General features: G+C 66.5%; 49 protein-coding genes and 3 pseudogenes (1 of these 52 running past the window's edge). 7 read left to right on the plus strand and 45 right to left on the minus strand.

Annotated features, from left to right (window positions below; translation table 11 throughout):
• Positions 1-145: 145 nt before the first annotated feature.
• From E6K79_11665 to E6K79_11795, 27 genes are all read right to left on the minus strand, one after another.
• Positions 146-2,158, minus strand: a complete 2,013-nt coding sequence (locus E6K79_11665; protein ID TMQ62708.1) for a hypothetical protein — start codon at positions 2,156-2,158, stop codon at positions 146-148.
• Entirely contained in the window at positions 2,155-3,066 is a 912-nt protein-coding gene (rsmA, locus tag E6K79_11670; GenBank protein ID TMQ62709.1) for a ribosomal RNA small subunit methyltransferase A, read from the minus strand. Before rsmA ends, E6K79_11665 begins: the two co-directional genes overlap by 4 nt.
• Positions 3,035-3,796, minus strand: a complete 762-nt coding sequence (locus E6K79_11675; protein TMQ62710.1) for a TatD family deoxyribonuclease — start codon at positions 3,794-3,796, stop codon at positions 3,035-3,037. Before E6K79_11675 ends, rsmA begins: the two co-directional genes overlap by 32 nt.
• Positions 3,793-5,550 (minus strand): methionine--tRNA ligase, encoded by a 1,758-nt coding sequence (metG, locus tag E6K79_11680; GenBank protein ID TMQ62711.1) that lies wholly within the window; start codon positions 5,548-5,550, stop codon positions 3,793-3,795. Before metG ends, E6K79_11675 begins: the two co-directional genes overlap by 4 nt.
• Entirely contained in the window at positions 5,313-6,275 is a 963-nt protein-coding gene (locus E6K79_11685) for a stage 0 sporulation family protein (protein TMQ62712.1), read from the minus strand. The genes metG and E6K79_11685 overlap by 238 nt, the downstream gene beginning before the upstream one ends.
• Entirely contained in the window at positions 6,268-7,461 is a 1,194-nt protein-coding gene (locus tag E6K79_11690) for a hypothetical protein (GenBank protein TMQ62713.1), read from the minus strand. The genes E6K79_11685 and E6K79_11690 overlap by 8 nt, the downstream gene beginning before the upstream one ends.
• A gap of 12 nt (positions 7,462-7,473) precedes the next feature.
• The gene (locus E6K79_11695) at positions 7,474-8,697 is read right to left on the minus strand and encodes a hypothetical protein (protein TMQ62714.1); all 1,224 of its coding nucleotides are present in this window, start codon (positions 8,695-8,697) and stop codon (positions 7,474-7,476) included.
• 14 nt (positions 8,698-8,711) lie between these two features.
• On the minus strand, positions 8,712-9,590 hold the full coding sequence (locus tag E6K79_11700) for a hypothetical protein (protein ID TMQ62715.1): 879 nt from the start codon (positions 9,588-9,590) through the stop codon (positions 8,712-8,714).
• Positions 9,587-10,363, minus strand: a complete 777-nt coding sequence (locus E6K79_11705) for an ATP-binding cassette domain-containing protein (GenBank protein TMQ62716.1) — start codon at positions 10,361-10,363, stop codon at positions 9,587-9,589. The genes E6K79_11700 and E6K79_11705 overlap by 4 nt, the downstream gene beginning before the upstream one ends.
• Entirely contained in the window at positions 10,354-11,364 is a 1,011-nt protein-coding gene (pdxA, locus tag E6K79_11710; protein ID TMQ62753.1) for a 4-hydroxythreonine-4-phosphate dehydrogenase PdxA, read from the minus strand. Before pdxA ends, E6K79_11705 begins: the two co-directional genes overlap by 10 nt.
• 52 nt (positions 11,365-11,416) lie before the next feature.
• A complete protein-coding gene (locus E6K79_11715; protein TMQ62717.1) occupies positions 11,417-12,973 on the minus strand; it encodes a hypothetical protein in 1,557 nt (518 codons plus the stop codon).
• On the minus strand, positions 12,721-14,541 hold the full coding sequence (locus tag E6K79_11720; GenBank protein ID TMQ62718.1) for a hypothetical protein: 1,821 nt from the start codon (positions 14,539-14,541) through the stop codon (positions 12,721-12,723). The genes E6K79_11715 and E6K79_11720 overlap by 253 nt, the downstream gene beginning before the upstream one ends.
• Before the next feature lie 78 nt (positions 14,542-14,619).
• Entirely contained in the window at positions 14,620-18,111 is a 3,492-nt protein-coding gene (gene mfd / locus E6K79_11725) for a transcription-repair coupling factor (GenBank protein TMQ62719.1), read from the minus strand.
• Positions 18,108-20,273, minus strand: a complete 2,166-nt coding sequence (locus E6K79_11730) for a VWA domain-containing protein (GenBank protein ID TMQ62720.1) — start codon at positions 20,271-20,273, stop codon at positions 18,108-18,110. The genes mfd and E6K79_11730 overlap by 4 nt, the downstream gene beginning before the upstream one ends.
• A gap of 12 nt (positions 20,274-20,285) precedes the next feature.
• On the minus strand, positions 20,286-21,182 hold the full coding sequence (locus E6K79_11735) for a DUF58 domain-containing protein (GenBank protein ID TMQ62721.1): 897 nt from the start codon (positions 21,180-21,182) through the stop codon (positions 20,286-20,288).
• 12 nt (positions 21,183-21,194) lie between these two features.
• Complete coding sequence (locus E6K79_11740; GenBank protein TMQ62722.1) at positions 21,195-22,211, minus strand: MoxR family ATPase; 1,017 nt, start codon at positions 22,209-22,211, stop codon at positions 21,195-21,197.
• A 177-nt stretch (positions 22,212-22,388) separates the two neighbouring features.
• The gene (locus E6K79_11745; protein TMQ62723.1) at positions 22,389-23,330 is read right to left on the minus strand and encodes a ParB/RepB/Spo0J family partition protein; all 942 of its coding nucleotides are present in this window, start codon (positions 23,328-23,330) and stop codon (positions 22,389-22,391) included.
• Entirely contained in the window at positions 23,323-24,084 is a 762-nt protein-coding gene (locus tag E6K79_11750) for a ParA family protein (GenBank protein TMQ62724.1), read from the minus strand. The genes E6K79_11745 and E6K79_11750 overlap by 8 nt, the downstream gene beginning before the upstream one ends.
• A gap of 916 nt (positions 24,085-25,000) precedes the next feature.
• The gene (locus E6K79_11755) at positions 25,001-25,129 is read right to left on the minus strand and encodes a hypothetical protein (GenBank protein TMQ62725.1); all 129 of its coding nucleotides are present in this window, start codon (positions 25,127-25,129) and stop codon (positions 25,001-25,003) included.
• A gap of 297 nt (positions 25,130-25,426) precedes the next feature.
• On the minus strand, positions 25,427-26,182 hold the full coding sequence (locus E6K79_11760) for a hypothetical protein (protein ID TMQ62726.1): 756 nt from the start codon (positions 26,180-26,182) through the stop codon (positions 25,427-25,429).
• Positions 26,133-28,175: a tRNA uridine-5-carboxymethylaminomethyl(34) synthesis enzyme MnmG gene (gene mnmG / locus E6K79_11765; protein TMQ62727.1), complete on the minus strand. Its 2,043-nt coding sequence runs from the start codon at positions 28,173-28,175 to the stop codon at positions 26,133-26,135. Before mnmG ends, E6K79_11760 begins: the two co-directional genes overlap by 50 nt.
• Complete coding sequence (mnmE, locus tag E6K79_11770; protein TMQ62728.1) at positions 28,172-29,557, minus strand: tRNA uridine-5-carboxymethylaminomethyl(34) synthesis GTPase MnmE; 1,386 nt, start codon at positions 29,555-29,557, stop codon at positions 28,172-28,174. The genes mnmG and mnmE overlap by 4 nt, the downstream gene beginning before the upstream one ends.
• A gap of 12 nt (positions 29,558-29,569) precedes the next feature.
• On the minus strand, positions 29,570-30,412 hold the full coding sequence (locus E6K79_11775) for a hypothetical protein (GenBank protein TMQ62729.1): 843 nt from the start codon (positions 30,410-30,412) through the stop codon (positions 29,570-29,572).
• A gap of 27 nt (positions 30,413-30,439) precedes the next feature.
• Positions 30,440-32,110: a membrane protein insertase YidC gene (gene yidC, locus E6K79_11780; GenBank protein ID TMQ62730.1), complete on the minus strand. Its 1,671-nt coding sequence runs from the start codon at positions 32,108-32,110 to the stop codon at positions 30,440-30,442.
• A 19-nt stretch (positions 32,111-32,129) separates the two neighbouring features.
• Positions 32,130-32,339: a membrane protein insertion efficiency factor YidD gene (gene yidD, locus E6K79_11785; protein TMQ62731.1), complete on the minus strand. Its 210-nt coding sequence runs from the start codon at positions 32,337-32,339 to the stop codon at positions 32,130-32,132.
• Complete coding sequence (gene rnpA / locus E6K79_11790; protein ID TMQ62732.1) at positions 32,336-32,683, minus strand: ribonuclease P protein component; 348 nt, start codon at positions 32,681-32,683, stop codon at positions 32,336-32,338. Before rnpA ends, yidD begins: the two co-directional genes overlap by 4 nt.
• Before the next feature lie 25 nt (positions 32,684-32,708).
• Positions 32,709-32,843, minus strand: coding sequence for a 50S ribosomal protein L34 (locus E6K79_11795; GenBank protein TMQ62733.1), 135 nt, complete (start codon positions 32,841-32,843; stop codon positions 32,709-32,711).
• A gap of 490 nt (positions 32,844-33,333) precedes the next feature.
• Here E6K79_11795 and dnaA point away from each other — a divergent pair, with 490 nt between their 5' ends.
• Positions 33,334-34,665, plus strand: coding sequence for a chromosomal replication initiator protein DnaA (gene dnaA / locus E6K79_11800; protein TMQ62754.1), 1,332 nt, complete (start codon positions 33,334-33,336; stop codon positions 34,663-34,665).
• 19 nt (positions 34,666-34,684) lie between these two features.
• Here dnaA and E6K79_11805 read toward each other — a convergent pair whose 3' ends face one another.
• Positions 34,685-35,131: a hypothetical protein gene (locus E6K79_11805; GenBank protein ID TMQ62734.1), complete on the minus strand. Its 447-nt coding sequence runs from the start codon at positions 35,129-35,131 to the stop codon at positions 34,685-34,687.
• A 50-nt stretch (positions 35,132-35,181) separates the two neighbouring features.
• On the minus strand, positions 35,182-35,712 hold the full coding sequence (locus E6K79_11810; GenBank protein ID TMQ62735.1) for a DUF1697 domain-containing protein: 531 nt from the start codon (positions 35,710-35,712) through the stop codon (positions 35,182-35,184).
• A 52-nt stretch (positions 35,713-35,764) separates the two neighbouring features.
• Between E6K79_11810 and E6K79_11815 the strand changes: the two genes are divergently transcribed.
• Positions 35,765-37,087: an aminoacetone oxidase family FAD-binding enzyme gene (locus E6K79_11815; GenBank protein ID TMQ62736.1), complete on the plus strand. Its 1,323-nt coding sequence runs from the start codon at positions 35,765-35,767 to the stop codon at positions 37,085-37,087.
• Positions 37,088-37,154: 67 nt separating this feature from the next.
• Here the strand turns inward: E6K79_11815 and E6K79_11820 are convergent.
• From E6K79_11820 to E6K79_11895, 16 genes and pseudogenes are all read right to left on the minus strand, one after another.
• Positions 37,155-37,244, minus strand: a pseudogene (locus E6K79_11820) (damage-inducible protein DinB).
• A 203-nt stretch (positions 37,245-37,447) separates the two neighbouring features.
• Complete coding sequence (locus E6K79_11825; protein ID TMQ62737.1) at positions 37,448-38,212, minus strand: hypothetical protein; 765 nt, start codon at positions 38,210-38,212, stop codon at positions 37,448-37,450.
• Positions 38,213-38,270: 58 nt separating this feature from the next.
• Complete coding sequence (locus tag E6K79_11830; GenBank protein TMQ62738.1) at positions 38,271-38,756, minus strand: winged helix-turn-helix transcriptional regulator; 486 nt, start codon at positions 38,754-38,756, stop codon at positions 38,271-38,273.
• 77 nt (positions 38,757-38,833) lie between these two features.
• Positions 38,834-39,619, minus strand: a complete 786-nt coding sequence (locus E6K79_11835) for a methyltransferase domain-containing protein (protein ID TMQ62755.1) — start codon at positions 39,617-39,619, stop codon at positions 38,834-38,836.
• A 73-nt stretch (positions 39,620-39,692) separates the two neighbouring features.
• On the minus strand, positions 39,693-40,166 hold the full coding sequence (locus tag E6K79_11840) for a DinB family protein (GenBank protein ID TMQ62739.1): 474 nt from the start codon (positions 40,164-40,166) through the stop codon (positions 39,693-39,695).
• A 20-nt stretch (positions 40,167-40,186) separates the two neighbouring features.
• Positions 40,187-40,537 (minus strand): nuclear transport factor 2 family protein, encoded by a 351-nt coding sequence (locus tag E6K79_11845; protein TMQ62740.1) that lies wholly within the window; start codon positions 40,535-40,537, stop codon positions 40,187-40,189.
• Positions 40,534-40,935 carry a hypothetical protein gene (locus E6K79_11850; protein ID TMQ62741.1) on the minus strand — a complete coding sequence of 134 codons (402 nt, stop codon included), beginning with the start codon at positions 40,933-40,935 and terminating at the stop codon, positions 40,534-40,536. Before E6K79_11850 ends, E6K79_11845 begins: the two co-directional genes overlap by 4 nt.
• A gap of 13 nt (positions 40,936-40,948) precedes the next feature.
• Positions 40,949-42,349: an alpha/beta fold hydrolase gene (locus E6K79_11855; GenBank protein TMQ62742.1), complete on the minus strand. Its 1,401-nt coding sequence runs from the start codon at positions 42,347-42,349 to the stop codon at positions 40,949-40,951.
• A 59-nt stretch (positions 42,350-42,408) separates the two neighbouring features.
• On the minus strand, positions 42,409-45,492 hold the full coding sequence (locus E6K79_11860; GenBank protein TMQ62743.1) for a multidrug efflux protein: 3,084 nt from the start codon (positions 45,490-45,492) through the stop codon (positions 42,409-42,411).
• Positions 45,492-46,548, minus strand: a pseudogene (locus E6K79_11865) (efflux RND transporter periplasmic adaptor subunit). Before E6K79_11865 ends, E6K79_11860 begins: the two are co-directional and overlap by 1 nt.
• A 10-nt stretch (positions 46,549-46,558) precedes the next feature.
• The gene (locus E6K79_11870) at positions 46,559-48,127 is read right to left on the minus strand and encodes a TolC family protein (protein ID TMQ62744.1); all 1,569 of its coding nucleotides are present in this window, start codon (positions 48,125-48,127) and stop codon (positions 46,559-46,561) included.
• The gene (locus E6K79_11875; GenBank protein ID TMQ62745.1) at positions 48,124-48,363 is read right to left on the minus strand and encodes a hypothetical protein; all 240 of its coding nucleotides are present in this window, start codon (positions 48,361-48,363) and stop codon (positions 48,124-48,126) included. Before E6K79_11875 ends, E6K79_11870 begins: the two co-directional genes overlap by 4 nt.
• 306 nt (positions 48,364-48,669) lie before the next feature.
• Positions 48,670-49,392, minus strand: coding sequence for a porin family protein (locus E6K79_11880; GenBank protein TMQ62746.1), 723 nt, complete (start codon positions 49,390-49,392; stop codon positions 48,670-48,672).
• A 175-nt stretch (positions 49,393-49,567) separates the two neighbouring features.
• A complete protein-coding gene (locus E6K79_11885; GenBank protein TMQ62747.1) occupies positions 49,568-51,712 on the minus strand; it encodes an AAA family ATPase in 2,145 nt (714 codons plus the stop codon).
• 133 nt (positions 51,713-51,845) lie between these two features.
• Positions 51,846-52,635 (minus strand): annotated as a pseudogene (locus tag E6K79_11890) (isocitrate lyase/phosphoenolpyruvate mutase family protein).
• Positions 52,526-53,083 (minus strand): carboxymuconolactone decarboxylase family protein, encoded by a 558-nt coding sequence (locus E6K79_11895; GenBank protein TMQ62748.1) that lies wholly within the window; start codon positions 53,081-53,083, stop codon positions 52,526-52,528. Before E6K79_11895 ends, E6K79_11890 begins: the two are co-directional and overlap by 110 nt.
• Before the next feature lie 194 nt (positions 53,084-53,277).
• On the opposite strand from E6K79_11895, the gene E6K79_11900 reads away from it, so the two are divergent.
• The 5 genes from E6K79_11900 to E6K79_11920 form a co-directional block, all read left to right on the plus strand.
• On the plus strand, positions 53,278-54,477 hold the full coding sequence (locus E6K79_11900) for an NAD-dependent formate dehydrogenase (protein ID TMQ62749.1): 1,200 nt from the start codon (positions 53,278-53,280) through the stop codon (positions 54,475-54,477).
• A 47-nt stretch (positions 54,478-54,524) separates the two neighbouring features.
• Complete coding sequence (locus E6K79_11905; protein TMQ62750.1) at positions 54,525-54,758, plus strand: hypothetical protein; 234 nt, start codon at positions 54,525-54,527, stop codon at positions 54,756-54,758.
• Between the two features lie 2 nt (positions 54,759-54,760).
• Entirely contained in the window at positions 54,761-54,994 is a 234-nt protein-coding gene (locus E6K79_11910) for a hypothetical protein (protein TMQ62756.1), read from the plus strand.
• Between the two features lie 34 nt (positions 54,995-55,028).
• Entirely contained in the window at positions 55,029-56,960 is a 1,932-nt protein-coding gene (locus E6K79_11915) for an ATP-dependent DNA helicase RecQ (protein TMQ62751.1), read from the plus strand.
• Between the two features lie 10 nt (positions 56,961-56,970).
• Positions 56,971-57,671, plus strand: part of the annotated coding region (locus tag E6K79_11920; protein TMQ62752.1) for a hypothetical protein (this coding region is incomplete at its 3' end). 80 nt of the annotated region lie beyond the right edge of the window; 701 of its 781 annotated nt are in view.

A 57,671-nucleotide genomic window follows, 5' to 3' on the forward strand; every position in this document is an offset into this window, starting at 1 on the left:
GTCGGGCTCGACGTGAGCGGCCGGCATCCCGTCGTCGGAGGGGCCGGCTTTGTCGGTTTCCGCGTCTCGAAGAGCCCGCACGCCCCGATCGCGAAGGAAATCCCCGCGATCGCGGTGCCCCAGAGGATCGCGCGGGCGGATCGCATCAGAACGACTTCGTGAACGTGGCGCCTGCCAGCCAATAGTCCACGACCTCCGCCGAGGGAAGGTAGCTCGGTTTCTCGGTGTATTCCCCGATGTGCTGGACCGACCCGTGAAGTGACATGTCGCCCGGGAGTTCGCGATCGACCACCCCGCTCACGTTCAGGTTCCACCGATTCCGATTCGTACTCTCGCCCCCCGAAAGGAAGTAGTTTCTGGTGTTCGCGAGCGACTGGGTGGCGGAGAGGGTGATCCCCGGCACGGGCCGCACTCCCAATGTGACGCCCACATTCTGCTGGTAGAGCTGCTGAGCGACCGAGTACGTCCGGAGATCTTGACCCGCGTCGCGCGAGTACGCCCCCCGGTCCTGGAAGAAGAAGTTGTGGGTCAGCTTGAGGAAGCCGAACGAAAAAAGGCTGTCGCTCAACGTCGTGTCGATCCGCCTAATTCGCGTGAGTGTGTTCCGCGGCTCGTCGTAGTCGTAAATCAGGTAGTTCGCGTTGATCTGGTAGTTCTGCACGACCCAGAGGGACTTGCTCACCCTCAAATTGAGAAGAGCGTCCATCTGGTAGGTTGTCTGGACGTTGTTTCCGCCCGAGGAACCTGGGTCGATCGCGACGGTGTGGCTCCGGTTCGTGGAGAAGTGAACTGACGTGCTGCACCGTGGCGACACCGCGTATCCCCCGCCCGCGTTGACGTAGCCCCGGACATCATCCCGGTCCGAGATCTTGTCATCGTAAACCCGTGAATAGAGCGTGACGCTGCCGTTGGTGTCGAGCCAGAGGCGCCGGGTGATGCGCCTCGCAGCGCCGGCATTCATCGCGCGGTTGATGACGCTCCCATTCTGGGTGACTTGCCGGTCGTTCCGCGTTCGGCCGACCTGAAATCCAAGCGACGCGCGCGATTCCGGCTTGTTGATCATGAAGGTCCCCGTCAGCGTACGCGAATTGACGAGACTGTTGAGGTTCTTCTGCAAGATGTACTCGCGGAGCGATCGGCTCATCGCGCCGTCGATCGTGATCTGGGCTCCCGGAAGGGGGGCATGCTCGATGTGAAACGCTCCGCCGCGGGAGCCGTAGGAGAGGTGCTCTTGATCCCGCTTCGTCAGCAGGTAGTACTCCTGGTCTCCGTCGGCATTGTTGAGCGACACGTTCATCAGAGTGCGGGAAATCCCCCTGAACGCGATGCCCGTGTCAAACCGGCGGTCCCCGTTCGGCGCCTTGGAGACGCCCAGCGAGTCCAGCCGGAGCGTGGCCCCTTCGCCCGGATTGATCGCGTAAAAGTCGCGGGTCAGCGTCCTTGTCTTCGATCCAAGGTACGTCCCGGTCCCGGAGCCCTTGATCTCGAGCGACGTGGTCGGGGTCCATCGGAGGGATCCGCTGATGCCGTCGCGGCGGCCTGAGGTGTACGAGGAATCGCGGGTGGTGTGTGCCCGATAGAGCGTGGTATCGCTCGGGGCCACCGTGGAGTCGACGACCATGAACGGATTGCCCGGGATCGACCGCGCCCCAAGGCTCTGCTCTTCCTGGAACTCGGAAAAGAGAATGCCGATCGCGGAGACCTGGGGCAGTGGATTCAAATTGTACTGCGTGCGAGCCTGGAGCCGGTTCTGCCGCCGGTCGGTGCTGGAGAGATCATCCGAATTCGAGAACATCATGAACGTGCCGTCGACCGACCAGATCCAGCGGTTCGTGGCCCTGAGATTGATCCGCCCAGTGAAGCTGCCGTCCGAGCCGTTCGACTGAAGGCCGCGAACCGCCTGGAGCGTGTTCACGTTCGCGTCGATCCCGAAAGTGGCACGGTTGCTGTTGTGGTAGTAGCTCAAAGACTGCGTCCAAGCGCCGCTCGACACGCTCCGGTCGTAGGTGGTCGTATAGAGGATCGGCTCGGCCGGCTTCTCGACGAAGACGGAGTCCGCTACCGTGAGGTCCGTCTGGGCTCGGGCGGGCTCGACCTGCGCCGCCGCGGAGAGCGCGAGCACGACGAGCGCAATAAGGAGCCGGGCGCCTCGCGTCATCTGGCCAGCCACCGCCTCGCGAGCGTTAGCCACTCGTCGATCGAGAGCGTCTCCCCGCGCCGCTGGCCGCGAATTCCCGCCGACTCCAAGAGCGTCCGCACGTTCGGGCCGTCCACCCCCAGCCCGCGGGTCAGCGCATTCGCCAAGGTCTTTCGCCGCGTGCCCATCCCGGCGCGCGCGAGGCGCTCCGCGGCCCTCCGCTCCTCGGGGCCTGTTCCCGGATAAGGGCGCGGCCGGAGCTCGAGGACCACGGAGTCGACGGCCGGCCGCGGGTGGAAGGCTCCGGGGGAGACTCGAAACAGGGTGTTCACCTGGGCGTGGAGCCCAACGAACACGCTGATCGACCCATAATCCTTCCCTCCGGGCGGCGCCGCGAGGCGCCGGGCGTACTCGCGCTGCACCATCAGGAGCGCGCGGTTCACGCGGGTGCCCTGGGCCAAAATCCACTCGAGGGCGGGCGTCGTGATCGAGTAGGGGAGGTTTCCGACGATGGTCGCGGCCGCCGGCTGGCTAGGCATCCGGGTCAGGAGCGTATCGAGGCGCTGATCCAGGATGTCGCCGCGGACCACGCGTGCCGCGTGATACGAGGCGAGCGACCGCTCGGCAGCCTCCGCCAGGCGAAGGTCCAGCTCCACCGCGATCAGGAGGCGCCCGCTTCGCGCCAGGAGCGTGGTCAGGGCGCCCAGACCTGGCCCGATCTCGACGACCGGCTCCCGCGGATCGTCGACGAGCGTCGCGATCCTTTCCGCCACGCGGGGGTCGATCAGGAAGTTCTGCCCGAGGCGGCGGCTGGGCCGCACCCCGATCGCGCGCAGAGCCGACGCGACGCCCGATGTGGCGCTCGCGAGGGCCACCGTCGAGGTGGAACCCCCGACCTTAGAGGCGGAAGAGCGCGCGGGCCGAGGCATCGGTCGCCTTCTCCAGCGCGTCCGGCGCGATTCCGAGCGATCCTGCGACCTGGTCGCGCACCAGCGCGAGATAGGCGGGCTCGTTCCGCTTGCCCCGGTGCGGCATCGGGGCCAGGTAGGGCGAATCGGTCTCCAGCACCACCTGCCCGAGGTCGATCTCGCGGAGGAGGTCGGGGAGGGGGCTCTTCCTAAATGTGGCCGATCCCCCGATTCCAACCTTGAAGCCCATCGCGATCACGCGCCGCGCGAGCGCCAGGTCCCCGGCGAAGCAGTGGAACGTCCCGCCGGCCGGGGGAGGGCCCTCTTGCTCGAGGATCTCCGCGACCCGCTCGCCCGCCTTCCTGTGATGGAGCACCATCGGCTTGCCCGACTTCTTGGAGAGGGCGATGTGCCTTCTCAGGAATTCCTCCTGCACCGGGGCGGGTGCATTCTCGGGCCAGTGGGCATCGAGGCCGGTCTCCCCGATCGCGACCACCTCGGGCTCCGACGCCAGGGCCTCGATCTCGTCCATCTCGGCCATCCTCGCCGCGCTGACGTCACAGGGGTGAAAGCCCACCGCAGCCTTGACCCCCTGGAGCCGCCGGGCGAGGTCGATCGCCGCGCGGCTCGACGCGGCGTCGGTCCCTGCCTCGATAACGAGCAGAACACCGGCTGCGCGTCCGCGCGCCAAAACTTGGTCCCGGTCGGCGTCGAACTCCGGCCTGCCCAGGTGGGCGTGGCTGTCGATCATCGCTCGATGCGGGGGAAGAGCGGCTGCGACTCGCCCAGGACCGTCCCGGCCGGCGGGGGTGGCAGGAGCGCCCCGTCCGCGGGGAACCGGGCCTGCTCGAGGGCGGGCGTCAGTCGGAGCGTCTCCCAGACCACGTGGGCTTTAGCCGGCATGATTGGGTAGAGAAGCAGGGCCGTGTGCTGGAGGGCCACCGCGAGGGAGCCCAGGAGCCGGTCGAGGTCCGCCGCGCGCGCGGGATCCTTCGCCAGATTCCACGGCGCCCGTTCCTCGACCAGCCGGTTCGCCCGGCGGATGATCTCCCAGGCCGCCTCGATCCCGCCTTCCAGCTCGTAGCGGTCGACCGCGGCCCGGTAGTTCCGGATCGCGCCCGCGATCACCGAGGTCAAATCCTCCTCGGCCGCTCCGGGCGCGAGCTTTCCGGCCCGATACCGATGGACCATCGAGATCGTCCGCGTGAAGAGATTGCCCCAGTCGTTGGCCAGATCGGAGTTGTAGCGCTGGATGAAGAGGTCCCACGTGAAGTCGCCGTCCCGTGAGAGCGGAACCTCTTTTAGAAGGTAGTACCGCAGAGAGTCGGCTCCCCATCGATCGGCGACCTCGAGCGGATTGACGATGTTCCCGAGCGACTTGGAGAGCTTCTCCCCCTGGAAGTGGACCCACCCGTGGCCCAGGACGGAATGGGGGAGCGGGACGCCCGCGCTCATCAGCATCGCGGGCCAGATCACGCAGTGGAACCGGGTGATGTCCTTTCCAATCACGTGAAGATCGGCCGGCCAGTAGCGGGAGAAGAGCCCGTTCGACTCCGGGTAGCCGACGCCCGAGATGTAGTTGATCAGCGCGTCGAACCAGACGTAGACGGTCTGGCCCGAATCGATCGGGAACGGAATCCCCCAAGCGCCGGAGGAGCGTGAGACCGAGATGTCCTCCAGACCGCCCTCGATCACGTTCACGATCTCGTTGCGTCGGATTTCAGGGATGATGAACTCTGGATGCTCCCGGATGTGTCGCAGTAGCGGCGGGCCGTACTTCGAGAGCTTGAAGAAGTAGTTGTCCTCGCTCAGCCGCTCGAGGACGGTCTGGTGGATGGGGCATTTCTTGTCGACCAGGTCCTTCTCGGGATAGAAGCGCTCGCACCCGACGCAGTAGTAGCCCTCGTACTTTCCTTTATAGATGTCCCCCGCGGCCGCGATTTTCTCGAAGAGCGCCTGCACGCCGCGGATGTGGCGCGGCTCGGTCGTGCGGATGAAGTCGTCGTAGGAGATATCGAGCCGCTTCCAGACGTCCCGAAAGACGACCTCCATCCGGTCGCAATATTCCTTGGGATCGAGCCCCTGCTCGCGCGCCGCCTTCACGACGTTCGTCGAGTGCTCGTCATTCCCCATCAGGAAGCGGGTGTCGAAGCCCGCGAGGCGCTTGTATCGCGCGATCGCGTCCGCCGCGATCTTCTCGTACGCGGTCCCGACGTGCGGGATGTTGTTCACGTAGTCGATCGCGGTCGTCAGGTAGAACTTGGGCATCAATTCTCCGAGGGGGACCGCGGCGGCTTGGGTCCGCGCGCCGGATTCTCTCCGTCCCCGGGCTTTGTCCCCCGGGAGGCACACTCGGATTTGTCGCATCCCTTTCTGCGGTCCCGGCTCGGACCGACGATCTTCGTACCCGCCGGGAGAGCCGAGAGCTCGACCGACGACTCCTTGCCACCCTCGTCGGTGAGATGAAGCGTGCGGTAGAAGATGTCGACGCGTCGGACCTCCCATTCGCCGTCCGGAAGCGTGAGCTTGCTCCCGATCTTGGGGAATTCGCGCGCCGCCTCCTTGTAGAAGTCGAGCTCGTAGCGGAGGCAGCACTTGAGGCGCCCGCAAGCGCCCGAGATCTTGGAGGGGCTGGGAGAGAGTCCCTGGTCTTTCGCCATCTTGAGCGTGATCGGCTCGAATTCCCGGAGCCACGTGGCGCAGCAGAGCTCGCGGCCACACGTTCCGACCCCGCCGATCCGGCCCGCTTCGTCGCGCACGCCGATCTGGCGGAGCTCGATCCTCGTGCGGAACGCCGAGGCCAGGTCCTTCACCAGGTCGCGGAAGTCGACGCGCTTCTCCGCGGTGAAGAAGAAGGTGACGCGGTTTCCGTCCAGCTGGTACTCGCAGTCGACCAGCTTCATCTCGACGTCGCGGTGGACGATCCGGTCCTTGCAGATCCCGAAGGCGCGCTCTTCCTTGGCGCGATTTCGCTCGTGTAGCTCCAGATCCTCCGCGCGGGCGACGCGCAGGATCTGCTTGAGGGATCCCTGGAGATGAGTCCGCTTCACCCACTCGCTCGTATGGTGCACGCGGCCCAGATCCTCGCCGCGCTCGGCCTGAACCACGACGTAGTCCCCTTCGTGGACCGGGAGCTCCCGTGGGTTCGCATAGTGCGCGCGGCGGCGCCCCTTGAAAATGATCTCGATGACTTCAGCGGCTTCGGCGACTGCCGTCTTCGTATCAGCCATGACGGATCCCCGCTCGCGCGGGTCCTCCTGCAAAGGTTTCGACGGGGCCCAGCCCCATTCGGTACTGGGCGGACGCGACCGCGTAGGCGGCGGTCACGTTGGATTGAACTGCGGCGGCGATCTCCTCGAGGATGCGGACCCGCCGCGTCAGCGCGGTGAGCGAGAGCTCTTTGGCATCGGCCCCGATCTCGCGCCTCAGATCCTCGTGCGCGAGCGGGGTGCTATCGCCCATGACCTTCCACCGCATCGCGTCGCGGTAGTAGTAGAGCGCGAGCGACACTGTGGAGAGAAATCGCCCGCGGTCGCGCTCGATCCGGGCGCGCCGAAGCGGTCCCAGGACGGCGGCCGTCTTGGGTCGCACGAAAAGCTCGAGCGCGGCGGAGCGCAGTCGCGCGAATTCCGATTCGCCCGGCGCCTCCTTCCCCGCGGCGTCGATCGGCGCCTCGAGGAGCGCGAGCGCCCGCCCCAGGCTCCCCTGCGCCGTCGTGGCCAGGAGCCGGGCCGTGGGCTTGGGGACTCCGCGCGATTCGACGAGCGCCGAGGCGATGAAGTCGGTCGGCAGCGGGCGGAACCGCACGTGGAGGCAGCGGGAGGCGATCGTCGGGAGGAGCGACCGGACCCGCCGCGCGCAAAGGATCAGTACCCGGCGCGGCTGCGGCTCCTCGAGGATTTTCAAGAAGGCGTGGGCCGCGGGGCCTGTGATCGCCTCGGCGCCCTTCACAATGAGGACCTTGGCGCCTCCCTCCCGCTGAGCCGTCAGGGAGAGGAACTGCTTGGCCCGCGCCAGATCATCCACCGAGAGGACCGGGGGACGGGAGAAGATCGGAACGAAGTAGGGCTCGCTCGCCATCCGCGCGAGGACGGCGGCCCGGGCCTCCGAGCGTGTCTCCTCGGCCTGCCGCTCCGTCCGTCCCTCGGTCCGGAAGGTCGGCAGAGGCAGGAGAAGCTCAAGGTCGGGATGGCGAAGCTCGCGGACGCTCCGGCAGGAGGAGCACGTACCGCAGGCGCTGCCGTCGGGGAGCGGAGTCTCGCAAAGCAGGGATTGGGCGAAAAGGAGGGCTGCCTTCGTCTTCCCGACCCCGGACGGGCCGTGGAAGAGGTAGGCGTGTCCGATGTGCCGCGATTTAAGGGCGGCGCGGAGAAGCGCGAGCGCTTCGTCCTGGCCGCGCAGGGTACCTTCGGTCATGGAGAATACGGCTCAACGGAACCACTCGAGCGGATTCAATGCCTCCCGCCCTTTGCGGATCTCGAAGTGGAGCGCCGTACCTATGGTGGAGCCGGTGTCGCCTACCCGGCCGATGATCTCTCCGGCGGCCACCTCCTTACCGACGGTGACGCCGATCTCGGAGGCATGGGCGTAAAGCGTGTAGAAACCGCCGCCGTGGTTGATGATAACACACTTGCCGTAGCCCTCGAGCCAGTTGACGTAGTCGACCCTCCCTCTGGCCACAGCGGCGATCGGGGTCCCGAACGTCGACGCGATGTCGATGCCGCTATTGAAGGTAGTCGTGTTGAACCGGGGGTTGGTCTGGTTCCCGAACGACCGCGCGACCCTCCCGTTCACCGGCCACGGGAGGCGGCCCCGGTTCCTCCCGAAGTCGCCTAGCAGCACCGGCTCGGTGCCGGGCGCCCCCCGCTCGGCGGCCAGGCGGCGCTTCTCAAGCTGGTCGATCAGGCCGCGAATCCGCTTGCTCGCCGATTCCAGCTCCTGCGAGGCCTGCTCGTTCGACTTCGCGTCCGAGCGGATCTTCTTGAGGAGGTTTCTCCGCGCGCCCGTGAGCTGGCTCAACGCAATCCGCTCCCGGTCGGTCTCCGCCTTCAGGCGGTCGAGCTCGCGCTTCCTGGATTCGAGGTGCGTCTTCGTGTCCTGTACCTGCGTGCGGCGGGCCTCCGTGAGCAGCATCTGGCCCCGGTCCTCCTGGGCGATCTTGGCCAGGTAGTACGTCCGCGACATGAGGTCGCCGAAGGAACGGGCCGAAAGGACGTACTCCAGATCGGCGCTTCGACCCCGTTTATAGATTTCCCGGACGCGCCAGGCCAGGCGGCGCCGGTCGGAGTCGAGCTGAACCCCTGTGCGCGCGAGCTCCGATGTGGCGTCGCCGAGGTTGGCGGAGACCGTACGGCGCCTGCGCTCGAGCGCGTTCAGGTAGGCCGTCGTGAGCTGGAGGCTCTTCTCGGTCTCGCGGAGCTGGCCGAGGAGGCTCTTCTCCCTGCCCTGGAGCTCCTTCGAGATCACCCTGCGCTCGTCGAGCTGCTTGCGGAGCGATTCGAGCTCCCGGCGCTGCGATTCGATCTCGACGTCGGCCTGGTTGGCGGCGCGTGGAGCGCGGGGTGACACGGTGTCGGCGGGGGCGGCGGGCTCCTGGCCCCATGCCGTCCCCGCGGCCAGAAGGAGGGTGGCGGCGGCCAGTCGAAGGCCCACAGTCCCCCGCGTCGCTAGAGCAGCCATTTCCTTGGAAGGGTCGCGACCGCGATCCAGCTCCCGATCAGACCCAGTAGTCCGCTCACCCCCACGAAGCAGAGCAATGCGATCGGCGGCAGGAACTGAAGGCGGAACACGCCCTCGGCGAGCTGGTCGTTCAGCGCCCGGGCCATGGCGATCGTGAGCACCGAGGAGACTGCGGCGAGGGCGAATCCCTCGAGCAAGTAGGGGGCCTCGTTGAAAAGGAACCCCCCGCCGAGCGATCGGACGAGATGGATCGAGTCGAGCCGTGTTTGAACCGAGAGCCGCGTGGTCGCTCCCACGACGAAGAGGACCCCGAGGAGCACGATCATTCCGAGCGCGGCGCCGATCCGCCGCAGCGTGCCGACCACCTGCTCCGCGCGAAGCACCCACTCCCCGGCGTAGCGGACATCCTCGACGTGCGGGACCGTCTCCGCCGCGCGCGCGATCGAGCGCACGCCTTCCGCCGTCCGGTACCCCTCGCCCGGGCGAAGGACGTAGGAGGCAGGGAGCGGATTCGAGCCCACCGCCTGGACCAGCGCCTCGTCGGTGATGTCCTGGCGGAACGACTCCCACGCCTCGTCCTTGCTCACGTAGCGGACGCTGTCCACGCCCTCGATCGAGCGGAGCGCCGCGGCAACCGTGGCGAGGTCGGCGCGCGAGAGGCCCTCGTTCAGGAATACCGAGACCTCCTCCCGCGACTCCAGATGAGACGTGTATTGGTCGACGCTCTGCAGAACCATGAGGAAGAGCAGGAAAATGAGGAGGATGGACGCCATCGAGATCACGCTCGTGATGCAGAGCGCGCGGTGGCGGGCCAACCCGCGCCAGAGCTCGCGCAGGACATATCGAGTGGCGCCGCCGGTGCTCATGGCTCGCCTTCCGGCTGATCGGAGCGGAGCATCCCGCGCTCGAGGCGGATCGCCCGCCCGGGGTGTCGCCGCACCCAGTCCTCCGCGTGCGTCGCGACCGCGACCAGCGTGCCGCGCCGGCCGATTTCCCGGAGGAGGGCGAAGATCTGTCCCGCGGCGGCCGGATCGAGATTCCCGGTCGGCTCGTCGGCGATCAGGATCCTCGGATGGCGCGCCATCGCGCGCGCGAGGGCGACGCGCTGCTTCTCGCCGGCCGAGAGGTCCTCGGGAAAGAGCGTCTCCTTCCCTCGGATCCCCATCTCGTCCAGGAGCGGCGTGATCCGTTCGCGAATCCGGGACCGATCCCAGATGCCCGAGATCTGGCAGGCCAGCGCGATGTTCTCGTAAACGCTTCGATCGCCGAGGAGGCGAAACTCCTGGCCGAGAACCCCGACGAGGCGCCGGACGCGGCGGAGCGGCACGCGCTTCGGGGATCGCCGCCGAGCGGGCGCTTCAGGCGACTCGCCGTCCCCATCGCCGACGGGGGCCTCCGGAGCCTCCGGTACCGGGCTCGGCGCGGTCTTAGGGGAGGAGATCGCATCGGGGTCCACCTCGACGCGGCCCTGGCTCGGCTTCTCCGCGAGCGCCAGCAGGCGGAGCAGGGTCGATTTTCCCGCCCCGCTCGGTCCGAGGACGAACACCCACTCGCCCGGATCGAAGGAGAGCGTGACGTCGCTCAAGGCGATCCGATCGCCGAAGCTCTTGCTCACGTTCTCGAGACGGATCAGGGCCATGTCCACTCCAATGGTCGAACCGCGCGTTTCGCCAGCTCCACGCCGACTTTGATCGCGGTTACAAGGCCGGCCGGATCGGGCGCGCGGGCGCCGCCCTTCCACGCGCGATCGAACGCCGTGCCGTGGTCGACGGAGCTTCGCACGAACGGGAGGCCAAGGGTCACGTTGGCCGCGCCGCCGATGCCGCCGCTCTTCGCGGGAATCAATCCTTGGTCATGGTACATCGCGACGACGATTCCGAGATCACGTCGATTCTTGTGCTTGGCGAAAAATGTATCGGCGGGGTAAGGACCTTCCACCCGGATGCCGCGCGCGCGCGCGGCCTCGATGCTAGGGTCGATCACGCGCTTTTCCTCGTCGCCGAAGAGCCCGCCCTCGCCCGCGTGAGGATTCATCGCGAGCACGGCGACCACGGACCGGGCGCCCCAGCGGAAATTTCGCAGAGCGGCAGCGGCGAAATCCAGCGTCCGCCCCAGCGATTCGACGGTCACTCGATCGGCCACCTGCCGGAGCGGAAGGTGGACGCTGGCCAGGAGAATTCGAAAATCTCCCCCGACGAACAGCATGCGCGTGTCCGGCACCCCGGCGAGCGCCCCGAAGAACTCGGTGTGGCCAGGATAGGGATATCCCGCCGATTGGAGCGCCGCCTTCGAGATCGGAGCCGTCACGACGCCGTCGGCGCGGCCCTCGAGCGCCAAGGCGGCCGCCGCCTCGATCGCCTTCGCGGCCATGCGCCCCGACGCCGCGGTCGCGGACCCGGGCCGGACCGCGCCCCATCCATCGCCGCTCGAAGCCACGAGCGGAATCCCCGGCGCATCGGCGTGAAGATCGGCGTCCCGCGTCGACATTTCGCGGAAGCGGAGCGGCGGGCGGGTGCGGCGGGCGGCGCGGATCATGACCTCGGGGTCTCCGACCACCGCGAGGCGGGCGATCCTCCGGAGCGCGGGCATGGCCAGCGCGCGCGCGACGATCTCGGGTCCGATCCCGGCCGGATCGCCCATCGTCACGATGAGGGTGGGGCGGCGCGCTGCCACGTCGGGTCGCCCTCCCGGGTCAGTTCTTCAGTTCGACGTTGACGTTCTTGCGAACGCGGTCGTACCAGCGCCGGTAGGCATCTTCCATCTTCTTGTTCATCACGACCTGGCGAAGGTCGTCCTTGATCTCTTCGAACTTGTACTCGGACTCCGGCTCCCGCGCCAGGAGCTTGAAGATATGGTATCCGGCGTCGCGCTTGAAGGGGACGCTCACCTCACCGACGCGAAGGCCGGCCAACGGCTCGCGAAGGTTGGCGGGAAGGGCGGGCACGGAGATTTGCCCCAGGACGCCGCCCGAGTCGCGGGTAGCCGAATCGCCGGAGTAGGCCCGCGCCATCGCCGCGAAGTCGGCGCCGCGAAGCAGCGAGTCCCGGACGGCGAGCGCCTTCTTTCGGGAGCGCTCCTCGTCGGCGGGGGTTGACTTCGCCTGCACCATGACGTGCCGCGCGTGGACCCGCTCGTCCGAGCTATCGGTCGCCGCCAGGTGCTCGAGCACCTGGATGACGTGGTAGCCGTAGCGGGTCCGGATCGGCGGGCTGATCTCCATCGGCTTCAGGCTGAACGCTACCTGCTCGAATTCCGGAACCATGGCCCCGCGCACGAACGTGCCGAGGTCGCCGCCGCTTCGAGCGCTGGGGTCGTCGGAAAATTGGCGCGCGACCTCGTCGAAGGCCCGCCCCTTGACGATCAGGTTGCGAAGGCTGTCCGCGCGCAGCCGCGCACGGCGGAGCTGGAACGAGTCGGGCTCGAAGGGGAGCAGGATGTGCGCCAAGGTCAGCGCCTCGGGCTTTTTCCCGATGGAGTCGCGGTTCGCGGCGAAATAAGCGCGGACCTCGACGTCGGTGACGCTGGTCTTCGACTGGACTTCTTTGCCCACGAGGCGAGAGATAAGGAGCTGGTCCCGCACGTCCGGCTCGTATCGCTTCCGAAGATCGGCTTCGGTCGTCTTCTCGTGGGCCAGCGCAGCCCGGTAATCCTCCTCGGAGCCGAGCCGCTGCTTCAGGTTGTCGATCTCCCGGTCCACGGCTTGGGCCACGTCGGCGTTGGAGACTGTGATCGCCTGCCGCGTCGCCTCCGCCAGGAGGACCTCCTTTTCGACCATCTGATTGAGCACTTCCGTGCGGAGCTTGGCGAGCGCGACGGAATCGCCGGGATCGACGTGCATTCGCGACGCGGCTTCCAACGTCCGATCATCGACGTCCGATGAGAGGATCACCTGCTTGTTCACGATCGCGGCGATCCGCTCGGATGCCTGCGCGGCGGGGACCCGCGCATCGAGAGAATAGAGGGCGCAAAGAATCGCGCCGAATAGAATCCAACGCTTCATCGGGAAGATTCCCTCATGGTCGTGCTGGTGGAGGTGGAGGTCGAGGCGGCCGTCGCGCGGGCCAACTTCACCGCCGCGAGGCGCCCTGGAACCACCCGAACCGGCGTCTTCGCGCGAAGCCGTTCGAGCGTTTGGAGCACCCACTTGTTCTCGGCGTCTTCGCGCCACTCTCGGAGCGCCCGCGGCGCAGCCTCGTCGAACGTGAGCGGCCGCGGCTCCTCCCTCGACACGATCCGGGCGACCGCCCATCCGCGTTCCGTCGCAACGACCGGGGTCAGCTGAGCTACAGGAAGGTCGGCGAGCGCGCGGGCCAGGGCGTCCGAGTCTCCGTCGAGCAGCGTCATGGTGGCGTACCAGCCGCCGTAGATCGAGCCCGGCGCGGCGTGCGGGTCCGTGCGGAGCCCCCAGGCCTGGAAGAGCGAATCCGTCATCTCGGCTCCCGCCCAGGCGCTGTCGGCCAGCGCCGCGCTATCCCGCCTCGCGAACATGGCGACGCGCGCCACCGTGGCCCGCGGCCTCTTGTACCGGTCGGGGCGAGCCTCGACCATGGCGCGCAGGACGGCATCGTCCGGCGCCGGCGAGCTCCGCTCGACCATCGCTTGCGTCAGGATCTGGGCTCTCGAGAGCCGGAGCTCGCGCGTCGTCTCGAAATCCCCGTCAATTCCCCGATCCCTGGCGTCTCGAACCGTGAGCCGGCGGAGCACCGCGCGGGCACAGAGATCGTGGACGTCCTCCGCGTTTCGAACTCTCAGCCGGGTCCCTTTCCGGGGCGTCGCCGGCATCGCGCGGACCATGTCGGGGAACGTAACCGAATCGCCGTCGCAGCGGGCGAGTATGCCGAGCGCCGGCCGAGCGCCCTGACCGGAACGGGTGCCGTCGGGACCGAGGGAGGCGAGAATGGAGTCGGCGGTCTCGGTCCCCGCCGCGAACACCAGCGAGCGAATTTGCGTCGAGTCGATCGCAAAGTGGTACTTCGCGAGCACGGACCGTTCGTAGTCCCTCGCGATGTTCAGTTTCCTCTCGAGCAGCACCAAACTGTAGAGCGAGTCGTCGCTCAGCTCCCGGAAGCCGCCGATCTTGTAGATCTCGTGGCCGACCGCCCCGGTGAAGACCCCGATCACCTCTCCGACCTGGGCCTTGCGGAGGGCGTCATACGCCAATGGATTGAGATCCTTCGCGAGGACCCATCCGAAGTGGCCCCCCGTGGCGCGCGTGGGCGGATGATCGTCGTAGATCTTCGCGAGCGAATCGAACCGCGCGCCCGCCTTCGCCTGCTCGTAGATGTGCTGCGCGAGCGGGCGTCTTGCGCCTTTGTCGTGGTCGCGGAGAACGATGAAGGAAATGTCGACCATCCGGTGGAGGCCTTCAGCGCGGACCTCGCGGAGCTGCTCCGGCGTCGGAGTCACGCCGGGGAGGATCACCCGCAAATACATCTCCCGGTTCAACGTCAGGAATTCACGATCGGCGATCTGGGCGGCGATCGCGGGATCCTTGTCCAGACCATGGCGGCCCGCCTCCTCGGCGAGGAGCTCGCGATCGACGCAGCGATCGAGGAGCATCCGCCGCCATGCCGCGGGATCCGATTTGTGGAGCGGGTCGTCGTCGAGCGCGTCCGCGGCGCGCCGAATGTCGAGATCGGTGATCTTCCGGCCGCCAACGGTGGCTACAGTCGCCGCCCCGGAGGAGGCGGAGGCGGCCGGTTTTGGAGATGCCGCTGCGGCGTGGCCAGCCGACCGCGCCTGCCCGGCGCAAGCCAGGGCCAGGAGCGCCAAGGCCGCCAGCATGGGGCGATCGTGGTGCTTGGTGGGTCTAGTCATAGAATTTGGGGTAGTTACCGGGGGCCTCCAGCCGCCAAAAAGCGCTCCTCTCTAGTACCCCGAAGGTCGCCCGGGAGTTCAACTTCCGGCGGCGGAAAGAGGCAGACGCGGGACGCTACCAGAGGGGTTCAGGTGCTGCAAGAGATTTGTCGCCAACGCTAAGGGATCGGCCGGGGACTTGACGCGAATTGTCCTCGAGCCGGGTCCGGCGAACTCCACCCGGACGGACATCACCGAGACCAGGCGGAGGATCTGCTCCCGCGCCACGTCCTCGGCGAGCTCGACCTCGAGGCGGTCCCGGCCCACCCGCAGCCGGTCCACGCCGGCGTCGCGACCCAGGAGGCGAAGCCGCTTCAGCTCGAGCAGGTTCGCGACCTCCGGCGGGAGCGGCCCGAAGCGATCGCGCAGCTCGGAGCGGAGCGCCTCGAGCGCATCGAGGTCGGTCAGGCCCGCCATCCGGCGGTAGACGTCCAGCTTCTCGTCGCGATCCGCGACGTATTCGTCGGGCACGAACGCCGCGAGGTCGCTTGCCATTTCCGGCTCGGGGCGGCGCGTGACGGCCGTCCCCTGAAGCTCCTGCACGACCTCGTCGACCATCCGGCAGTAGAGGTCGAAGCCGACGCTGGCCATGAAGCCGTGCTGCTCCGGTCCGAGCAGATTTCCCGCCCCGCGAATCTCGAGATCCCGCATCGCGATCTGGAGCCCCGCGCCCAGCTCCTCGTGCTCCGAGATCGCGCGGAGCCGCTGGTCGGCCTCCTCGGTCAGAACCTTCCCCGCGGGGACGAGGAGGTAGCAGAAGGCCTGGTGGTGCGAGCGGCCGATCCGCCCTCGAAGCTGATAGGTCTGGGCGAGGCCGAGCGTGTCGGCGCGGTTCACGAGCATCGTGTTCACGCTCGGGATGTCGAGCCCGGATTCGATGATGAGGGTCGAGATCAGCACGTCGGTCCGTCGCTCGAGGAAGTCGAGCATCACCCGCTCCAGCTCCACGTCCTTCATCTGCCCGTGCGCCACGCCGTAGCGCAGCTGCGGCACGATCGAATGAAGGTAGTGCGCCATCCGATCGATCGACTCGACGCGATTGTGGACGAAGAACGACTGGCCGCCACGGTCCGCCTCGCGGAGAAGGGCATCCCGGATCACGTCCTGGCTCAGCTCGACGATCTCGGTCTTTATCGGATATCGCCCGCGCGGGGGCGTCGTCATGATCGACATGTCCCGCGCCCCCAGGAGGCTCATGTGCAGCGTGCGCGGGATCGGCGTCGCGGTCAGCGTGAGGACGTCGACCGTCTCGACGATGGAGCGGACGCGTTCCTTCTGCGCCACGCCGAAGCGCTGCTCCTCGTCGATGACGACCAGGCCCAGCTTGGGGAACTGGACGTCCTTGGAGAGCATGCGGTGCGTTCCAATGAGCAGATCCACCTCGCCCCGGCCAACCCGCTCCACGATCTCCTTCTGCTCTTTCGGCGACCGGAACCGGCTCAGCATCTCGATCCGCACCGGGAAGTCGGCGAGCCGCTCGGTGAAGGTGACGAGATGCTGCTGCGCGAGCACCGTCGTGGGGACGAGGATCGCGACCTGCTTCCCGTCCTGGATCGCCTTGAACGCGGCGCGAATCGCCACCTCGGTCTTCCCGTAGCCGACGTCGCCGCAGATGAGCCGGTCCATGGGCCGCGCCGATTCCATGTCGCGCTTCACGTCCTCGACCGCCTTCAGCTGATCGGGCGTCTCCTCGTAGACGAACGACGATTCCAGCTCGCGCTGCCACGGCGTGTCGGACGAGAAGGCGTGGCCCGGGCGCGCCTTTCGCGTCGCGTAGATGCGAAGGAGGTCCTCCGCCATCTCCTGGATGGCGCGGCGCGTCCTCGCCTTCATCCGCTGCCACGCGGTCCCGCCGAGGCGCGAGATCGAGGGCGCGCGGCCCTCCTCGGCCGAGTAGCGCTGCACCATGCCCAGCTGGTGGATCGGAACGAAGAGGCGGTCGTTCGACGCGTAGTCGATCTGGACGCATTCGGTGTCCTGGCCGTCGAGCGCGAGGCGTTTGAGCCCGCGGTAAACCCCGATCCCGTGATCCAGGTGAACCACGAAGTCGCCCGGCTTCAGCGTCAGGAGGTCGCGCATCGCCGCGGCGGTCGCGCGCTGGCGCCGGGCGCCGCGGCGCCGGTAGCGCGCGAAGATCTCGTGGTCCGTGAAGACGGCGAGCTTGGCCGCCGGCAGGACGAACCCCGCCACGACCGAGCCGACCTCGATCGACGCCAGGTCCGGCCCGAGAAGCTCCTCCAGCCGCTCCGCCTGGCCGCGGTTGTCGCAGACGATGATCCGCTGGAAGCCGAGGGCAGAGAGCCGGCGAAGCTCTCCGCGCAGGACGTCGAGCTTCCGGCCGAATGCGGGCTGCGGGCGCGCCTCGATCGCGATCGCGCCGCTCGTGGATGTCGCGGGCGCGCTCACGGTGGCCTCGACCCGCGGTTTGGAACGGAGCCGGCTCAGGGCGCGGGCGGGGGAATCGAAGAGCGCGTCGCGCGGAGGGAGATGCGGCGCCCGCGCGCGCGCGTCGGGCTCGAGACGCTCGGTCTCGCGGTTCACGGAATCGAGCTCGCGCTCGATGGCGCCTGCCTCGTCGAGCCAGAGGGCCGTGCCGGGCGGGAGGTGCTCGAGGAGTGAGGAGAGCGGGACGCCCAGGGTCAGGGCCAGCCAATCGATCCCGTCGAAGTAGATCCCCTCCCCGACCAGATCGCGGAGGCGGCGTCCGTCCAGGTCCGAGGGGGAGGAAGCCGAGTCGAAGGGGCGGAGGCGCCGATCCAGATCCTCGGCGTAGAGCACCTCGCGCGCCGGCGCGATCCGGATCGCGCCGACCGTTACGGTCGAGCGCTGGGACGTGATGTCGAACGCGCGGATCGACGCCACGACGTCGCCGTCGAATTCGATCCGGATGGGGTGGTCCATGCCCGGACCGTAGACGTCGACGATCCCGCCACGTCGGCTCACCTCGCCCGACTCGCCGATCTCCGCGACGGCCCGGTAGCCCGCGATCGTAAGGCTGCGAAGAAGGGTCTCGGGCTCGCCCTCCCATCCGGGCGCGATCTCGACCGCGCGCGAGCGAATGTGCTCCGGCGACGGGAGGAGACGGTGGAGCGAGGCCGCGGGGATCACCGCGACCGGCGGATCGGGATCGCCGAGGCGGAGGAGCGCGTGGAGCCGGTCGTCCCGCACCGGCGCCGTCGCGAACTGCGCGCTCCACGGCACGACGTCGAGCGGCGGAACGTAGACGACGCGATCCTCACCCAGGAGAAACGTGAGATCGTCGCGCCACGCCTCGGCCCGCTCGATGTCCGGTGCGATGACGGCGGCGGGGCGGCCCGGGTCGCTCGCGAGGATCGCGAAGAGAAGCGCCGCGGAGCTGCCGGACGCGCCGCGAACGCGGATCGCCGCCTGCTTGTCCTGGTCCGCGGCCGCCTTGGCGTGGTCCGCGGCCGCCTTGCCCTTCTCGGCCGCGCCGAGGCGTTCGCGAATCTCGGCGACCGCGGGCAGGGCGGCGCCGGCATCCAGGAGCCTCGCGGCGAGCGGCGCGATCACGTTCTAAGGGTCCGCGCGCTGCCGACCGCCAGCTCTAGAGCGAGCGCGATCGCCGCGGCGAGCAGGAACGTCACCCAGAGCTCGCGCCCGCGCCGGGTGTCTTGAAGGTGCGTGGCCAGCGCGTTCGCGCTCGAGAGGACGGCGATGCGTCCCGCGGGCGCCGGGCCGGGTGCGGCGGTCGCCGCGGTCGCGGCCGCGGCGGGTCCCATGCCGCGCGGGGCCATGAGGAGCGAGTCGGTCTGGATCGGCGCGAGGTCGCTCTCGATCGGATCCACGTTCACCGCGACGGTGGCGAGCGTCTTGCCCCCCGATTCGAATACGTAGAAGCCTGGACGGAGCGCGGGCGTGTCGGCGACACCGCGATAGGCCGTCCCCTCCGACTCGATCGCGGCCTGCGATGCATAGCCCTCCGGGCCGCGCACCAGGACCGCGGCGCCGGGGGCCGCCAGGAGTCGCGCGACCGGAGGCTCACCCACCTTGAGCGAGCCGGTCGACGACGTCTTGGAAGCGCGCGCCGCGTGGGAGACGAGGCCCCGCACGAGCGGAACGAACGCGCCCGAGTACGGTAGATCGCCCCAGTCGTCGGAGAAGGAGCTGAGGAACACGCCCACCCCGGGCGCGGTCGCGACGACCGGAAGACCACCTGTCGTCTGCACCACGATCTCCGTGCGGGGGGACGTGACGCGCCCGCGGATGAGCGCGGTCAGCCGCGACTGGGTGAGCGTCGATCCGACCCCGACCGTGATCCCCTCGAGCACGTCGTGCCCGGGGATGCGGGCCTTGAGCTCGAAGGGCGCGCCCTCGGCGGCCTGCTCGGTCCCCTCGAGGGCCAAGTCGATGAGCCCCTGAAAGAGGTGCGCGCTGTAGTAGTCGGGGTCGGAGTGGGGCCCGAGCGCCACGACAAGGCCTCCCCCGTCGCGGAGAAAGGTGCGGAGCTTGGCCTCCGCGTCGGCGGAGAGGGAGGCGACGTCTTCCAGGAGCACGACATCGGTCGTCGACCGGCTGAGCGAGAGCAGCGACGCCGGTGTCCCCGTCTCGGCCGTGAACCCTCCGGTGCCGTCGCCGCCGGGATCGAGCGCCAACGCCGCGAATCGAGGTGGCGGCGTCCCATCCCGCGCCTCCGCGATCCGGAGCACGCGGAGGGAACGCGGCGCCCCGAGCGCCGCGTACCAGCGATCGTCCGCCGGAAGCGCGTCCTGGTCGGACTCCAAGATAACCGGTCCCGCCGAGCCGGCCGCATCGGGCGCGCCCCGCCAATCGAGCGGCATCGAGACCCAGCGGACCTCGTCGCTCCGTAGCGTGATGTCCCCGCCGCCGATCAGCGCGTCGCCGCGGCGAACCCGGATCGCCACGCGATCGCTCGGCGCGTCCGCGTGATTGGCGAGGCGCGCGCGCAGCTCGAGCCCGCGGCCCTCCGGGCCGGGCCGAAGCTGGGGGTCGACGTCCTGGAATGCGTGGTTCGGCAAGCGGCCTTGGACCAGCGGGACGAGGTAGATCCGCACGCCGGCCCCCGCCGCCGCCGCGATCTCCGCCCGGACCTCGGGGGCGAAGTTGGCGCGCTGCAGGTCGCTGATCACGTAGAGCTCTCTGGCTTGGAGTCGGCTTCGCTGGAGAGCGCGGCGGGCTTCGAGAATCGCCGCCGCCATCTTCGCGGGCAGCGAGGTCGCCTCGACCCGTTCGAGGGCCCGCTTGAGACGGACGCGATCGGTGGTGTGTCCCGCGCCGTTGGCGTCGGGACGGGTCGAGGTCGCGATCGAGATCTCATCGCCGGGGCGGGCCGCCTCGAGAATCGCCGCGGCTCGCTCCTTCGCGATCTCAATCCTGGGACGTGCCTGTTCTTCGAGCGCGGCCATGCTCTCCGAGTCGTCGATCAGGATCGCCACGGCCGCGGCGGAGTGGGCGACCGTGTTGTGCGGCGTGAGCGACGGCCGCGCGAAGGCCAGCACGAGGAGAAGGATCGCGAGCGTGCGCAGGATCAGGAGGAGGATCTCGCGAAGCCTGAGCCGGCGGATTTCCTGCGGCTCGAGGTCGCGAAGGAACTGGGTCGTCGGAAAGCTCACCTCGGGGAGCCGCCGGCGGCTCAAGAGGTGGATCACGATCGGAATCGCGGCCGCGGGAAGCGCCCAGAGAAACGCCGGATTCAGGAACGAGAAGACGGGCATGCGTCCGGCGCGCTAGAGAAGCCGCGCGCGCTTGGAGAGGTACTCGAGCAGCGCGCGGTCGTACGGCTGGTCTGTCGTCAGGGGAACGTAGCCCGCGTTTTTCTCGATGCAGTACTGGCGGATCCGGTCCCTCCACTCGCCGACGCGCGCGCGGTAGTCCGGGCGCAGCTCCTGGGGCCGCGTGGTCACGCGCTCACCGGACTCCATGTCCACGTAGACCGCCTCGCGCTCGAAGTTGAAGGACACTTCTTGGGGGTCGAGCACGTGGAAGACGAGCACCTCGTGCTTGCGGTGGCGGAAATGGTGGATCGCCTGCTCGATCCGATCGGGCTCGTCGAGGAGGTCGGAAAGGATGACGACAAGCCCGCGCCGCGTCATCCGCTCCGCGAGGGAGTGGAGCGAGGCGGCGAAGTTGGTGGTGCCGCCGGGCGTCAGGCGCTCGAGCAATAAGAGGAGCGGGCGTACGTGTCCCATCGTGGAGCGAGGCGGGATCTGCTCGCCCTGTCCCGCGGCGAAGGCGAACATCCCCACGGCGTCGTTCTGGCGAAGCATGAGGTACGCGAGCGCGGCGGCGAGCTGGCGCGAGTAGTCGAGCTTCGTGATCCCGTGGGAGCCATAGCCCATGCTCGCGCTCGTGTCGACGAGGATCATCGCGCGGAGGTTCGTCTCTTCCTCGTACTGCTTGATGTACTTGCGATCGGACTTCGCGAGGACCTTCCAATCGAGATGGCGGAGCGGGTCGCCCGGCATGTACTGGCGGTGCTCCGCGAACTCGACGCTGAACCCGTGATAGGGGCTCCGGTGAAGGCCGGTCAGGAAGCCCTCAACCACAAGCCGGGCCGTGAGATCGAGTCGCGCGAGCTTCGAGACGAAGTGGGGATCGAGGAGGCGCGGACGGTTTTCGCTCATGGCGGCCCCGCGCTACGAATGCTTGCCGTCGACGCTCGGGGTCGCCTCGAGGAGCTTCGCGATGATGTCGAGGCTCGAGATCCCGTCGGCCTCGGCGTTGAAGTTGGGAATGATCCGGTGGCGAAGCACGGACGGCGCGACCGCCTTGACATCGTCCGCCGCAGGCGTCGGCCGGCCGGCGAGCGCGGCCCGCGCTTTCGCGCCGAGCACGAGGTATTGGGCGGCGCGGGGCCCCGCGCCCCAGCTCACCCAGTCGCGGATGAAGGAATCGCTCTGCGGGCTCGGACGGGAGGCGCGCGCCAGGCGCACCGCGTAGCGGACGACGTGCTCCGCGACCGGAACGCGCCGCACCAGGTGCTGGAGCTCGAGGATCCGCTCGACGCCCATCACCTTCTTCGGCTCGGCCTCGTAGTCGCTCGTCGTGGTCGCGACGATGCGCTCCTCCTCCTGCTCGCCGGGATATCCAACCGAGATGTGGAACATGAAGCGGTCGAGCTGGGCCTCGGGGAGCGGGTAGGTGCCCTCGAACTCGATCGGGTTCTGCGTCGCGAGCACGAAGAACGGGAGAGCGAGCGGGTAGGTCGTGCCGCCCGCGGTCACGCGGTACTCCTGCATCGACTGGAGCAGCGCGGCCTGCGTCTTCGGCGGCGTCCGGTTGATCTCGTCGGCCAGGACCATGTTCGCAAAGATCGGCCCGCGCAGAAATTTGAACGCGCGCTTCCCGGTGACCGGATCGTCCTCGAGGATCTCCGTCCCGGTGATGTCGGACGGCATGAGGTCGGGCGTGAACTGGATCCGGCTGAACTTGAGATCCAGGATCTTGGCGAGCGTCGAGACCAGAAGGGTCTTCGCCAGTCCTGGAACGCCGACGACGAGGCAATGCCCGTTCGCGAAGAGCACCGTGAGCAGCTGCTCCACGACCGTGTCCTGCCCGACGATGACCTTGCGCAGCTCGGTAAGAATCTCGGAGCGAGCCGCCTTCAGCCCCTCGAGTAGGCCCACATCGTTTTGCGCGACCGGTTGAGTCATGATTTTTTCCCCAGAATTCGTAGGACGGACGCCTACATCGTTTTGCGCGCCAGTATGCTGCGGGCCATGCGGCTGTGCATAACCGTTGGCTTCAGCATAGGCAGTGCGGCTTCAAGTCTTTGGCAAAATTACCTTTGGAGAGTTTTCCACATTTTCGACCGACTTATCCACAGGCAATCAACGCTCTGCTGGCAGGCGAGCGCGCTCGAGGAGCTGTGCCGCGGCGGTGATCTCCCGGAACAGGCCTACCAATCGCTCCAACTCTTCCTCTGAGTGGTAGTCGATCGAGATCGATCCCGACCCACCGCGCCTGCGCGTGATCCTCACGCGCGACGCCACGATTCTCACCAACTCGTCCTCCAGGGCCATTAGTTCCCCGGAAACCGCGCGCTTCGGTGTGCGGCGGGAGCGCTGCGGCTGCGCGCCGCCGGATCGCTTCGCCCGTTCCTCGAGCTCTCGGACCGACCAACCGTGGCTTGCGGCCGAGTTCGCGAGCTCGGTCTGGTGCTTCGAGTCGGTGACAGAGAGGAGCGCCCGCGCATGCCCGGCCGAGAGCTGATTCGATTCGATCAGCCGCTGGGCGTCCTCAGGCAAATTATTGAATCTTATGATGTTGGAAACCGTAGAGCGATCCTTGCCGACACGCTCTCCGATTTCGTCGTGTTTCAGGCCGTATTCCGTTGCGAGCCTGTAGTATGCACGCGCCTCGTCGATTGGGTTCAGGTTTTCGCGCTGGATGTTTTCGATGAGCGCGATCAGGAGCGACTCGCGGTCGGTGAGCGGGCGGATGATCGCCGGGATCGTGTCGAACCCGGCCTCCCGGGTCGCGAGGAAGCGACGCTCGCCGGCGACAAGTTGGTACCCATCTGCGGCGGGTCGAAGAAGGATCGGCTGGAGCACACCTCGCTCGCGGATCGAATCGGCGAGCTCTTTGATCGTCGCGGGGTCGAACTGCGTCCGGGGCTGGGCTGGGTTGCGCGAGATCTTCGTGAGCGCAATGTGCTGAATGTCGCCTTCGCGAACTTCGTAATGGCGAGGCTCCGGAACGATCGACACCTCGCTTTCGACGGCCTTTGGGATGAGGGCCTCGAGCCCCCTGCCTAGCGCTTTCCTAACCACGTTCGATCACCTCCCTGGCGAGACTCATGTAGCTGGTGGCCCCGGTGCAGCTGGGATCGTAGGTAACGACCGGCTTGCCGAAGCTCGGCGCTTCGCTGAGCCGGACGTTTCTTGGAATCACTGTTTGATAAACCCGCTCCGCAAAGAAGCGTCGCGTCTCGGCCAGAACCTGCTGCGACAGGTTGAGTCGATTGTCGAACATCGTCAGCAGCACACCCTCGATCTGAAGGCCGGGGTTGAGTGCCTGCTGCACGAGGCGAATCGCGCCGAGCAGGTGACTCAATCCTTCGAGTGCGTAGTACTCACACTGGACCGGGACCAGGACAGACCGCGCGGCGGTGAGAGCGTTGATGGTCAGAAATCCGAGTGAGGGGGGCGCGTCAATCAGGATGAAATCGTATCGCTCTTGAAGGGGCTCGAGCGCTTCCTTGAGTTTGAACTCGCGCCGCTCCGCGTCGGCCAGCTCGATCTCCGCGCCGGCGAGACGTTGTCCTGAGGGCACGAGGTGGAGGCCGGGCACCTCGGTCTCAACGATCACCTCAGTGATCGGCGTCCCCGAGATGAGGACCTCATAGATCCCCTTCGGCACCTTGAGGCCCGGGAATCCGAGACCGCTGCCGGCATTGCCTTGGGGATCCGAGTCGACAAGAAGCACGCGCTTCCCGCTCAGCGCGAGAGCCGCGGCGAGATTGATGGCGGTCGTCGTCTTTCCGACACCGCCCTTCTGATTCGCTATCGCAACCATCCTGGTCATTTTGATTATCCCCGTTCCGGTCGACGCTGTGCGCCGGACCCCGTTCCTGTCGGGGAGCCGCAGTCTACGCGATCGCGAGGTCCAAAATCCAATCCCAAAAATGTTTCACGTGAAACATCTCGGTAAGCATTTGGAATTATGCGCGTTGTCCCGGCGGCTTCGCGAAGATGTGCCTCCCGAGCAGGATTGGAAGCGATGTTAGGGGCCAGCGGGGACTCAAATCGGGCGGCATCGGAGGCGATGTTGCGGTCCGCGGCTACTCAAGGCGGCCGGCATCGGAGGCGATGTTGCGGTCTGCGGCCACTCAAGGCAGAAGGGCGCGGCACGCGTGAGCATCTAGGCATGGTCGACAAGGTAGACGGCTCCACCCTACCGGGTCCGCAACGGCTGGGCTGTCGAAGCTGAGAGGGCGGCGGTTCTCGGTGGAGCACTCACTGCCGATCAGGAAGGCGTGCCGGTCCGATGATCGCCCGGGCGACCTTCCCCTCGTGCGGGCGATCGCGGCTCTCTGTAAATCGCGTCCCTCAGGGCCGCTGGAGCGCCATTTCGCTGAACACGCCTGGTTAACCAGCATATTTGCAGTATTTTATGAGAATGTTTCACGTGAAACATTGCCCAGAACGATCGCCGGGGAGGCGGTGCGAGATATGGGGCTGAGGCGGCGGAGGTGCGGCGGCAGGATCTCCTCCGCGGAGAAGCCTACTCCTAGAAAGTAGACCCAGCGCGCGTCCGATGCGTGGATCGGTCCGAGCGATCCGAGGGGATCCGGAAGCGAGGCCAACGCCCAAATGGAGACCTCGTCGAAACCAGGCGAAAGAGAGTCGGCCCGAGCTGAGGGTCCGAGTCGCCCGCGAGATCCTCGAGGCGCGAAAGGAATGGCCTTCGCGTTCCTGAGCCCCAGTTCCGGCGCCGCGCGCTAGAGGAAGCCCGTCTCCCTCTCTCGGCGTTCGAGGAGCGCCACGGTCCGCGTTCGAGGAGCGTCCACGGTCGCTGAAGGCCAGGCTGTCGCGAGCGGGATCCCCAGAAACCCGGCGCCGCTTCCCACGTCGGATCGGGAGGCGGGTGGGCGATCGAACGGGGAGAACGGGAGTCGAGGGTGGCTCGCGAAGAGAGAGGATAGGGCACAGAGCCACCTCTCAAACTCATCCCCGCGAGGAGCGGGTGGGTATTCGCTGCCGCGTGCCGACCCAGACTGTGAGAATCCTGTTTCTCATCTCCCCGGGAGGCCATTTCGCTGAAGGGCTCAGGTTATCGTATTTATTGGCAATTTATTGTGGAGATGTTTCACGTGAAACATTGCGCGGAGCGAGTGTGTGGAGATGCGGAGGTGGTTGCGAGGGGCTTAGCCGCGCTCGTTCAAGCGCCCGTGAAGGAGCTGTCCTCCAAACTTCCCGCGGGCGACCTCCGCGCCTTGGCCGAGCGGACCAAGACCGGACAGAATCTCCTCCGCGGGGGACCCTGCCCCCAGGAAGTAGACCCAGCGCGCACCTGGCGCGCAGACCGGATCGAGCGAGCCAAGGATACGCGGGAGTGAGCCCAGAGCCCGGATGAAGACAGACTGGAAGCCCGGCTGTCGGGAATCTGGGCGAGCCGAATCTGAGCGGGCCTGTGATTGTGAGCCGGCCTGTGAGAGTGAGCCGCTAGCGAGATTCTCGAGGCGCGAGGGAATGACCTTCGCGTTCCTGAGCCCCAGCTCCCGCACCGCGCGCTCGAGGAAGCCCGCCTTCCTCTCTCGGCGCTCGAGGAGCGTCACGGTCGCAGAGGGCCAGACAGCCGCGAGCGGGATCCCTGGAAACCCGGCGCCGCTTCCCACGTCGAGCACCGAGGCGGGTGGACGATCGAACAGTGAGATCGGGTTCAGCGAGTCAAGGATGTGGCGCGTGAACAGCGTGGATCGGTCGCCCTTCGAGATGAGGCTCAGACGCCACGCGTGCTCGTAGACAAGCAGGCCGAATTTCGTCAGGAGATGAAGGACCTGAATGTCCACCAGCTCCGGCCCCGCCGGGCCAGAGAGCGCCTGCACGAAATCGCGGTGGTCGGCCTGGAGACTAGGCGGGAGCTGGGGCGTGCCCGCGGCGGCGGCGTTCTCGCTCTGCATAGACTACGAGAACCGATACGTCGGCCGGCGAGACGCCCGGGATGCGGGATGCTTGGGCAAGCGTCCGAGGCTTGAGGCGGCAGATCTTCTCACGTCCCTCACTCGATAGCTCGCGGAGCGGCTCTGTGTAGAGAGACTCGGGAATCTCGAGCCGCTCGCTCCGGCTCGCGCGCTCGACTTCTCGCATCTGTCTCTCGATGTAGCCCTCGTAACGAATCTCGATCGCGGCGGACTCTATCGCTTCCTGCCCGAACTCCGCAAGGTCGTCGCGACCGAGGAGGTCTGCGAGCGTGACGTCGCCATCCCGAACGGCGTGCGCGAGCGGGATCGTCACAGCCATCCGATTCCCACCGGAGGGAGCGCGGCGAGAAGTCGGTCCGCCCCCGGGAATCGGCGCGCCCCCGGGAGTCGGCGCGTCCCCGAGAGTCGATTCGACCGCGGGGGTCGACTCGACCGGACGAGCCCGAGGCCCGACTCGGGTCGATCGCATCCGTTCGACCGCGGCCCAACGGCGGGTGCTCACTCCTTCGAGCCGGCGGAGCTCCTCCGTGTTCAGCGTGCCCACCTCGCGAGCCCGGCCGGCCAGCCGCTCCGCGGCGTTATCCTGCCGCAGCAGAAGGCGATACTCGGCACTCGAGGTGAACATCCGGTATGGCTCCTCGGTGCCTTTAGTTACTAGATCGTCAATCAACACACCGACATACGCCTCTTCGCGTCCCAAGATCAGCGGCTCGCGGCTCGTGAGCGCGAGGGCAGCGTTGATGCCGGCGACGAGCCCCTGCGCCGCCGCCTCCTCGTAGCCCGACGTCCCATTGATCTGACCCGCGAGGTAGAGACCCGCCACGGATCTCGTCTCCAAGGACGCCCGGATCTGCGTCGGCGGGATGAAGTCGTACTCGACCGCGTAGCCAGGGCGGAGCATCTCCGCCTGCTCCAGCCCAGGAATCGTCTTCAGCACCTCGCGCTGCACCTCCTCGGGGAGGCTCGTCGACAGACCGTTGATGTAGTACTCGTGCGTCTCGCGCCCCTCGGGCTCCAAAAAAATCTGGTGCGCGGGCTTTTCGGAGAACCGGACGACCTTGTCCTCGATGGAAGGGCAGTAACGCGGGCCGATCCCTCGAATCTTCCCGGTATAGAGCGGAGAGCGATGGAGATTCTCGCGGATCAGGTCGTGCGTCGCCGCGGTCGTGAGGGTCAGATGGCAGAGAACCTGATCCACTTCGAGCCCGTCGGTGAAATGAGAGAACGGGCGAGGCGGCTCGTCGCCGCGCTGCGGCAGCATTCGAGTGAAGTCGATCGAGTCGCGGTGGACGCGCGGAGGTGTCCCGGTCTTCAGTCGAACGAGCCGGAACCCGAGCTCCGCTAAGCAATCCGAAATCCCGCGCGCGACGCCCTCGCCCACGCGTCCACCGGCGTAGGTGACGTCACCGACATGCATCAATCCGTTCATGAAGGTGCCAGGGGTCACGATGACCGCGTCGGCGCCGATGAATCGCCCGTCGGCGAGCGAGACGCCCCGCACCCGGCCACGCTCCACTTGAAAATCCACCACCTGGCCCTCGACGAGCGTGAGGCCCTCCGTCCGCGCAAGGTGCTCCCGCACGATCGCGCGGTAGCGGGCCTTGTCCTCCTGCGCCCGTGGGGACCAGACCGCGGGCCCGCGGCCGCGATTCAACATCTTGAACTGAATTCCCGCGCGATCCGCCATCCGCCCCATGATCCCGCCGAGCGCATCGATCTCGCGCACGAGCTGCCCCTTCGCGAGGCCTCCGATCGCGGGGTTGCACGGCATGTGGGCCACCGAATCGAGGCTCATCGTGACCAGCCCGACCTCGACGCCCATCTTCGCGGCGATGCACGCGGCCTCGCACCCGGCGTGCCCCGCGCCGACCACGAGCAGGGGATAACGCGCGCGGGGAGCCGCGGCGGGCCGGGTGACGCCCTCTTGCGCGCGGGGGGCCGCGGCGGGCGGAGTGACGCGGTGCCCGATCATTTGCCGATGCAGAATCGGGCGAAGACGGCGGCCGTGACCTCGTCGTCGACCCCGCGACCGACGATCTCGCCCAATGCCCGCCGTGCATCGGCCAGATCGACCGCGATCAGATCGTACGATCGGTCCGCCGCGAACCCGGACTCCGCGCGCCCCAACGCCGCCGATGCTTCCGCAAGCAATCCCTCCTGACGCACGCTGGTTGTCGCGATCTCTTCGCCGACGTGCTCGCCCAGCACCAAAGGCATCGCGGAGCGAAGTGCTCCCAGGAGCGGATCGGCGCCGCCGGGACGCACGGCGACTGTCTCGACTTCCTCCACGACGCTCGCGCCCGAAACCGGGGCCAGTGGTCGCGGCGCCAGACTCGCGCCCAAATCCGCCTTGTTCCACGCCACGACCACCGGACGATCCCGGACCCAGGACGCGGCCTCGCGGTCGGCGTCTCCCACGCCGTCCGATCGATCGAGCACGAGCACCGCGAGGTCGCAATCGCGCGCGGCCCGCATCGATCGCTCGACGCCGAATCCCTCTACCCGATCCGCGCCTCCGCGCAGCCCCGCCGTATCGGCGATCCGCAATTCGACTCCCTCGATCCAAATCGATTCTTCCACCGTGTCGCGGGTCGTCCCAGGATCCACATCGACAATCGCGCGGTCGTAGCCGACGAGCGCGTTCAGCAGGCTCGACTTTCCGACGTTCGCCCGACCGACCAGCGCCGCGCGCACGCCCTCCTGGCCCCGCCGCGCTCCGGGAATTCGCTCGACCCATTCCCGCACCGTCGTCGCGATCCTCGAGCACCGCCGCCCCAGCTCCACCCCGTCCAGCGCTTCACCCACGTCTGAGGGAAAATCGATCCGTGCCTCGACCTCGGCGAGCAACGCCACGAGCTCCGAATCGACGTCCGCCACGCGCCGGGACAAAGAGCCGCCCAAGGCCCCCATCGCGGCCCGAAGCGAGCGCTCGCTTCGGGAGCGGATCAACGCCGCCACCGACTCGGCCTGAGCCAAATCCAGCTTTCCATTTCGAAACGCACGCTCCGTGAACTCGCCCGGGCGCGCCGCCCGCGCCCCCGCGCGCACCAATACGTCGATGATCGCGCGCGGAATCGCCGGCCCGCCGTGGGAGGAGATCTCGACCACGTCTTCACCGGTATAGGAGTGCGGCGATCGAAATACGGAAAGGAGAACCGAATCGAGCGGGGCGCGGTCGACCCCTAAAAACGAACCGAAGAGGATCCGGTGGGAGGCGCTATCGGCCGGCGAGAGCCGGCCGTGAAACTGCTTCGACGCGAGCGCGAGCGCGTCCGGTCCGCTGAGCCGCGTGACCGCTATCGCCGATTCGCCGGGCGCCGTCGCGAGCGCGACGATCGTATCGTTTACCACCATCGCCGATCCCGCTCATTCAGGCTTCGCCCCGGCCTTGCGGATCACGACGCGCTTGAAGTAGCCGTCACCGACGGTGACGGTCTCCATGCCCGCATGCTCCGCCACCTCCAGATGCACGATGCGGCGCTCCGAGGCGGGCAACGGGTCGGTCGAGAGCTCCTCGCCGGTCCGCCGCACCTCCTCCATCAGCCCGCGCGCCATCTCGCGCAGCCCCTCGATCTGGCGATCGCGGAACCCGGCGACGTCCACCTCCACGCGCGGCGGCGACTCCTCGGGCATCTTGGCGCGGATCATTCGGCCAAGGAGGTGCTGAAACGCGGACAGGGTCTCCCCGTCTTTCCCGATCAGGAACTGATCCTGCTCCCCCGCGTCGAGCGCGATCCGGATCCCGTGCTGGGTCTTCTCCGCCTCGACCGAGCCCGGGAATCCCATGCTCTCCAACAGCCCCACCGACATCTCGCGCACCATCGCGACGATCTCCGGCGTGATCTTGGCGGGATCCATCGGCGGCGGCGGCGGGCCATAGTTCGCGGCCTCGCGGCGCGGCTCGCGACGTCCCATGCCCCGTCCACCCTCCGACCGGTCGTAGCCCCGTGCTTCGCCCGGCGCCGCGGGTGCCCTGCGGGCAGCGCCGCCGGCCGGCTCGGGAGGACGCCGCCGCGCGCGGATCTTCACCGCGCGGTAGCCGCCGCCGGATTCGGCGGACCGACCCGGGTCCAGGATCTCGATCGAGAGGTCATCGGGCTCGAGCCCAAGCTGGTCGGCCGCGTCGCGGACCGCTTCCCCGAAGCTCGGGGCCTCGGCGTCGACGTGGGGCTCGTTCGCGGGATCGAATTGAGAGGCGTTCGCTTGCATCGTCAGGCGCTCGTCGGTTCCGTGTCGTCAGCCGCCCGCGGCCATTTTCCGGTCTTCCGCGGCGTTCACGAGGTACTGCTGGATCGCTGAGAGGACGTTGTTCATGGTCCAGTAAAGGATGACGCCCGAGGGGAAACTATACATGAAGACGAGCATCATGACCGGCATCAGCATCATCATTGTTTTTTGCTGCGGGGCGACCGGGGTCTGGGACTGCATGAGGTAGGTGCTCCCGGTCATGATGACCGGGAACAGGTGGACCGGGAACCCGGCGACCCTCATGAGGACGTCCGGCGTCGAGAGGTCCTGCACGTACGCCATGAAGCCCGCCCCGCGCAGCTCGATCGAGTTCAGAAGCACGTTGTAGAGCGCGAAAAAGACCGGAATCTGGAGGAGCATCGGCAGGCACCCGCTGACCGGGTTCACCTTGTATTCCTTATATAGGGCCATCATGGCCTGGTTCATCTTGGCCGGATCGTTCTTGTACTTGTCCTGGATCGACTTCACCTGCGGCTGGAGATGGTGCATCACCTTCATCGACCGAAGGCTCGACTGCGTGAGCGGGTAGAAGACGAGCTTCGTGGCAAGCGAGATCAGTATGATCGCGATCCCGTAGTTCGGGATGTGCTTGTGGATGAAGTTGAGGCACCAGAGGAGGAGCGCGCTCAGCCCGGTGATCCATCGCCAGCCCAGGTTCGCGAGCCGATCGAGCTCGGCCCCGAGGGCGACCAGCGTGTTGTAGTGGATGGGCCCCGCGTAGAGCCTGGCGTGGCGCACGACCTCGGTCCCGGGAGGCGCCGCTCCCAGGAGCCACACGGTCGGCTGGCCGTCCTCGAGCTTCGTGAACTGCGCGTCCTCGACCGTCGCCGAGTCCGGGACGATCGCGGCCACGAAGTACTTGCTCCGGTCCCCCGCCCACCGGATGTTCCCCTTCAGCGCCCTCGCCCCATCCTTCTGAATGTGGACCGCGTCGACGACCTCCAGCTTATCCCCGACGAGCGCGACCGCCTGATTCAGCCGGGGATTCAGCATCGTGTCGGTGACCGGGAGCGCCTGCGCCCAGCCCCATCGGTACTGAATCGGGCCGTACTGGACAGGCACCGTGATCCGAAGCTCGAGATCGAGGGCCACCGAGTTGGGCCCCATGCGGTAGGTCTTGCTCACGCGCACGCCGCTCGAGTCTTCCGCGACGAATGTGATCGAGGTGTCCATCGCCGCTGGGGGCACGACGCGGAACGGAACGTCGGTGAAGTCGTAGGTGAAGTAAGGAGTCGTGACGATGAGCTGGAGCGCGCGCTGGCCGGGCGGGACCAGGTTGACCGGCACCTTCCCGTGCGCCAGGTCAGGGTATTTGGGAAGGATCCACTCCGAGATGGTCGCGCCCTTGCTCGTGAAGGTCGCGTTCGCGAGCCCGCTCGTGAGCTGGCGCTCGACGATCGGCGCCGCGTGCACCCGCGGCCCCGAGGTCGCGACGAGCGCTGCGGTCCCGCCGCCGGGCTTCGCGGGGGTCGTGGAGGTCGGAGTTTGCGTCGACGACTGGGACGGCGCGACCCCCGGCGAGCCCGCCATCCCCGTCGAATCCTGACCGGTCGTCGGCTGGGCCGGATGGCGGTTGCGGCCCCACCGGGACATCAGGAACTGATCCCCGATCAGAACCGCCATGATCAGAACAACTGCAAGTATCGTCCGTCGATCCATCGACTTGCGTGCCGCCCCCTCAGGGGACGGGGTCGTAGCCTCCCGGATGGAATGGGTGGCAGCGGAGGATACGACGGAGGGCAAGTCCGAAGCCTGAGAGCGCGCCGTGTCGTGTCAGCGCTTCCTCGGCGTAGACCGAGCAGCTCGGCTCGAAGCGGCAGGCCCGAGGGAGCACCACGGAGATCATGGCGCGATAGGCGCGAACGAAGAAGATAAGGAGGGCCGTCACGCCGGCTCCTTCGAGAGGAGCCGGTTCATCTCGCCCGAGACGTCGTGAAGGGTCGCGGCCGCGCACGGGGTGCGCGCGATCCAGATCCGCCAGCTCGACTCCTCGCGCCGCGCGGCCGGAACGCCGCGAAATGCTTCCCGCAGAAGCCGCTTCGCCCGGTTTCGTTTCACGGCCGTGCCCACCTTCCGGCTCGCGACGAACGCCACGCGGCCATGCTCCTCCGGCCGGCCCAAGCTGACGAGGGTCATCAGAACGCCGGGAAAGGATCGGCCCGATCGATACACTTCGCGGAATTGCCACCCCGAGTGGAGGCGGCGATCGCGCGGCGGGATCGCGCCGGCCATGGGGATTGCGTCCGTGGAGACCGTGCTAGACCGTGAGACGCTTGCGGCCCCGCTCACGGCGGCGCTTCAACACCGCGCGGCCACCTCGGGAACTCATCCGCTCGCGGAAGCCGTGGACCTTTTTCCTGCGGCGATTGTGCGGCTGAAAGGTGCGCTTCACTGTAGGAGTGCCTCGAAGATCGGGTTAATTGCCTTTAGACACGAGCGATGGAGTCTACCGGGACGGGGCTCTCGGGTCAATTCGGAAACGTGGATCGATTTCAAGGCGAATTTGAGGGCCCGCGATCGCGCGCGGCGCGCCTCTAACTGATGTTAAATTCCCGTTAGTTCCTGTCCTTAAAATTTTCGTTGCACGGTTCCACGCGCGGGTCGTACGGTGCGGGCGTTGACCTGGGCCGCGACCCGACATCGCGCTCGAGCCGACTCGAATCCACTCTCCCGTAAGATGCGCGCCTCGAGCGCGCGGCCTTCACCAGGGTTCTGAATGCAGTGATCTACGCCGCGACGGGTCCATTCGTTTGGGGGCGTAACGGATCGAACAGACATCCGTTACGCCTCCATCTTTTTGGGGATAAACTTGTGGATAAGAGGGTGGAAAGGACGTGGAGATGGTGTTCGCAGTTGGGGAAAGTGTTGGGGACGATCTGATGATGGAGACGATGGTGGTCGGAGATCTTTGGGAACAGTCGCTTCAAAAGATTCGAGGGAGCATTTCGAGCCAGACCTACGAGGCATGGTTCAAGAATCTCGGTCCGCTGGAGTTCGACGGCGCGACGCTCGTGCTCGAGGTTCCGAACCAGTTCTACGTTGATTGGCTCGACCAGCACTACCGCCACTTGATCGAGAGCTCGGTCGGGGCGGTCGCCGAGCGCTCGATCGGCATCTCGTTCCACGTGCGACCCGAGCAGCCCACCGCGCCGTCGCGGGAATTTCGCCCGCGCGCCCCGCTCCCCACTCGCGACGAGAGCAATCTTGGCCCGAACAACACGTTCGATACCTTCATCGTCGGGAGCGGCAATCAGTTCGCGCACGCCGTCTGCCAGGCGGTGGCGCAAAGTCCCGGCGAACGCTACAACCCGCTCTTCATCTACGGCGGCGTCGGCCTCGGGAAGACCCACCTGATGCACGCGATCGGACACCACGTACGCGCGATGCGCCCCTCGGCCCGGGTCTTCTTCGTGACGGCCGAGAAATTCATGAACGAGATGATCTACGCGATCCAACACGCGACCACCCTGGAGTTCAAGAGCCGCTACCGGACCGCCGACGTGCTCCTGATCGACGACATCCAGTTCCTCGCCGGCAAGGAGAGCACGCAGGAGGAGTTCTTCCACACCTTCAACACGCTCCACGGCGCCCACAAGCAGATCGTTCTGACGAGCGACAGCCCGCCCAACTCGATCACGGCCCTCGAGGAGCGCCTGATCTCGCGCTTCACGTGGGGAGTGATCGCGGATCTCCAGGCGCCCGACCTCGAGACCCGGGTGGCGATCGTGAAGAAGAAGGCCGAGCTTCAGGCCCGGAGCATCCCCAACGAGATCGCGCTCCTGCTCGCGAGCAACATCAAGACCAACATCCGCGAGCTGGAGGGTTCCCTCTCGCGACTCATCGCGTTCTCCGATCTGACCGGCCAGCCGCTCACGGTCGAGTTCGCGCAGGAAGTCTTGCGCGATCAGATCAAGCCCGACTTAGCGCGCGTGGACGTTCTCGACATCCAGCGGGCCGTGGCGAAGCACTTCGGCGTGAGCGAGGAGTCGATGCGCGGGAAGCGCCGCACGGAGACGATCGCCTTCCCCCGTCAGATCGGGATGTACGTCACGCGGTCGATCACGGATCTGTCGTTGGCGGAGATCGGCGCCAAGTTCGGCGGCCGCGACCACACGACGGTGATGCACGCCTGCCAGAAGATCGAGAACCTGATGGTCACCGACCGGGAGCTGCGCCTCGTGGTCGAGGACTTGATGGCGGTGTTGAGTCGGTAAATGTGGCGGTAGAGGGGCGTCAGTCGTCGACGGTGTCCAAGTCGTTGGGGAGAGCTCCTAGAACCATGTGCACGTAGGCGGGGATTTGTAAGCCCTTCAGCTCCAGGCCCGGCGGGAACGGAAACTCCGAGGGCTTTCGCAGAAGAAATACGTCGATCAGGAAGCCTACTAACTTCCGGTGGTACTGAAGCGCCTCCTCGTCACAATCGAAACACTCATTGTTGATCCAAGAGTCCGTGACTCTCGCCTGCCCCCCACCGGACTCGAACCGAACTCCATAATTCGCAATTCCGGTCCAGCTGCGGTGAAATGCGAGCCACGGCGGATCGAAAATTATGTCCCACTTTTGGTCCATGTCGCTGGATTTGAAACCTGCGGCAATCCGTCCGAATTCATCCGCGTCGTACGTAGCGGTGAAGCCGAGGGCGGCGCGGCAGTCGGGAAGTGGGAGGTAGGGATCGTTCATCAGCCTATTTGCCTACTGAGCATCGAAGACATCGCGAGGCCTCTCCTCATCTAGCTCACCCCCTCGAGGATGTCGCGAATCGCTTCGATCGTGTTCCAATTGCGGGTGGTTGCGGGGACGCCGAAGATCTTCTCGACGACCTCGTTGGGGTACAGGAGCGATCGGCCGAGCCGTCGCCAAAGGCTGACCGCGAACTTGCCTGAGACGGCCACGACCTTGACCTGCCATTCTGCGCCGTCAGGGCGGAGGATCGGAAGGCGAGGCAACGTCTGGGGCCGCTTCCCCAAGACGGTGACGAACCGCTTCGCGCCCTTCGGGATCGGCTGACCCGCGAAAGGATCCGTCCACACCAAGTTCTGGAGATCGGCCGCTGGGCAGATCATCAGCTCGGCCTTGAACGGCAGCCTCTTGTTTAACTCGGCCCGCAGCTTCGCCTGGCTGACCGTCTTCCGCACCACGAATGTCCCCGCCGCGCCCACGTTGACGACGTCGAGGGCCACCAACTCCTTCGCGAGCGCCGCGGGACGGAAGGTCTTGTGCCCCCCGACATTCACGCCCCTCATGAACACGACCAAAGCCATGTCCCTTCCCCCGTGGTTTCAGGAATCCTGGGAATCCTACTAGAATCAGCCAATGAATGACCCAGTCATCGTAATCGGCGCCGGAGCTGCGGGGTTCATGGCGGCGATTTTCTCAGCTGGCGGCCCCGGCGGCGGCGGCGACGCTCTGAACGGCAAGCGCCGCGTCCTCCTCCTCGAGCGGACCCACGACGGCGGTCGGAAGATCCTCATGAGTGGCGGAGGGCGTTGCAACGTTCTCCCCTCCGAGCTCGACCCCGCGCGCTTCGTCACTGCTTCCTCCCCGAACACCTTGAAGAAGCTCCTCCTTGCCTGGCCCCTCCGAGAGCAGCGGCGCTTCTTCGAGGAGGATCTCGGTATCCAGCTCGCCCTCGAGGAGGGAACCGGAAAGCTCTTCCCGGTTTCGAACAAGGCAAAGGACGTACGCGATAGTTTGCGCGCGATGGCCGAGCGAAACGGCGTCGAGATGCGCTTTGACGCGTACGTGAATGGGTTGGAGCCGGAGGGAGCGGCGAGCGCCGGTCGTGAGGCGGGCGGCGGCAAGGCGGGCGGCGACGACGCATCGCCCTCGTGGAAGGTTCGCCTCGCGAGCGGCGTCTTCCTCCGCGCCTCGCGCGTCATCATCGCGACCGGCGGACTCTCGATCCCCGCGACCGGAAGCGACGGTACCGGCATCGACATCGTGCGCCGCCTCGGTCACACGATCCACGACACTTATCCCGCGCTGACCCCGCTCACCTTGGTGCCGCCTCGATACGGCGCTCTCTCGGGCATTTCGCTGCCAGTCTCGCTGGAGGCACCGGGCCCGAAGCGAAAGTTCACGACTCGGGGAGGGTTCCTATTCACCCACAAGGGTTATAGCGGTCCATCGGTGCTCAATCTCTCGCACCTCGCCATACTCTCGAAGCGTGACGGCGGCCCCGCCCAGGAGATATTTGTCCAATGGACAGAGCGGGACGAGAAGGCGTGGGACCGTGCGCTCCGAGAGGGGGAGGGCTCGGTGCTCACCGCGCTCCGACGCAGCCTGCCCGCGCGCCTCGCCGAAGCGCTCCTCGAGGATGTTCGGGTCGACGGCACGACGCCGCTCTCCCAGCTATCCCGCGATGAACGCCTCCGCGTTGTGGAAGCGCTAACTCACCACCGCCTCCCTTGGACCGGCGACGAGGGATACAAGCGCGCCGAGGTCACCGGCGGCGGGGTCGCGCTCAACGAGATCGATCCGCGCACGCTCGAAAGCCGGCTCCACCCTGGTCTTTACCTCTGTGGCGAGATCCTGGACGCGTTCGGCCCCATCGGCGGCTATAACTTCGCTTGGGCGTTCTCGACCGGCCGCGCCGCGGGCCTCGGGGCGGCACGGCCGCCGGGAGGCGACTCATGACCGCTCACGTCTTGAGCATCCAGACGCCCCACGTAACTCGCCCAGCTTTCTGGTCCGTCAATGGACGGCCCGTCATCTTGAGGGTCAGCTTGACCTGGCCGTGGTGGTAGCCCTCGTGCCAGATCATGTGCTGAAGGAAAAGGATCGGGTGGTCGTAGTGCAGGATCATTGCCTGACCTGCTCGCCCACCCACTCCTTCTCGGGTAGCTCTCTGGCGAACTCAGGGGCATCCCCCGAGATGAACACCAGTCGCACAGAGATCTCGGCCACGAACGCCGCGACGTGCTCCGCGTGATCGGGCGGAATCTTTGCAAAGACGCCCGAGAGCGTCGCGTCATGCGGGACCTTGGAATAGAATCCTCACCTCGCCGGCGTAGGCACCAGCCTTGCACCTTCGTGCGCCTCGCGCGCTAACCTTGCGAGGCAAATAAAGTGGAGCAGCATTGATACCGGCACCGCGAAGGTCGGTACCAGGATCATCGGATACACGCCCATCGCGGCGGCTGCCGGAACCCGCGAGGCACTCAAGAGGCTAGCGAGAAACCCGGTCCCCATCCCCACCGCTACGAACAGATCGAGCACCCCAACCACGTTCCAAGAAATGGCGATCGGACGCGCGCCCGGGACACTCCGCGCGAGCGCCAGCGCTACGAGTGGCGCCGCGAGGCCGATCGCAACGTCCCCCCATCCGGCCGGCAGCGCGAAGTGCGCCGGGAGCTGTCCCTGGATAAGGAGGATCACGAAAACCACCCCGATGGCCCTGTATACCTGCACTCCGTGCAGGGTCGGTAGGGGCACGGCCGAGATCACGCGACGCAGCGACGAGGAGCGCCAGATGGCCAGAAGGGCGAACGCCATTGGCACCGCGTCGAGGATCGGGATGATGGGCGTGAGCAAGAAAGGGTCCCGATGAAGTATTGACGCAGGTCGTGGGGCGAGCAGCAGAGCCGCCCCAAACCACGCGCCGAGGAAGAGTCCGGAGCCCGTCCGGACCGCGCGCTGGGAGGCAGACGAAAGGTCGCTCCGCCCCGTCGCGGAGGAGACGATTCTCCACACGATAACGGCGACCGCGAGGTTCGTCGCGATCACGACGAAGGTGATGTACCAAGGAATGGTGGGAATCATGGCTGCGCTCCTTTCATGTGTAGATACAACTGTTGCGGGCAAAAAAACACTCTGCCCTCTAGATTCCGGCCCCGCGCCGGGCGCGCGTGACTGTCGGCCTTGTCCGCGGCGCCCCAGCGATCACCGCCATCTCCCCGAGCATGGCCTTCAGGCGCTTTTCACCCACCCGTGCGCTCAGCTCCGCCTGGGCGCGCTCCCAAGCCGGCGTCGACCTTTCGAACACCTTTCTGCCGGCCGAGGTGATTCGCCAGTACCGCTCACGCCGATCGCTGCCCGTCGAGCACTCAAGCCACCCCTCGTTCTCGAGAGGCCGCAATGTCCGGCTCAGCGTCGTGATATCCAGGGCGAGAAATTCGCCCAGCTGCCCCTGCGTCATCTCTCCTGCCAAACGCATGACCTGGAGCAGCGTGAACTGGGCAGTGTTTAGCCCAAGCGGCCGAAGCTCCCGGTCATACGCCTGCGTAATGGCGCGGCTGGCACGACGCAAGCTCGCGCACGCACAAGGGAGAACCGGGAGCCCCTTCATCCGTTCCATCTCTTCCATACCTCCAGTATATGCAGATGCAACTATCAGGTGAAGGGATTCCTATAATGGGGTACCAGAGGGTCGGGAACGACAAACTACGGGGCTCGGGCGCTGACCACCGGCACGAACCACACGGCGTAGCCGCGCGGGTCGCGGATGTTGGCGATCATCTGGTCGAAGTACGCCTTCGCCTCCTCCCGCTTGAACCGGGTGAACTCGGCGACCACCTCCACGTAGCCGTCCCGCCACGCCTCTATGATCGCGGCGAACGTCTCGCGCGGCACGCGGATCGTGTCGACCACGACGTAATCGATCGAAATATCTTTAAGTCCCAGATCCATGAGAATCCCGAACACGTGGCGCCCGATAAATAGATCCGTCTCGGTCGCCTCGCCGAATCGCGCCGGCGCCTCGTGCCAGAAATCGCGCGGATCCAACTTCCGGCGCTCGAAGTGGAGCATCCCGTAGTCCTCGGGAATCAGGTGCAGCCGGCCGCCGCGCTTGGTGACGCGCACCTGCTCCGCGAGCACACGGTCGGGATGCGGGATCGAATGCAGCACGTGGCGGCTGACCGTCAGGTCGAACGCATGGTCGGGGGCGCGAAGCTCGTACGCGCTCTGATTCTCGAACCGCAGCCGGGGCGCCAGGCTCCCATAGCGCGCGCGTGCCCGCTCGAGGCTCTGGTCGAGGACGTCAACGCCGAGCACGTCCGCGCGCGGAAACATCTCGGCGAGGCGCGACGAACCCTCCCCCGTCCCGCAACCCACATCAAGAATGCGGACGTCATCCGGCAGCCCGTAGCGCCGGATCAGCTCGGACTCCTGCGGCCAGATGGCCCGCGCCTGCGCGTCGAGAGTACGCACCATCGACTCGTCGGCCATCTGCTTCGACTGGGGATTGAGGTCTGTCACGGCTCCCGGTTCTCCATCACGCAGTGCCACTCGTGCCCCCCGCTCACACCGCGACGCCCGCGTGCGCCTTCTTGAGGACCGCGATCTGGCCCGCGTGATAGAGCATGTGCTGCAGCTCGCCGATGACCAGCGCGTACCACGTGTCTTCCACGTTCGGCCGCTTCTCCAGAAGCTTCTCCGCGGGGAATCGGTTCACCGTCGCCACCAGCGCGCCTCCGGTCTCGTACAGCCGCGCCACCGCCGCCTCCCATTCCGCCTCGTCCTTGAGCTTCGGAGGCGGCCAGTCCTGCGCTTCCGTCACCTCGGGTGCTTCGCCCCCCAGCCTGCGCCTGACGACCTCGTGCCAGGTCGTCGCGTGCAGCACCACCTCGGCGATGCTGTGTGCTTCCGGAATCGGGCGGTGAAGGGCCACCTCGCGCGTGACGCCGTCGAGCGTCTCGCGCCACGACGGCCCGTGCCAGGCGTCCCCGTTCAGCGCGCGGTTCATTTGGTCTCCCAGCCTCTGGCTCTCGTTCATTTCTCGCCCCCCTCTCGCAATCACTTCAGAGTCACTTGGTACGTTAGCAAGTGCTTGATCTTGCCGTTTCGCATGGTGAACGCGTCGGAGAACACCGCATCGAGAATGCCGCCCTCCAGTCGCCCCACCTGGACCGCGCCCTCGGCGATCACCACATCGTTCTCCTCGGTCATCCGCTTGATCGCTATGGTCGGCTTGCCGACGAACGCGGGGTTCTCGATCTCCTTATCGATCGCTTCCTTCCCGACCAAGTGGAACGCGCCGGGCATCTCCCACACGATATCGTCCGTCATGCACGACAAGATTTGAGCGTGATCGCCCTTCCTGAAGCCGTCCATGTACTTTTCCACGGTCTTCTTGTTTTCCGTCACGTCTGCGCCCCTACCGCGTGAAGATCGCCCGGGCGGCCGCCGGCACTCACTTGCTTGCCCAGACCGTCGACCATCCCCATGGCCGCGATCCCGACTGCCAAGTGGAGAACGCGGATTACCCAATGAAATTGCCCAGGAAATAGATTCGCCTGGGTCATCCCGAACACGAGCATGATCGGACCCCACAGGATGGCGAGCGCAACGAAGCCCGGATTCGCCCCCGCCCGCGCGGCGAGGATGGCCTGCGTCAGGAGCGTCAGCACCAATAGCGAGCCAAGCAGCATATGAAGTGGAATGAGCTGCAAGGCACGCCCGGTCCAGAAGAGGATGCCGAGCACGAGCAGTATGAGACCGGTGGTCCTGCCCACGACCTGAAGGATGGAAGCTGCCGATTTCATGGGTGCCTCCTTTCTATAGCGTCCGGCCGAAATGCGCAACGACCTCTGCTACGGCCGCGGCGACGGTCTCGGGATCATCGTAGAAGTGAAACTGCGTTCCCGCCATCCACTTGATTTCCGGCGCCACCGGCATCGCGGCAGCGTACCGGCGGACCCCGTCGGGGATCGCGCCCTGCTCCGAGTGCACGAGCAGCGTCGGCTTGCGAAGACGCGGCGCACTGGCGATCGCGTTATAGCCCAGCCACTCGGGCCATGATGCCACCGCGTACCTGTTTCCCCACTGCGGTATGCCGCCGCGGAGTGGGTTCAAGTAATAGTCCAGGAATCCCGGATCGGGCCAGTACATTGCGGCCCGAGGGTCGGTGGTGCTTGCCGCGGGCACGGTGTCCAGAATTCCGTCGCGCATGTACCGCTCGGCGGCCCTCCGGCCGACCGTCGTGAGTGCCGCCGCGCCCTTCCCGCCGTATACCTCTCGGCCGCCGTAGACGGACTCGGCTAGCTCAGCATCGTGAAGCCATGGGGCCACCAGGGCGATTGCCCGCACTCGTTCATCGGAGGCAGCTTCCTCGGCGGCATAGCCGGCGCTCGCGCAGACGCCGAGCAAGCCAATGCGGCCGCCATCCACGAGGTTGCTTGAAGCAAGGAAATCAACGGCGCTCCGGATGTCCTCCACCTTCTTCTTGGGCGACTCGAAATGACGGGGCTCGCCCTCGCTCTCCCCGTAGCCTCGGAAATCGAACGTCAGGGCCGCGTACCCGGCCGCCGCGAGGCGCTCAGCGTAAACAGCCGGCATCTGCTCCTTGACCGTTGTCCACGATCCAGTCACGACAATTGCCGGCAGACGAGAGTCACCCTCGCGGGGCCGGTAGAGAAGGCCCGTCAGCTCATCCCCCCGGCTCTTGAAACTTACGTGGTCGACACTATACGGAGGCGTGGGGCGGCCAGGCAGCCCCGCACGCGCCTTCGCCTCATCAAGGAGCCTTGCGTTCCCGGTGGACTCGCCCGGAGTCATGCGCATCCGGGTCACCTTCCATGAGCCGCCGAATTGCATGAGCTCGTAGTCGTATCGTCCGTTTAGAACCCATTCGTCGCCACCGGCGACCCGATCCATCCGATGGGATGCTCGAAACGTCGCCGACACCCGGGCCGACTCCTGCTCCTTTCGAACACCATCGATCAGGACCGAATGCTCCGTTTGGTCGAATTCCGAGAGGAGCGGCTTCCAGCGCGCCACGATCTCCTCGGGGGTCAAGAGCTCCGGCGTTCCGTAGTCGAGCACGACGCGAGGGGCGAAGCTCTCCCGCATGGCGCCCCAGTTTCGCTTGTCCGCCTCCTGCGTGATTCTTTGGGCTACTTGAAGGACCGTCGATACGTCCTGCACCGGCCTCGAGTCAACATTCGTGTTCATAATCATTTTCGTCGCTCCGGTTGTGGTTCACCGATCCATGGGTGCTTCCGCCCCACACCGTTTCCCTACGCGGCTTCAGACGCCTCGCCCGCAACCGCCACCTCAGGTACCTCCTCACGCGCGGCCGCCCGCGCGTGCGCTCCCGCGACGAGCATGTAGACCGCCGGCACGACGAAGAGCGTGAAGAACGTGCCGATCACCATGCCGCTCACGAGCGTGATGCCGATGCTGTTCCGTGCGCCGGCCCCCGGCCCGTGTGCGAACACCAAGGGTAGATGACCGAATACCGTCGCCGCGGTCGTCATCAAGATCGGCCGCAGCCGGGTCCCCGCGGCATCGATGACCGCCGCCAATTTCTCCACACCGGTCTCGCGAAGGTGATTCGCGAACTGGACGATGAGGATCCCGTTCTTCGCGACCAGCCCGACCAGCGTGATGAGGCCGACCTGGCTATAGATGTTCATCGTCGTGAAGCCGAGGAACGAGAAGAGCAGTGCGCCGCTGATGGCGAGCGGAGCCGAGCCCGCAAGGATGACGAAGGGATCGCGGAAGCTCTCGAACTGGGCCGCGAGCACCAGGAAGATCAGGACCGCGGAGAGCAGGAAGATGCCGAGGAACCGGCTGCCTTCCGTGCGGAGCTGGCGGGACTCGCCCGCGTAGTCGACCGTGAAGCCCTGGGGCAGTATCGACTTGGCCTCGCTTTCCAATACTTGAAGCGCCTGGTCCAGCGACACCCCCGGCGGGACGACGCCTTGGATCCGCACGGCGTTGAGCTGCTGGAACCGCTTCAGCTCCCGCGGCTCCGTCGTGGTCTCGAGGGTCGCGAAGGTCGAGAGCGGCACGAGCCGGCCGCCGGTCCCGGTGACGTAGATGTCCTTGAGCTGGTCGGTCGTCAGGCGCTCGCTCCGCTTTACTTGGGGAATCACCTTGTAGCTCCGACCCTGGATGCTGAATCGATTGACGTAGTTTCCGCCGAGAAGCGTCGAGAGGTCCTTGCCCGCCTCGCTCATCTCGACCCCCTGGGAGCGGACCTTGTCGCGGTTGAACACGACCCTCGCCTGGGGCTGGTCGAATTTGAGATCCGCGTCGGCGAACATGAACATGCCGCTCGCGAACGCCTTTCCGACGAGCTTGTTGGCGAACTCCACGAGCTGCTCCGGCTCGGCCGTCGAGGCGACCACGAAATCGACCGGGAAATCGCCGCCCCCGGGCAGTGCCGGCGGGATCAAGGAGATGACCCGGATTCCCGGAATCTTCGAGAGACCCATCGAGGCCTCGACCTGGAGCTGCTGGGCCGTCTTCTTCCGATCGCTCCAGGGCTTGGTGACCATGCCCCCGAAGCCGCCGGTCGGGAAAGCCAGCTGGAACGTGTTCTTGTACTCGGGGAACTTACGATAGACGCCCTCGACCTGCGCCGAGTAGAGCTTGGTCTGGTCGAGCGTCGAGTTCGGCGCGGCCTGAATGATTCCAAAGACCACGCTCTGGTCCTCGCTCGGCGCCAGCTCGTGCATCGAGAACATGTAGAAGGGGATGATCAACGCGACGACGACCGCCCATGCGACATAGACCGCGGGCCTGTACTCGAGCGTCCGGGTGAGTGCCCCCTTGTAGGCCTCCCGCACGCCGTCGAAGCGCCGGTTGATCCACCCCGCGAAGCCGCGCTCATTGTCGCCGGCGCGGAGCAGCTTCGATCCCAGCATCGGGGAGAGCGTCAGGGCCACGATCCCTGAAATGATGACCGCCCCCGCGAGCGTGAACGCGAACTCGCGGAACAGCGACCCCGTGAGACCGCCCTGGATCGCGACGGGGGTATAGACCGCCGCCAGCGTGAGCGTCATGGCGATGATCGGGCCGATCAGCTCGCGCGCCGCTTCGATCGCCGCTCGGAACGGCGTCACGCCCATGCGCAAATGTCGCTCCACGTTCTCGACCATCACGATCGCGTCGTCGACCACGAGCCCCACCGAGAGCACGATCGCGAGCAGGGTGAGCAGGTTGATCGTGAACCCGGCCACCATCATCATGAAGACCGCGCCGATCAGCGAGATCGGAATCGCGACGACCGGGATGATCACGGCGCGCACCGACCCTAGGAAGAGGAAGATGACGAGAATCACGATGAGCAGCGTCTCCGTGAGGGTCTTCAAGACCTCGCGGATGGCGCTCTCGATGTACTCGGTCGAGTCGTAGGGGACCCCGGCCTTCATTCCGACCGGCAGCTGCGCCTCGATGGCGGGCAACGCCGCACGGACGCGCCCGATCACCTCGAGCGTGTTGGCTGTGGGGAGCACCCAGATTCCCATGAAGACCGCGCCCTGGCCGTCGAAGCGGACGTCCTGCTCGTAGTTCTCGGCGCCCAGCACGACATCGGCGATGTCGCCGAGGCGAACGACGGTGCCCTTGTCCTGCTTCACGACCAAGCGGCGGAACTCGTCGGCCGTCTTGAGGTCGGTGTTCGCGACCAGGTTCACCGAGACCATCGACCCTTTCGTCTGGCCCAGCGTGGAGAGATAGTTGTTGTCGGCCAGCGCGTCGTGCACCTGCGACGCCGAGATGCCCATCGCCGCCATCTTCTCGGGCTTCAGCCACACGCGCATCGCGAAGGTGCGGCCGCCGAGGATGTCCGCGCGCTGCACGCCGTCGATCGCGCTCAGCTTTGGCTGCACGACCCGCATCAGGTAGTCGGTGATCTGGTTCTGGTCGAGATCCTTGGAAGAGAAGCCGAGGTACATCGCCGCGAACCGGTTGTCCGCGGTCGCCAGCTCGATGACCGGCGCCTGTGCCTCCGGCGGCAGGTCGTTCCGCACCTGCGCCACCTTGGCCTGGACCTGGGTGAGCGCCGCGTTCGTGTCGTAGTTGAGCTTCAGGTGCACGGTGATCGTGCTCACGCCCTGGGCGCTTGACGACTCGATGTAGTCGATGCCGTCGGCGCTCGCGATCACCCGCTCCAGCGGCGTCGTGATGAACCCGCGCACCAGGTCGGCGTTCGCGCCGACGTAGGTCGTCGTCACCGTGAGGATCGCGATGTCGCTCCGCGGATACTGCCGGACGCTGAGCGATCGGATCGACTGGAGCCCGGCGATCAGGATGACCAGGCTCACGACCATCGCGAGAACTGGTCGCCGGATGAATAGATCGGTGAATTTCATCAGCTGTCCTCCGGCTTCGGCGCGGGATTGTTACCCGGCCGGATCTGGTTGTTCACGAGGACGGACGCTCCGTTTCGAAGCTTGAAGACGCCCGAGGTCACGACTTCCTCCCCCGCCTTCAATCCGGATACGATCGCGACCTGGTCGCCCCGGTTTCCGCCCAGCTTCACGAAGCGCTGCTCGACGCCGCGGTACGACTTGCCGTTTGGACCCTTGAGGTCGGTCACGACGAAGATCGAGTTCCCGTACGGCGCGTAGCTGACGGCCGTGGCCGGGAAGCCTCCCGTCCGGATTCCGGAATATCGCCTGGATCTGGACGTTTCGGGTCGCCTCGTCGACCACCGAATTGATGGCGGTGACCTTGCCCGACGGGATGACCGCGAGGCTCTCCGCCGCCACCATCACCGACGCGCCCACCTTCAAATCGCCCAGCTCCTGCTGCGGCACGGAGAAGTTAACGTAGACCGGATCCAGCGACTGGAGCGGCACGACCGGATCGCCGCCCTTCAAGTACTGGCCCAGGTTGATCTGGCGAATGCCCAGGACCCCGGTGAACGGCGCCCGGATCTGTTTCCGGTCGATGATCGCGCGGATCTCGCTCGCGCGGGCTTCTGCCGATTTGAACTCGGCCGAGGACCGATCGAACTCCGCCTGCGAGGCAACCTCCTTCTCGAGCAGGTGGCTGATGCGCTCGAGGTTGAGTCGGGCGAGCTCACGCTGTGCGTCCGCGGCGGCCAGCTGCGCTTGCTCCTGGCTCACGTCGAGACTCACCAGCACCTCTCCCGCCTGCACGCTCCTGCCGGATTCGAACGCGATCTTCTCGACGATGCCGGGCAGGTCCGCGCTCACCGTGACGCCTTGAACCGCGGCGACACTACCGATGACGCTGGTGGTCGCCGGCCATTGTTCCTGACGCGCGGCGATCGTGGTAACCGCCTCGGGAGGCGGCGACCAGGTCTGCGCCATGGCCGCATGGATCTGCTGGAACTTCACGAAACCCAGGCCGGCGACGAGCACGGCCAACGCTGAGACCACGATAATCATTCGCTTGTTCATGATTTCCTCCCTATCGCCTTGTTCCGTTGACGTTGATGCCGCGTTCTTCGATCAACGACCCGGTGGCGCGCCCCATTTCCGCGCGCGCCATCCGGTAGTCGGTAAGAGCCGAGATCTCATCGAGCCGGGCTCGGGACAGATCGTTCTGGCGCGTCAGCACCAGGAAATTCGTGGAGAGGCCGGTCTCGTACCGGTCCTTTTCAGCGGAGAGCTGAACCTCGGCCGCCTCGCGCCCCGCGCGGGACGACTCGATCCTTTGACCCGCGGTCTCCAGCGCGGACGCGGCGTCGAGGACCTCCGCGCGGATCGCCTTCCGCACGCGCACCAAGTCCGCCTCGGCCTGCCGCTCGACGTGGCGGGCGATGTCGGCCTCCGCGCGCGCCGTGCGGTTCCGTATCGGAAGGCTCAGTACCAGCGCCACCCGGGCCGCGTCGAAGTCGCCGTCGCCGAGCGATTGGAACGACTGCGCGAGGGCCCCGTCGAGATTCGAGGGGAGCGGGCCGGCCGGACCCGCAGGGTTCCGCGAGCCCGCGAGCCCAAAGCGGTCGTACGAAGCGACCGCGTCGAGCGCCGGCCAAACCCCGCTGCGCGCGAACGACGTCTCGGCGTGACGGCGCTCCACGACGGCCCGCGCCGCGCCCAGCTCCGGCCGCGCCGCGAGCGCGCGCTGCAACGATGCCGCGACGTCGACCGGGGTCACCTCGACCGCAGCGCTGTCGGCGGGAGCGATCTCGGAGAGCCACATCGACTCGTCGGTATCCTCGAGGATCAGGAGCTTGAGGTCGTTCTCGGCGCGGGCGGTCGTTTCGCGCGCGGCCAAGAGCTCGCTCCGCCGACGCTCCAGCTCCGCGCGCGGCTGAGCCACCTCGGTTCCAGGCACCGCGCCCGTCTGCACGCGCGTGCGCGTCTCATTCAATTGCTCCTCCGCGAGGCGCACCGCTTCCTCGCGAACGCCTACGCCGAGCCGGGCGGCGGTGAGGGCCCAGTAGGCCTGCTCCACCGCCGCGACCGTTTCCGTCAGCGTGCGCCGAAGGGACGCGTCGGCTTGCCGACGACCCGCCTTCGCGACACGCACAGAGAGTCGCGCCCCGTCGATCGCCCGATCGCGCAGAAGGGGCTGCCTCAACTCGACGCCGACCCGGGTGCTGTAGGCCGGGGAGAGCCGCGCAAAGCTTCCCTCGGTCTTATCCCGCGCGGCCCGCCCCCGCAGGGATAGCGCGCCGCCGGTGGGAAGGAGCTGGTGAAGCGTGACGCCGCCCTCAGCCGTGCTGGCCTCGGGGGCGATCTGGTTGGGCAGGGTGCCCGAGAACGAAGAGTTCAATGGCTCGTTCGACCTCGACCATCCTCCGTCCAGCTCCGCCACCGGATCGTAGGCGCCGCTCGCGCTGCTCACGGCCGCCTTGGCCGCGGCGAACGACTCGCGCTCGATCAGGAGCCCCTCGTTCTTCTGCAGAGCCAGGTTGATCGCCTCGTCCAGGGTCATGCGGTGCTCGGCGCCGAACGCGGGGGCCGCCGACAAGGCGAACGCCATCAGTAGCGGCGCCAGCGCGACGATTCGTTTCGACTTCCCAAGATTCATTCTTCACCTCGCTTCCGTAGTTCGATCTTCTGGAGGCGCTCGTCGATGGCTCGTGCGAAACGCTCCAGCTTTTGAGGATCGAGGCAGGCGAGCGACGCCAGCTCGAAGGACGTCAGCTCGATGCCGCGTTCGGCCAGCTCTTTCAGAGCGGCCGTTGGGTTCATCTTGAATCGGCGACGCAATCCTTCGTCTGTCGCCAAGACACCGATGATTCGTTCGACATGTAGTTGGCTCATTTGCATCTCCTCTCGCGTAACGCCTATCTCAAGAGACGTGCCAAGTCGTGAGGCGTCGGCGAAAGAGCGTGATTCCCATGTGCGCGTGGAGCTTGACGTCACGCGCGTAAGTCGAACGAGACGGACGGGCTTCGACGTGTATGTAGATAAATCGACAGAACGTCGATTGGCGGGCGGGACCGACCGCTTCCTCCAGATCACGCGGGGGACCGAGCGTTTCGACCCGAAACGGGCGACGCCGGGCTTTTTGGGCCCGGCGTCTGAGGGGGGTATGGGCGGGACTGTGTTGCGGGGTGCTCGAGGAAACTAGAACCGATACAGGAGACCTACGGTGCCGCGCTCCATCCAGATATTGTCCGCGCCCTTGGAAGTCGAGAGCCCGGTGGAGTTGTTGGACGGGAACGCGACCAGCTCACGTACATCGGCGCGCACGCCCCAGCGGTCATTCAGTCCATAGGACACGCCTCCGCCGAAGTTGATCGCGAACGCGGTCTCGGACTTCGAGAGCTGAGGGACCCGATCTGGATCGGTGTTCGACAGGAACGTGACCGCGCCCGCTCCGGCCGCCAGGTACGGCGTCAAATTGGATACCGGGAAATCGGCGCGCAGATTGGCCTGGTACGCGAGAATATCGGCAGACTTCTTGTCCTGGGACACACCCGATCCAAGATCGACGCTCTGCTTGACCGGGATCAGCCACGTGAACTCTCCTTCAGCGGCCAACCTCGACGTCATGCGGTACGACACGGTCGCGACAGCCGGGACGTTGACGAAGTGGTCCGGCAACGAGGTGTCATTCTTGTTCAGAGCCTGGACCCCGCCCATGAGCGAGAGCTCGGCCCGGGACTCCCCCGCCGCGGCGGACGAAACGGCGCCGGCGACGAGGAACGCGGCAACTGCTACGGCACTGGCGAAACGGATGCTCCCTTTACTGGTCTTCATGGCATTCCTCCCCAGAGGGGTTTGCGGCGGCGCGGCGCCGGGGCGCCGTTTGCGTCGGGCGGGCCGCCCGCCGCTTCCTCTGGTCATGCGTTACATCAAGCAACATGCCAATGGAGCGATCGGGACGCGAGTCGGCCGATACTCTTTGCGCTCGTGGAAGTTGTGCTGCTTAAGACGAGGCGGTGAAGTTTCGGGGAGGTTTCTTGGAGTTGCCGAGAGATCAGCAGGCTGTCGATTTCTCGGCAACCGCCGAGCAACGCAGCTACTGAACTCCGTACTTCTCGATGCGGGAATAGAGCTGGGCGCGTGTCAACCCCAGTAGACGGGCGGCCCTGGACTTGTTGCCCTTGGCCTGACCCAGAGCCTTCTCCACCAGGTCGCGCTCCACGTCCTCGAGGTTCATGCCGTCCGAAGGGATCCCGCCGTCCGAGATACTGCTGATCTTCACGGGCCTCCCACCATCCGACACCGGCGAGGCAAGGACCCTCAACGCTCCGTATGTCGGGCGAGACACTGCGGCCGGAAGATGGTCGCGCGTGATGAGACCACCGTCGGACATCAAGATCGCCCGCTCGATCGCGTTCCGGAGCTCGCGAACGTTTCCGGGCCAGCGGTAGCCCAGCAACCAACCGCGAGCATCCTTCGAGATTCCCGCCGCGGGCCGTCCCATCGTCCTGCCCAGGTCCTCGAGGAACGCCTCGGCGAGAGGCAAGATATCCTCGGAGCGTTCCCGGAGCGGCGCGATGTGGATCTGGAACACGTTCAGGCGGTAGTAGAGGTCCTCCCGGAACGTTTGATTCGCGATGGCCGCCGTCAGATCGCGGTTCGTGGCCGCGATCACCCGCACGTCGGCCTTCAACGTGCGGGACCCACCCACGCGCTGGAACTCACGCTGCTCCAACACGCGAAGGAACTTCGCCTGCACGATCGGGCTCATCTCGGCGATTTCATCGAGGAACAACGTTCCCCCCGCCGCCTGCTCCATCCGTCCGATCTTCGTGGCGATCGCCCCGGTGAACGCTCCCTTCTCGTGACCGAACAACTCGGACTCGAGCAGGGTCTCGGGGAGCGCCGCGCAGTTGATCGCGACGAACGGCTTGCCCGAACGCGGCGAGCCTTGGTGGATGAGGCTCGAGATCACTTCCTTGCCGGTCCCGGACTCGCCGGTGATGAGCACGGTGGTTTCCGAGGCCGTCACCCGCTGGGCTGCCCTCAATGTTTCCTTCCATGAAGGCGATATCCCAATGACGCGGCCGCCTCCGCGGGACTCCAGCTCTCGCGCGAGTGTTTCGACCGTGGCTTCGAGCCGCTCCGCCCGCTCCCGCGCTTCCGCGGCGACCCGGGCTTCATCCGAGAGCCGCAGGTGGGACAGCATCAAGGCGACGCGGTCCGCGAGACGGATCGCGACCTCGGTGTCCTCCCAGGTGTAACGCGACGGCTCGCGATGGAAGAAGCTGAGGCCGCCTTGGACCTGCCCTGAAATCCAGACCGGGACCCGGAGCCAAGACCGCATGCCCGAGGAGATAATGAGGCGATGGCGCTCCGTGTCGGGCGGGATCTCGGCCGGGATGTCTTTGATGATCTCGGACGCATTTCGCCGCGCGAGCTCGGCGTCGGTAAGAGGGACTGCCGCCGTCGGCGCCGGGTTGTCGGTCTTGCCCGCGATCGCGGAGATGCGGATCGTCTTCGCGCCCATGTCCAATTCGGTCAGGCACATCATGTCATGCGGCAGGATGGCCTTCATGCCGTCGGAAAGCGGCTCGAATACCTCGCGCACGTCGAGCGACTGGGCCAGCATCCCCAGCAACGCCTCGATCCGGTCGAGCCGGTCCCTGCGACGCTGCTCGATATCCCAGAGCTTCCAGTGCTCGACCGCCGATCCAAGCAACGCCGCGATCGGCTTGAGAACCTCCTGGTGCTCGTCGGTGAACGCGTTCGTCGTTTGCGAGGACAGCCAGACGCCCCCGGCGAACGTGTTCCCGGCCCGGAACGGTTCCCACATGCCGGATCCCATTCCCCCTTCGAGCGCCGTCGCGTCTAGCGGAAATGAAGGATCGAGCTCCTTCCTGGCGTCGTTGATCCGAGGGGTGGGGCCCGCGTGCGGACGCATCCTCGGCGACCACATGGTCACCGGCATGGGATCGGAGCTTTTCGCGTCCGAGCATTTCGGCCCCGAGCACGTTCCATCCGGCTTTGGCTGCGTGAAGGTGACGGCGTGGAGGACCACGTGCGAGCCGTCGATGATCCGGACCACGCCCATCTTATAGAAGGGAATGACCCGCTGGACGGCTGTGCCCACGCGGTCGAAGACCTCGCGGAGCTCGATCGTCTCCGACGCGATCTCGGCGATCTCGGAGAGAACGCCGGTTACCAACTGAGCATCAATGGGAGCGGCTGTGAGGCCCATAGGTTCCCGTTCGCGGTTCGCGGTGACTTGGGTTGGTCCACGTTTGGACGCGGCCCAAGGCCCGGCGGATCGGACTAAATCTCCCCGACGCCAAAATTCGGAACATAAGGCTGACCGAGCCCTACCCCGATGTCTACTGGATTGACGTTCGGCGGGAGCCGGACCCCCCGAGGAACGAAAAGGTCCCGCCCTCTTGCATCTCCTGCGCCGCGCCCAGAATCGCGCCTAACGCGATGTGACACAACGCACTGCCCACGCTGACGCGTTTCACCCCGATGCTCGAGAGCTCGGAGAGGGACAACCCACTCTGCGGCATCACCAGGACATTCAAGGGTCGGTCCACGGATTTGACCACGCTCGCGATGTCGTCTTTCTTGGTGAGCCCGGGCGCGAAGAGAACGTCGGCGCCCGCTTCCTGATATGCCTGGAGGCGTGCGATGGTGTCCGCGAGATTCGCCCGACCGACCAGATAGTTGTCCGCCCGGGCGGTAAGAGTGAAAGGAAACGGGCGCGGCCGCGGCAATGCGCTCCGCCGCTCGCTTCTGCTCATAGACCGGGTCGCCCGCGCGCGTGGTGGCGTCTTCGATGGAGCATCCCACGAGTCCCACCTCGGCGGCGCGGCGGATGGTCTCGGCCACCTCCGCCGGATCGTCGCCATAGCCGTTCTCAAGATCTCCGGTGACGGGGAGGTCGGTGGCGGAGGCGATCGCGCCTACGAGGGCCATCATCCTGTCCCGCCCGATCGCGTGATCCCGTTCCCCGGCCAGGAGCGCAATCCCGGCGCTCGTCGTCGCCAGGGCCTCGAAGCCCAGATCAGCGAGGATGCGTGCCGTCCCCGCGTCGCCCGGATTCGGAACGATGAACGCGTGCCGCCGCTCGTGGAGCGCCCGGAATGTCTGCGCCTTCTCGAGCTGAGACCTCATTGGTTACATAGGCGCCCGGAACGAGGCGGGCCGAGATCGAAAGTCGATTCCATGCGTTGATGGCCGCCAGCGCGAGCGTCAGATCGCACAGTTCCTTCTCGCTGAATCGCGCTCGGACCTCCTCGTACAGCGAGTCGGGCACGTGTCCATCCGTGATCAGCGTCACCGCTTCGGTCCACGCGAGCGCCGCGCGCTCACGCTCCGTGTAGTAGGGGCACTCGCGCCAGGCATCGAGCGAGTAGAGGCGCTGCTCGCTCTCCCCGCGCGCACGCAGATCCTTCCAGTGCATGTCGAGGCAATAGGCACAGCCGTTGATCTGTGAGGCGCGAAGCCGAACCAGGTCGAGCAATGGAACCTCCAACCCGCACTTCGAGACGTACTGATCCAGCGCGTCCATGGAATCGTAAACGCCGGGAGCCACCTTGCCGTAATTGAGCCGGGATTTCATGAGTCCCTCCAGTCTTGTTTGTGTCCTGGCACATCCCTATGCCGTGAAAAGTCTCACCAGCACTTCACCCACATGATACTGAGATCCCTGGCCCGGCTGGGGGCCAAGACCAAGGTCTCTCGGTCAAAAAGCGAGTAGAATTGCGGAGCCGCAGTCCAAGTCAGCGAATGTCTCGCGCGTGAGGAGTGACCCAAATGGCCAAGGTGCTCTGTGTCCTGTACGACGACCCGGTCGGAGGGTATCCGACATCCTATGCTCTCGCCGATATCCCGAAGATCGACGGCTACCCCGGCGGCCAGACCGTCCCCACCCCGAAGCGAATCGATTTCAAGCCGGGCCAGCTCCTCGGGAGCGTCTCCGGCGAGCTCGGGCTGCGCAAGTTTGTGGAGTCGCAGGGCCACAAGCTGGTCGTCACCGCCGACAAGGACGGACCGAAATCCGCCTTCGAGCGCGAGCTGCCCGACGCGGAGATCGTCATCTCCCAGCCGTTCTGGCCCGCGTACCTGACCGCGGAGCGCTTCGCCAACGCGCCGAAGCTGAAGCTCGCGATCACCGCGGGCATCGGGTCGGATCACGTCGATCTGCAGGCGGCCATCGAGCGGGGGATCACCGTCGCCGAGGTCACCTACTGCAACAGCATCAGCGTGTCGGAGCACGTGGTCATGATGATCCTGGCGCTCGTGCGCAATTACATCCCGTCGTATCAGGTGGTCGTCGACGGCGGCTGGAATATCGCGGACTGCGTCGCCCGCTCCTACGATCTGGAAGGAATGGTGGTGGGCACCGTGGGCGCCGGGCGCATCGGCTCGGCGGTACTGCGCCGGCTCAAGCCGTTCGACGTGAAGCTCCACTACACCGATCGGCATCGGCTGCCGACAAGCGTCGAGCAGGAGCTGGGATTGACCTTCCATCCGAACGCCGACACGCTGGTGAAGGTCTGCGACGTGGTCACGATCAACACCCCGCTCCATCCGGAGACCGAGCATCTCTTCAACGACGCGCTCATCGCCCAGATGAAGCGCGGCGCCTATCTGGTGAATACCGCGCGAGGGAAGATCTGCGACCGCGACGCGATCGCGAGGGCGTTGAAGAGCGGGCAGCTCGCCGGGTACGCCGGCGACGTCTGGTTCCCGCAGCCTGCGCCGAAGGATCACCCCTGGCGGTCGATGCCGCACCACGGGATGACGCCGCACGTGTCCGGCACGAGCTTGTCGGCCCAGGCCCGCTACGCGGCGGGCGTGCGCGAGATTCTGGAATGCTGGTTCGAGGGGCGCCCGATCCGCGAGGAATACCTGATCGTTTCCGAGGGCGAGCTAGCCGGAGCGGGGGCGCATTCCTACAGCGCCGGAAACGCGACCGGGGGCTCGGAGGAAGCGGCGCGGTTCAAGAAGTAGGCGAGCCATTGGGTCATCCTGCTCATAGATAGCCGTGGGGGTAGAGCGTGTCGATTGAGATCATCGGCGCGATCAGTCGCGTGGAGACCATCGCGGTGGGGCGGGCGATTCGGGAGCGAGCGCGATTGGAGCGCGTCTACGGCCCCGGCCGCTGGCGGAAGCGTAAGGGGATCGCTCGAGTTAAGACGGGATACGGGACCATCCTCGCCGAAGTACACTGGTATGAGGCATCGGGGATTGGGCGGAAGGAATTCAAAATCAAACGTATCTTGAGCGAGTGACCATGGCAAAGCGGGAGAACGGGACTCAGTACGTCATTTGCATTTCGAATCGTGGATACAGGGCATCCTTGGTTGTGCGACGGATCTACCGCATGAAGCCGGATCCAAAGGCGATGAAGCACGGGCTCCTTCGGGTCGTTGACGAGTCTGGCGAGGACTATCTGTACCCAGAGAAGCTGTTTGTCACGATTGCACTTCCCCGGGGAGCGGGGCGCGCCTTCCGGGCGGCGAGCTAACCCGTCTGCGGCGCGCCCATCACCACCCGCAGTGATGCCGAGCACAACCGCTCTCGATTTTACGTCCCCCCTCCACGCTCTCGGCTACGCCTCATTTCGCCCGGGGCAGCTGGAGGCCCTGGAAGCCCTCTTCGAACATCGTCGCCTCCTGCTTGTCGCTCCGACTGGCGGTGGGAAGAGCCTCATCTACCAGCTTCCGGCCACGATGCTCGAGCGGACGTCGCTCGTCATCTCTCCCCTCATCGCGCTGATGCAGGACCAGGTCGCCGCTCTCACCGACCGCGGCGTGCCCGCGACCTACCTCGCGAGCACGCTCTCCGAGGAGGAGACCCGCGCGCGCCTTCGCGGCATCCGCGCGGGCGAGTACCGCCTGGTCTACGTAGCGCCGGAGCGGCTCCAGTACCCGGGGTTCCAGGAAATGGCCCGGGATCTCGATCCACCCCTCATCGCGGTCGACGAGGCGCACTGCATCAGCCACTGGGGGCACGATTTCCGGCGCGAGTACCTCGAGATCGGCGACTTCCTGAGTCGGTTTCCCGCCGCAATGGTCCTTGCCTGCACAGCCACGGCCACGCCGGCGGTGCGCGACGACATCGTCACGCAGCTAAGGCTCGGCCCGGACACGCCGCAGATCCTCCGCGGCTTCGCGCGCCCGAATCTCTCGCTGCGCGTTGGCAACGTGGCGTCGGCGGATGAGCTTCACGCGGGCATTGACCAGGCGCTGGCGGAGGCACTCGGCGGCCACGGCGCTCGCGACAACAAGCCAGGCGCCGTCATCATCTACTGCTTAAGCCGCGCTGACGCCGAGGCACAGGCCAGAAGGCTCCGCACGGCGGGTTGGGCCGCCGGCTGGTACCACGCGGGCCTCTCGGGCGAGCACCGCTCCGAAGTGCAACGCCGCTTCATGTCGGGCGCCCTGAACGTCGTGACCGCCACGAACGCATTCGGCATGGGGATCGACCGCGCCGATGTGCGCGCCGTGATTCATCTCTCGCCGCCCGACTCCGTCGAGGCGTACTACCAGGAAGTGGGGCGCGCGGGGCGCGACGGTCTCGACGCGTTTGGGCTGCTCCTCCTTCGCCTGGCGGACATCCCGCGGCGAAAATCGCTGATCGAGCGGAGCGCCCACGACAAGGGCGCGTCGGCCGAGTGGGTGGAGCACCGCTGGTCGATGTTCCGCGATCTCCTCCGCTGGGCCGAGGGCGGCACCTGCCGGCACGACGCCATCCTTCGCTACTTCGGCGATGAGGTGGAGACGCTGCACGGCTGCGGACGGTGCGATGTCTGCCTGGAGCTGGCGGAGGGCGACTTAGGCGATGCCGGATCGGCGGCGCGCGGCGAGGAAATCGCGATGGCGATGCTCTCGGCGGTGCGGCTGGTGGATCGGCGGCTGGGCTTCAAGGTGACGGTGAAGTTTCTTCGCGGGGAGAAGGACGACCGGCTGGCGCGATACGGGCTGGCCGGGCGTCGGGAGTTCGGGGCGCTGGCGAAGTACCCGGAGGAGTGGCTGAGCCTGGTGCTACAGCGCTGCGTCACAGCGGGGTGGGTCGATTTCACCGACGGCGAGTATCCGCTGCTGATGCTGACCGCCCAGGGAGCGGCGGTGCTAGAGGGGAAGCGGGCAGCGCGGTTGGTGCTGCCGCCGGCGAAAGCCCCCGGTAGTCGACCCGCGACGCGCCGGCAGCGGCGCGGCGCCGCCGGGCTCCCCGGTGCCCTCGCCGCCGCGGGGGCGGACAAACCCGCCGGCTACGCTACCCGTTTCGACGCGCTCCGTCGCTGGCGGCTGGAGCGCGCCCGCGCGGACTCCGTACCCGCCTTTGTCGTCGCCTCCGACCGCACGCTGGACGACATTGCCACACTCAATCCGTCCAACCTGGAGGAACTCCATCTCTGCTACGGCATCGGCTCGAGCAAGGTCGAGAAATACGGGCCGGAGGTCTTACAAGTTTTGCGCCACTTGGGGTAGATTGGCCCCGATGACACCTAAGCGAAGTGGCGAGACGCTTTTCCTTCCCGGCGGCCGGGGCGATCGGCCGTCGAAATTAAGTCCCGACCGGACCCTGCCGCCGCACCTCCAAGAGCAACTTCCCCGGCGGCTGCGAAATATCGCGCTCCTCTACTCGCTGGCGTTCTTCCTGTCGGAGTTCGCCCCCTCCATCGTGGCGGGGAAGCTTTCGCAGGAATACCAGGCGCTGTTCGACTGGCTCCCCGGCGTGGCGTCGATCCTGATCGGCATCGTGGTCGCGGCGCTCGCGTCCAGCCCGCGCGTGCCGTGGCAGGTGAAAATGAACGTCGGCCTCGTGTTCGAGGTCCTCGGCAGCTACGGCATCGCGCTCTCGATGTACCTCGGGGCCGAGCGGTTCGCGAGCACACCGATCGTCTTCTTCGCGCTCTCCCCATCGTGGGTCGCGATCTGGATGATCCTCTACTCGATCGTCGTTCCGGCACAGCCCGTGAGGGCGCTCTTCGCGCTGCTCGCCTCGGCGTCCGCGCCTGCCGTGGTCATGGCGTACTCGCTACATCACGCCGGGCTCTTTCACATTTTCACTCCGGAGACGTTCTTCCTCACCCACATCCTCCCCTACCTCACCTGCGTCCTTCTCGCATACGCGAGCGCCCGCATTATGGTCACGCTGGGCGCGGAGGTGTCTCGCGCGCGCGAGCTGGGCAGCTACAA

The sequence above is a fragment of the Candidatus Eisenbacteria bacterium genome, assembly GCA_005893305.1.
Lineage (GTDB): Bacteria > Eisenbacteria > RBG-16-71-46 > SZUA-252 > SZUA-252 > WS-9.

What these genes read in the sequence shown, in the direction of transcription:
- E6K79_11720 (TMQ62718.1), bottom strand. Translation starts at nt 14,541, where the DNA reads ATGACTAGACCCACCAAGCACCACGATCGCCCCATGCTGGCGGCCTTG.
- E6K79_11825 (TMQ62737.1), bottom strand. Translation starts at nt 38,212, where the DNA reads ATGATTCCCACCATTCCTTGGTACATCACCTTCGTCGTGATCGCGACG.
- E6K79_11675 (TMQ62710.1), bottom strand. Translation starts at nt 3,796, where the DNA reads ATGATCGACAGCCACGCCCACCTGGGCAGGCCGGAGTTCGACGCCGAC.
- mnmE (TMQ62728.1), bottom strand. Translation starts at nt 29,557, where the DNA reads ATGGTGGTAAACGATACGATCGTCGCGCTCGCGACGGCGCCCGGCGAA.
- pdxA (TMQ62753.1), bottom strand. Translation starts at nt 11,364, where the DNA reads ATGGGCGATCCGGCCGGGATCGGACCCGAGATCGTCGCGCGCGCGCTG.
- E6K79_11760 (TMQ62726.1), bottom strand. Translation starts at nt 26,182, where the DNA reads ATGCAGAGCGAGAACGCCGCCGCCGCGGGCACGCCCCAGCTCCCGCCT.
- E6K79_11855 (TMQ62742.1), bottom strand. Translation starts at nt 42,349, where the DNA reads ATGATTATGAACACGAATGTTGACTCGAGGCCGGTGCAGGACGTATCG.
- E6K79_11900 (TMQ62749.1), top strand. Translation starts at nt 53,278, where the DNA reads ATGGCCAAGGTGCTCTGTGTCCTGTACGACGACCCGGTCGGAGGGTAT.
- E6K79_11750 (TMQ62724.1), bottom strand. Translation starts at nt 24,084, where the DNA reads ATGACCAGGATGGTTGCGATAGCGAATCAGAAGGGCGGTGTCGGAAAG.
- E6K79_11775 (TMQ62729.1), bottom strand. Translation starts at nt 30,412, where the DNA reads ATGCAAGCGAACGCCTCTCAATTCGATCCCGCGAACGAGCCCCACGTC.
- E6K79_11850 (TMQ62741.1), bottom strand. Translation starts at nt 40,935, where the DNA reads ATGAAATCGGCAGCTTCCATCCTTCAGGTCGTGGGCAGGACCACCGGT.
- E6K79_11895 (TMQ62748.1), bottom strand. Translation starts at nt 53,083, where the DNA reads ATGAAATCCCGGCTCAATTACGGCAAGGTGGCTCCCGGCGTTTACGAT.
- E6K79_11840 (TMQ62739.1), bottom strand. Translation starts at nt 40,166, where the DNA reads ATGAACGAGAGCCAGAGGCTGGGAGACCAAATGAACCGCGCGCTGAAC.
- E6K79_11830 (TMQ62738.1), bottom strand. Translation starts at nt 38,756, where the DNA reads ATGGAAGAGATGGAACGGATGAAGGGGCTCCCGGTTCTCCCTTGTGCG.
- E6K79_11715 (TMQ62717.1), bottom strand. Translation starts at nt 12,973, where the DNA reads ATGGGCGGTCGCCCGGATCGTGTCGAGGGAGGAGCCGCGGCCGCTCAC.
- E6K79_11870 (TMQ62744.1), bottom strand. Translation starts at nt 48,127, where the DNA reads ATGAATCTTGGGAAGTCGAAACGAATCGTCGCGCTGGCGCCGCTACTG.
- E6K79_11810 (TMQ62735.1), bottom strand. Translation starts at nt 35,712, where the DNA reads ATGGCTTTGGTCGTGTTCATGAGGGGCGTGAATGTCGGGGGGCACAAG.
- E6K79_11685 (TMQ62712.1), bottom strand. Translation starts at nt 6,275, where the DNA reads ATGGCTGATACGAAGACGGCAGTCGCCGAAGCCGCTGAAGTCATCGAG.
- E6K79_11665 (TMQ62708.1), bottom strand. Translation starts at nt 2,158, where the DNA reads ATGACGCGAGGCGCCCGGCTCCTTATTGCGCTCGTCGTGCTCGCGCTC.
- E6K79_11915 (TMQ62751.1), top strand. Translation starts at nt 55,029, where the DNA reads ATGCCGAGCACAACCGCTCTCGATTTTACGTCCCCCCTCCACGCTCTC.
- E6K79_11690 (TMQ62713.1), bottom strand. Translation starts at nt 7,461, where the DNA reads ATGACCGAAGGTACCCTGCGCGGCCAGGACGAAGCGCTCGCGCTTCTC.
- E6K79_11805 (TMQ62734.1), bottom strand. Translation starts at nt 35,131, where the DNA reads ATGAACGATCCCTACCTCCCACTTCCCGACTGCCGCGCCGCCCTCGGC.
- E6K79_11910 (TMQ62756.1), top strand. Translation starts at nt 54,761, where the DNA reads ATGGCAAAGCGGGAGAACGGGACTCAGTACGTCATTTGCATTTCGAAT.
- E6K79_11880 (TMQ62746.1), bottom strand. Translation starts at nt 49,392, where the DNA reads ATGACCAGAGGAAGCGGCGGGCGGCCCGCCCGACGCAAACGGCGCCCC.
- E6K79_11740 (TMQ62722.1), bottom strand. Translation starts at nt 22,211, where the DNA reads ATGACTCAACCGGTCGCGCAAAACGATGTGGGCCTACTCGAGGGGCTG.
- E6K79_11860 (TMQ62743.1), bottom strand. Translation starts at nt 45,492, where the DNA reads ATGAAATTCACCGATCTATTCATCCGGCGACCAGTTCTCGCGATGGTC.
- rsmA (TMQ62709.1), bottom strand. Translation starts at nt 3,066, where the DNA reads ATGCCTCGGCCCGCGCGCTCTTCCGCCTCTAAGGTCGGGGGTTCCACC.
- metG (TMQ62711.1), bottom strand. Translation starts at nt 5,550, where the DNA reads ATGGGAGGTCCGACGCGTCGACATCTTCTACCGCACGCTTCATCTCAC.
- E6K79_11835 (TMQ62755.1), bottom strand. Translation starts at nt 39,619, where the DNA reads ATGGCCGACGAGTCGATGGTGCGTACTCTCGACGCGCAGGCGCGGGCC.
- rnpA (TMQ62732.1), bottom strand. Translation starts at nt 32,683, where the DNA reads ATGGCCGGCGCGATCCCGCCGCGCGATCGCCGCCTCCACTCGGGGTGG.
- E6K79_11875 (TMQ62745.1), bottom strand. Translation starts at nt 48,363, where the DNA reads ATGAGCCAACTACATGTCGAACGAATCATCGGTGTCTTGGCGACAGAC.
- E6K79_11700 (TMQ62715.1), bottom strand. Translation starts at nt 9,590, where the DNA reads ATGAGCACCGGCGGCGCCACTCGATATGTCCTGCGCGAGCTCTGGCGC.
- E6K79_11730 (TMQ62720.1), bottom strand. Translation starts at nt 20,273, where the DNA reads ATGCCCGTCTTCTCGTTCCTGAATCCGGCGTTTCTCTGGGCGCTTCCC.
- yidC (TMQ62730.1), bottom strand. Translation starts at nt 32,110, where the DNA reads ATGGATCGACGGACGATACTTGCAGTTGTTCTGATCATGGCGGTTCTG.
- E6K79_11815 (TMQ62736.1), top strand. Translation starts at nt 35,765, where the DNA reads ATGAATGACCCAGTCATCGTAATCGGCGCCGGAGCTGCGGGGTTCATG.
- E6K79_11705 (TMQ62716.1), bottom strand. Translation starts at nt 10,363, where the DNA reads ATGGCCCTGATCCGTCTCGAGAACGTGAGCAAGAGCTTCGGCGATCGG.
- dnaA (TMQ62754.1), top strand. Translation starts at nt 33,334, where the DNA reads ATGGAGACGATGGTGGTCGGAGATCTTTGGGAACAGTCGCTTCAAAAG.
- mnmG (TMQ62727.1), bottom strand. Translation starts at nt 28,175, where the DNA reads ATGATCGGGCACCGCGTCACTCCGCCCGCCGCGGCCCCCCGCGCGCAA.
- E6K79_11885 (TMQ62747.1), bottom strand. Translation starts at nt 51,712, where the DNA reads ATGGGCCTCACAGCCGCTCCCATTGATGCTCAGTTGGTAACCGGCGTT.
- E6K79_11735 (TMQ62721.1), bottom strand. Translation starts at nt 21,182, where the DNA reads ATGAGCGAAAACCGTCCGCGCCTCCTCGATCCCCACTTCGTCTCGAAG.